This is a genomic window from Ruegeria sp. YTSA135 (genome assembly GCF_059610165.1).
Genome location: NZ_JBXWNC010000004.1, coordinates 228,504 through 283,141, shown reverse-complemented (window position 1 = coordinate 283,141; position 54,638 = coordinate 228,504). Strand labels below are relative to the sequence as shown.

The following is a 54,638-nucleotide window of genomic DNA, read 5'->3' as shown; positions in this document are numbered from 1 at the left end:
GGAAAGCGGCAACGCACTTGGACCGCTGATTTCGTGTACGTCGATCACGCGCTGGGCGTGCAGGTCATCGAAGACCGCAAGGGGCATGCCACCGACGTGTTCAATCTGAAAAAGGCAATCTTAGCCGCGCAGGGCATAGAGGTGTTGGTGACATGAAGGGGCAAAACACATCGTCAGCCGTGATGCAGCAACGGCAAGAAGCCAGGGACGCTCTGGATGATTTCGCTACGCCACCTTGGGCCACGCGCGCCCTGTGTGAGTGGTTGTCTAAGCGCTACAATCTTGCCCTGTTTACAGTTCGTGAGCCCTGCGCAAACCGAGGGTACATGGTGCAACCGTTAAAGGAATATTTTGAGTGGGTCACAGCATCAGACGTTCATGACTATGGCGAGGGCTTTTTAGTCGATGACTACCTTTTTGGCGATGATCCGGACCCTAGAAATTTCACAATAATGAACCCGCCATTTCGGCTTGCACAGCAGTTCTTGGCACGCGCGGCGGCAACTTCTTCGCATGGTGTGTGTGCCTTGGTTCGAACATCCTTTCTTGAGGGCGCTGGGCGATATGGAGCGATATTTCGATCGGACCCACCGACCCATGTGCTGCAGTTTTCTGAACGCGTTGTCATGCACAAGGGCGCTCCGCCAGACCCAAACATTCCTGTTCCCGTTTGGGACAAAAAGAAAAACAAGTGGGTCATGCGCAAACCCAGCACAGCGACCAGCTATTGTTGGTTGGTTTGGGACTTTGGCTCGCAAGCGGCCCAAGGATTTGACCGTTCAACAGCTTTCGAGTGGATAGCACCCTGCCGCAAGGATCTGGAACGACCGGGCGACTACGCCCCAAGGGGAAACGATGGCGGGCAAACCGCCAGAGGAACGGAAAAGCTCCGCAGGGGATAATGCGGGCCATTCGTTGAAGGAAATGAGCAGTGAACGCGGGGGTATGTGATGAGCGCACCTGCACAACTAAGTTTACCAATGGTTGCCAGCTTTCCGCTGGCTGATTTTGCCGAAGGCCGAGGGCGTGGTGTTCCGCTGCCTGAAACGGTGGCCGAGATTGCCGACGTGATCGGGCGCGGCAATGCGGTTCGGTTGGTAGAAGGTACGCGCGCAACGGGCAGCCGTCGGTGGCGTCGTCAGCTATATGTGCCCAGCGACATTCCAGATGATCACAGGATAGTCTCGATGATCGGTCGCGAAGCTGCTGACCTTCTGAGCCGCAGCCATGCCAACTGCATCATGGAGTTGCCAAGCTGTTTTGCGCTGCGTCGCGCCTATCACTCGGATCACGCAGCCTCGATGGCCAGCAAGGGCGCGTCCATCCCTGATATCGCGCGCGAATTGGCCGTTGATCAAAAGACCGCGAAAAGCCTTTTGACCGAGGCCGAATATTGGGCCGAACGGCTGGACGGGTAAAACCGCCAGAGGCATACGGCCCGCCTTTCGCGCAACCCTTGGGCCATGACCCAACCGGTGCGCAGGAAAGGCCTTCACCACATGACCGACGACAAGATACATGGCGTTGCCAATATCTCGACCCTGAGCGGGGCCGCTACAGCTTTGATCGGCGGGCTTACCCTGACGCAATGGCTCGCTCTGGGGGGATTTGTCCTGGCGTGTGCCGGGTTTATCGTCAACGTCTGGCACAAGGCCGCGATGGTTCGTCTAAGGCGGCGTGAAGTGGACGCGTTGGTAAACGGTCGGGCGGACCAACCCACCAGAAAAGGTGGGGTTTCATGAGCAGAAAGAACTATGACGCGTGCCTTGCGCACGTGCTGAAATGGGAAGGCGGTTACGTCGATCATCCGAAAGACCCTGGCGGTGCAACCAATCACGGGATAACACACAAGACGCTTGCAGCCTTCCGGGGCAAACCGGTCAGCAAGTCTGATGTGAAAGCCCTAACGAAGAAAGAGGCGGGCCGCATTTATCGACATCGATATTGGAACGCGGTCAAAGGGGATGAGTTGCCCCAAGGCCTCGACCTGATTGCTTTCGATCCGGCTGTGAATTCAGGTCCGACGCGCGGTGCCAAGTGGTTGCAGTCGGCTCTTGGGGTCGCAGCCGATGGGGCTGTCGGGGTAAAGACGTTGGGCGCGGCGATCGATGCGCCTGACCCGGTTGCCATCATTCAGAAGGCCAGCGCGGCGCGGATGGGTTTCCTGCGCAAGCTTCGCACATGGTCAAGTTTTGGCCGCGGTTGGGCGCGGCGTGTGGCGGACACCGAGGCTGAGGCCGTCGCCATGGCCACCCAATCGCCCAAGCGTGTGATGGAAGAGGCCAACAAAGCCCAGGTTTCGCGCGCACGGCAGGCGACAGGTGCCCGTGGCACGACGGTTGGCGGTGGCGGCTCACTGCTGGTCGATCTGCCTGAATGGGCGCTTTGGTCCGTGATCGGTGTTCTGACTGTCTGCACGCTGATCCTTGCGCTGAACGCGACCCAGCACGCGCGACGGGCCGCTGCATATCGTGAAAAGTTGAAGGAAATGACCAATGGGTAAGCCGTGGTGGCGGTCCAAAACCGTGTGGTTCAATGTCTTTATGGCCTTGGTGACAATCGCCAACGAAGTGTTGCCGTTGCTGGATCAGTTCGTCGCCGTGGGCGTGCCGGCCGAATACGCTGACGCTGTTCGTCCGTTCCTGACGCTGGTTGTCATTGTGGGCAACGCGGTTCTACGGACCATGACCAAAAAGCCCTTGGCAATGCGATGACGAAGGTGGTGGCCGTCATATTCCTTCTGCTGCTGACGGGCTGCAACAGCCCACTCAGCCTTTTGACGGGTGGTGGCCCCAACGTGGCGGCAAATGTGCAGGCCGGTCGGACAAATTTGCAGTCGGTCGGGCAGACGAACCTATCAGATCAGCGGATCGTTCGACCACAGGCGCGCACGATCGAACAGAGCGCAGGCGAGACAGGCGTAAGGGCAGAGACTGTGCAACAGGTGGTTGTTCAACAGGGCGCACCGTGGGGCGTGGTGTGGGCGCTTGCCGCTCTGTGCTTCGTGTTCTGGGAACTGCCCAGATCAAGTCACATGGTCAAAGCGTTCGCGCGGGTCCTTCCCGGAGGGGTGGGGCGTGAGGGTAGGCCGATGCGCAGAAATTTATTTGTGCGTGGGCGCGCGAATTGAGGTTTATTATTATATTGCTGTGCAGGTGTGCGGATGAGCGGTAGCAAGGGGCGCGGTCAGGTTCTGAACAGAACCGAGATGGCAGACTTTTTCGGGGTCTCGATGCCGACTTTGGACGATTGGGTTCGGCGCGGTTGTCCGGTGGTTCAGCGCGGCGGGCGTGGTCGGGCTTGGAAATTCAACAGCGCCGAAGTTCGTTCTTGGCGAGACGATGATATCCGGGCCCAGATGAGCGGCACCGAGAATGCCTCAACAGAAGAGTTGAAGAAACGGATGCTTGCTGCACAGACCGAGCAAGCCGAGCTGGATCTTGCCCGGGCGAAAGACGAGCTGGTGCCAGTCGATCAGTTCACCCGGGCCTTGGCTAAGGCGTTTGGCGAGGTACGCGCCGGGATGCGGAATGTTGTACCCGGTCGGGCTGCGCGGCGGCTCATTGGCGAGACCGACGAAACCAATTTCAAGGCCGTGCTGCTGGAAGAAATCGATCATGCACTTGAGGTTCTGGCCGATAGTGAACTTGTCCATGAAGACGATTTGGAAATGGGCGACGACGAAGAGGAAGACGGTGACCCGTGAACGCGCGCGCCGATTTTTCAAATGCCCGTGCGGTCGTTCGCGCAACCAGGTCGGCCCGATCGTTTCTAAGGCCACCGCCTGAATTAAAGCCGTCCGATTGGGCCGAGGCAAATATACAAATCCCGATCGGCAACGCTGTGCCTGGACCAATGCGGTTCGACAACGCGCCGTATCAACGCGAAGTCATCGACATGACCGCCGACCCACGGTGCAACCGCATCACTTTGATGTGGGGCGCCCAGGTCGGGAAGACGCAGACCGCGCTTTGCGCGCAGGCGTACCGGATAGGATTTAACCCAGTCAGTCAAATCATGATGCAACCGAGCCAAGGTGACCTGACCACGTGGCTTGAAACAAAGTTCAATCCCTTGGTCGATGCGAACGAAGACCTTCAGGACTTGATTGCCAAGCCGCGTGGGCGCGAGGGTGTCAACAACCAGCGCATGAAATCCTATCCCGGTGGCTTCCTGATGTTCAGCTGGTCCGGATCGCCGAAGACGATGCGTGGGCGGTCGGCCCCGTTTATCGTCTGCGATGAGACGGACGGATACGATCGGACCCACGAAGGTCACCCCGTTGGGTTGCTCTGGCAGCGGGCCGCAACGTTCGGCGATCAGCGACTATTGTTGGAAATCAGCACCCCGACGATCAAGGGCGCGAGCTGGATCGAGAGTGCATTCGATGAAGGGGATCAACGTTATTTCAACGTGGTCTGCCCGCACTGTGGTCATGTCCAGAAACTAAAATGGTCACAGGTCACTTGGAGCAAAGACGAGAACGGCATGCACCTGCCTGAGACGGCGGGCTATGTCTGCGAGGCCGACGATTGTGGGACCGTTTGGAATGACGGCGAACGGTGTGCAGCTATTCGCAATGCCGAGCGGCAGGGCGGGGGATGGATCGCCAGTAAGCCTTTCCGGGGGCATGCGTCTTATCATCTGTCCGAGCTCTATAGCTGTTTTCGTCGGCTGCAGGATATCGTTCAATCATTCCTCGACAAGAAAGCGGCCGGCGATCTGCAAACATTCGTTAACGTGTCGCTGGCTGAGACATGGGAAGAGGAAGGCGACCGACTTGAGGCGGCGACACTTATGGCCCGGGCTGAGGAATTTCCCAAAGACAAGGCCCCGATGGGTGTTGCTGTTGTCACTGCCGGTGTCGATATGCAGACTGATCGGCTTGAGGTCGAACGGGTTGGTTGGGGGCTGGGCGAGGAATCGTGGTCGCTGGGTTATCACGTCCTTTGGGGTGATCCGCTGCGGCCAGAGGTCTGGGCCGAATTAGACGAGTTGCTGGCCGAACCGATTGCGCATGAAAGTGGTGCAGAATTGCGGGTCAGTGCGGCGTGCCTCGATACCGGGGGGCAGGCGGGTTACACGCAAGCGGCCTATGACTACGCGCGAAAGCGCCTAAGCCGCAAGGTCTGGGCGATCAAGGGTGTTGGCGGCTGGGGTCGTCCGATCGTCACAGCCCCAACCAAGATCAGGCAGCGTGGCGAACGTCCTGTACAGTTGTTCCCAGTCGGAGTGGATGAGGCCAAGGTTGTCGTCGCGCAGCGGGCCCGCATTCCAGAACCCGGGCCGGGGTATTGCCATTTCCCGCTGGACCGAGACCCGAGCTGGTTTGATATGTTCACCGCAGAGGCACTGCGGACTCGCAAGGTCAAAGGTTTTGCGGTTCGAGAGTGGCACAATGTAAGGCCGCGAAACGAAGCGTTCGACTGCCGTGTCTACGCATATGCGGCCCTGCGAATTCTAAATCCCAATATCGCCCGCCTTGTGCGCGCCTATGAACCGCTTGAACAGGACGTGCCCACACCAGATGAGGAAGCCCCAGCCGACAACGCTGTCGGAAAACCGCCAGAGGAACCAAAAGCCGCACGGCCCGATGCTACAAAAAAGCGTGTCTGGAAGCCGAAGGCGAAATCAAGGCGACGGCGCGCGCACTGAATAGGGCTGCGGCGTGAGTTTTTTACCGGGTGAAATCGGGGCAGGTGTAACTTTTCGGGCGGCTATAGAGCTGCCCGTTTACCTTGCGCCGGAATGGGATTTGAAACTGATCCTGCGCGGGCCGGGTCAAATCGATCTGGACAGCGTGGATGATGGCGCGGGCCACGTCTTCGAAGTTGCCGCTGCTGATACAGCCAATTGGGCACCGGGTCGTTACCGCTATGAGTTGCGCGCGACCGACGGCACGGATGTTGTTCCGGTCGAACGGGGTGAAGTGGTCGTCGCGCCCGATCTGTCAGCTCAGTCTGCTGGGTACGATGGACGTGATCACGTGCGCCGTGTTCTGGATGCGATCGAAGCCGTGATCGAGAACCGCGCGACTATCGATCAGCAAAGCTACCAGATCAATAACCGGTCCCTGTCGCGCACGCCTTTGGGTGATCTGCTGAAACTCCGGGCAAAGTATCGCGCCGAGCTGGACGCGCAGAGACGCGCGAAACAGGGCCGTGGTTTGGGCCGAACATACAAGGTGCGCTTTCCATGAAATGGCCGTTTTTTCGTTCTGCACCGGTTGACGAGGCCCCGCGCCGGAAAACGCCTCCGGTGGTGTCCCGCCAACGCCGTTCGTTTGACGCAGGGAAAAGCGACCGGCTGACCAGCGGTTGGACAAACTCGCCATTGCCTGCCGATCAGATTGTTCGGCGCAATTGGCGGACGCTGGTTGCCCGGTCACGCGAGCAGGCGTCAAACAATCCCTATGCCAAGGCATTCAAAAACAGCGCCCGCCGCAACATCGTAGGGCAGCGGGGTTTGATGCTGCAGGCGCGCACCGTTGACGAGCGAAGTGGTCAAATGGATCAGGGCGCAAACCGGGCGCTAGAGCGGGCATGGAAAAAATGGTGCAAGGCTGAAAATTGCGACGTCGCGGGTCGGCGTTCATTTCGCCAGATACAGAAATCGCTGGTCAACGGCTGTGTCACTGACGGCGAGTTTCTGGTGCGTTTTGTCTATGGGCGCGAAGCTGGCCCGTGGGGATTCTCGTTGCAGGTGCTGGACCCGATGCGCCTGCCGGTGGATCTGGACGAAGAAAAGCGGCCAGGCGGCGGGTTCATACGAGCGGGTATTGAATACACCCGGCTTGGTCGACCGGTTGCGTACTACTTCACGACGCTGAGCCAGAACGAAGCCGACTATCATTATGGCGGTCGCGACTTTGTGCGCGTGCCTGCCGACGAAATTGTTCATTGGTTCGAAGAGGATATTATCGGGCAAAAGCGCGGGCTGCCATGGATGGCCACCGCGTTGTGGCGCATGCGCCAACTGGCAGAGTTTGAAAAGTCTGCCCAGATCAATGCCCGCGAAGGGGCCAACAAGCTTGGGTTCATCGAATGGGAAGAGGGCTATGGGCCCGAACTTGATGACGAAGAAGAATTCGAAGGGATCGAAATCGAGAGCGAACCCGGGCTTATTCAGGATCTACCGCGGGGCGCCAAATTCAAAGGGCATGATCCGCAATACCCGAACGGCGAACTGGCGGTTTTTTCCAAGCACATGCTGCGCGGTATCGCCAGCGGTCTGGGTGTGGCCTACAACGATCTGTCGAACGATCTGGAAGGCGTCAATTTTTCCAGTATCCGGCATGGGATGCTGGCCGAACGGGACCACTGGCAGGAACTGCAAGAAAGCCTGATCGAGAGTTTTGCGCTTCCCGTCTACGAACGCTGGCTTGCGCATTCTCTTTTGACTCAGCGGATCACGCTTGACAATGGATCGCCGTTACCTGCGGGCAAACGGGCGAAGTTCATGGCGGTGGAATTCCAGGCACGGCGCTGGGAATGGATTGACCCGGCAAAAGACGTGAAAGCCGACATCGAGGCTATCGACAATCTTATCAAGTCGCGTGGGCAGGTGATCCGCGAACGGGGCCGTGATCCGCGCGACGTATATGCCGAAATCAAAGCCGATATCGACGCCATGCGCGCCGAAGGTATCCCCGAAGAAATCATAGCCGCGTTGATCGTCGGCAAATCAAAAGGAGGGCAGGGCAATGGCCAGCAAGCCAAACCCGACGCCGAAGCCACCGGTGAAGGAAGCGACGAAGGAAACGGCGACGCGAGCAAGTGACCTCGTCGGTCAGTCCCTGACCCGAGCAATTACGCCGGAACAGATCAACGCGGGCGAGCAGGGCGAGAGCCGTGGCCTGTTGCGCACGGTTGAGGTGCGCGAGGTTGATGCAGAAAATCGAACCGTCGAACTAGCGTTTTCCAGCACCACGCCGGTTTCCCGTTGGTTCGGTGAAGAGGTGCTGTCGCACGCGCCAGGCGCGGTCATTCTGGACCGGCTGAACAATGGCGGGCCGGTCCTGATGGATCACAATTGGCGTGATCAGGTGGGCGTTGTCGAAAGCGCGCGCGTAGATACCGACGGGGTCGGTCGGGCCGTCGTTCGGTTCGGTAGCAGTATTCGGGCCAGCGAGATTTTTCAGGATGTGGCGGACGGCATCCGTCAGCATGTCTCAGTTGGCTACACCGTAACCAAAATCGAAGAAGAGGTGCGAAAGGGCGAGCCGAACAAAGTGACGGTGACCGAATGGGAACCGTTCGAAATCTCAATTGTCGCAGTGCCTGCTGACCAGAACGTCGGCGTGGGTCGCGAAATGGAAAAACCGCCAGAGGCCACCGGCAAACGTGTCGCCGATGATGCGGGGGATGATACGGGCACGGATGAGTTGCGGCCCGCGGATACTCAACAGAGGAACCAACCGATGAAAACTATTGTTACCCGCGACGCTGAGGGCAACTTGGTACGGGCCAAAGTAGACGAAAACGGCGCAATCGTAGAGATTATCGAGACGCTGGAACGCGCTGGTGCCGCCGAGGCGGCGATGCTCACCCGTGGCCGTGAGCAAGAACAAACCCGTGTTCGTGAGCTGACTGAACTTGGCGAAGCCTATGATGCGGGGGATTTGGCTCAGCGTATGATCAAGGAAGGCAAGGGCGTCGAGGATATGCGCGGCGATCTGGTCGATCATCTGCACAAGCGCAGCAATCAGCGCCACGTCTCCGATGACAGCAACGTCGGTATGACTGACCAAGAGGTCGGGCAGTTTTCGTTCCTGCGCGCCATTCGCGCGCTCGCAGAGCCAACGAACCGTCGCGCGCAAGAAGCCGCTGCCTTTGAATTCGAGGCCTCTGACGCTGCGGCCCAAAAAATGGGTCGCGATGCACAGGGTATCATGGTCCCAGTCGATGTTCTGACTCGTGCTTTGAACACTGACACCAGTGGTTCGGCGGCAGGTGATACCGGTGGGTTCTCCGTGGGGTCGCCGCTGTTGTCGCAGTCGTTCATTGAATTGCTGCGCAACCGTTCAGTATTGATGCGACTGGCAACTCCGTTGGGTGGTCTGACCGGTAACCCGGATATTCCGACGCAGGAATCCGGTGCATCTGGGTACTGGATTGGTGAAGACGACGATGCGCCCGAGGATATTTTGGGTCTCGGTCAGCGTCAGTTGAGCCCCAAGACTGTCGCTGCCTATTCCGAGATCACACGCCGCACGCTAAAACAGTCAAGCATTGACGTTGAAGCCTTGGTGCGTCGTGACCTGGCATTGGCTCTTGCATTGACCATCGACAAGGCCGGGTTCTATGGGTCTGGTGTCGGTAACGAGCCGCGCGGTATCAAAAACTTCAACGGCGTGAACGCGGTCGACTTCGATGGTGCTGCATCTGGTGGCGGCACGGCATTGCCGACCTGGGCCGAAGTTATCGAGATGGAAACCGAGATTTCCGCTGACAACGCGGATGTCAACTCGATGGCCTATGTGTTCAATGCCCGGATGCGCGGTCACTTTAAGTCGACTGAGAAATTTGAGGGGACCAGCGGACAGCCGATCTGGGAAAACGGAAATACCGTCAACGGGTACACCCCAGAGGTTACCAACCAGATCGCCAACGGTGACCTGTTTTTCGGCAACTTTGCTGACCTGATCATCGGCATGTGGGGCGGTCTCGACATTAACGTCGACCCTTACAGCCACAGCACCAAAGGGCGGTTGCGCATAGTCAACATGCAGGATGTTGATTTCGTCCTGCGGCACGCTGCCAGCTTCTGCTACGGCTCGGACGCTAGCTGATCGGCGCAATGAACCATGTGGCGGGCTGATGGCCCGCCAGTCACACACGGCAACACAGAGGGCCTGATATGTCGAAAACCACCGAGGCAAAAACCGCCAGCTACAAGGTCACCAGCGCTTTCGTCTGGGACGGAAAAGTACGCTTGCCGAAATCTACCGTGACACTGACAGAGCGCGAAGCTAAGTCACTGGAAGCACGCGGCAAGATCGAACCGAGCGCGGCCAAGAAGGCGACCGGCGGCGGAAGCTAATGCCCGCGCCAGGCTGGGAAGATGCTGACGCCTTTCTGCGACTAGACGATTTCGCCATCACGGTGACCGTCACGCCGCAGGGGGGCGTTTCTCGTTCCATCAGAGTAATTTTCGATGATGCTTACCTGAATGTGCAGCTTGGGGAATATGAGGCTGACACCAGCGATCCGCGATTGACGTGTAAGGAATCGGACGTTTTGGATTTGCGGGTAAAGGATCAAGTGATCATCGATGGTCGGCCCTATTATCTCGTAACCAATCCGCAACCCGACGGGACAGGCTTCGCCGTTCTGCGATTGGCGGAAGAGTAAAGCGATGCTGGCATTCGACTTTGATCAAGGCGAGTTGAAACGCATTGCCGATGAATTCGGGGCCAGCGAGAAAGAACTGGCCTTTGCGTATTCACGCGCATTGCGGCGTACCGCTCAGACGATGAAAGCACGCGCACGCAAAGGCTTGCGGACCGAACTTGAACTTCGCTCTGCCGCAGAACTGCGCCGTCGTCTACATGGGTTCCGTTTTAAGCGTGGCAATGGCCTTGGCAACGTCAGCATGTGGTTTGGATTGAATGACATTCGCGTTTCGGCGTTCAAGGGTCGCGCGAGAAAAACGGCTTCTGGGGCTTCATTCGGTGGGCGGGATTTCGAAGGCGCGTTTGTCGCTAAAAACCGAAAGGGTCGACCAACCGTGATGCGCCGCGTGTCCAAGAAACGTTGGCCTGTCAAGGAAGAGACCATTCAGATCTTGGACCAAGCGCAGACGTTCATCGAAGACCAGGTTTTTGACGAAATCGAGGATGTTTTCTTTCACAACTTTCGTGCCGAAATACGTGCCCGAACGATTTACGGGGTAGGAAAACGTGGCTGAAAATCTGGACCTTGACGAACTGCACGATGCGATCCTTTCAAAGATCGCTGCTGCGTTTCCCGCGTTTGAGACTGTGACGGATTACGACACGGGACGAAAGCAGGTCACCGCCCCAGCGATCCTTGTGGAATTGGTCGACATGGAAGGCGATCCGGATAGTGATCCGGGCACTGAGCAATTGTCTGTAGTGACAAAATGGGTCGCACGTGTGGTGATGAGTTTTCGCACTCCTAATGTACACCGTCAGGTTCGCAAACTCGCAGGTGCGCTTGGCGTGGTGGTTCATCAGAACCGCTGGGGTCAACCCGTCAACCCCGCTCAGGTAACAGTGATCGGGCCGGATGCCTTCGATCCGGACATGGACAAGCACGAGGTCTGGGCGGTCGAATGGGATCAGCAAGTCGACTTGGGCCAGAGCGTTTGGACGGGTGAGGGCGTTGTGCCAGATCAGGTGATGATCGGGTACGCGCCGGAAGTCGGCGCCGGAAATGACGGTTCGTACATCGAGATTGAAGGGAGTGGTTCGTGAGCTACGCAGCCGCGCGAAATGAACAAGCGCGCGAAGGCATCGTGCGCTTCGGCATTGTAACTGCAGTGGACGCAGGGGCGGCGCGGGCCAAAGTCAGTTTCGGCGGTGAAAGTGAAAGCGCCTGGTTGCCATGGATGGCAGAACGGGCGGCGGCAATCTCCGTTTGGGCACCTGTCTCGATCGGGGAACAGGTGGTTGTGCTTTCGGAATCGGGCGACACCGCTCAGGGTGTCATTCTGGGTTCTATATTCAGCAACGGAAACCCCGGCGCGGGATCGAGTGAGGCGGTGCACCGGGTCAAGGTGGGCGGGTCAACTATCACCATCACGGGCAGCGCAATAACGCTGGCCAGCAACGGATCTACGATAGTCATTGATGGCGCTGGTGTGGCCGTTAACGGTGCACGGATCGACCTGAACTGATGCCGGGTGTTGCGCGAAAAGGAGACATCTGCACCGGTCACGGATGCTGGCCACCGCGCCCGTCCACTGGTGGCAGCGGGGATGTGTTCGTTAACGGTATACCCGCACATCGTCTTGGCGATGCTTGGGCCCCGCATACTTGCCCGACAATACCTGAGACACATAGCGGTACGCTTGGTGGTGGGTCAGGGTCAGTTGTAGTGAACGGAAAACCACTGGGGCGGATCGGCGATCCGGTTGATTGTGGGTCATTTGTTGCCATCGGGTCTGGGACAGTTTTCGCGGGCTAGTGGAAAACCGCCAGAGGTTAGACGAAGGGTCGACCCGCCATTGTCGCAGTCATGAACGGTATCGACGCATCGACGGGCAAGCGGTTATCCGGGTTGGCGCATTTGCGACAATCCGTTCGGGATATTCTCACCACGCCCATTGGTACGCGGGTCATGCGTCGAGCCTATGGCAGTCGCCTGTATCAACTGGTCGACGCGCCAATGAACGACGCAACCCGGCTGGACATGATGACAGCAACATTTGAGGCGTTGGAAACTTGGGAACCCCGCCTGGCAATCGACAACGTGACGATTGAAATGCCGTTCCCGGGTGCCGTCACCATTTCTTTGGAAGGTCGGTATCTACCGACCGGACAGCCAATCTCGTTAGGTGGAATCGAGGTGCGCTGATGACAGGTGGTTTCTCTGCAATTGACTTGTCACAACTGTCAGCGCCCGATGTGGTGCAGACGACGGATTTCGAGGCCACGCTGGCCGACATGCTGGCCGATCTGCGCGCACGGGATATCGCTTTTGATGCGTTGGTCGAGAGTGACCCGGCGTTCAAGCTGTTGGAGCTTGCGGCGTATTTTGTCACCCTGACACAACAGCGCGTGAATGATGGCGCGCGCGCCGTTATGCCCGCCTATGCCACCGGTACAAATCTCGACCACATCGCAGCGCGGTATGGTGTCATCCGGCAGGTGATTTCACCCGGTGATCCCGAAGCTTTGCCGCCCGTGCCTGCGGAACTTGAAAGCGACGATGACTTCCGGCGCCGAATGCTGTTGGCGTTCGAGGGGTTCAGCGTTGCTGGTCCTGTTGGTGCTTATATCTTCCATGCCCTCAGTGCCGATGGTGACGTCGCCGACGCGAGCGTGCAAAGCCCGTCGCCCGGGGATGTTCTCGTTACCGTCCTGTCGAGAACCGGAGACGGTACGGCCAGCGCGGGCCTTCTTTCTGTCGTGAATACCGTTCTCAATTCGGATGATGTGCGTCCGCTTACGGATCAGGTGACCGTGCAGGGCGCATCAATCCTGAACTATGCGATTGACGCAATCCTGACAGTTTACCCCGGACCTGACAGCGCTGTTGTGCTGCAAGCGGCCGAAGACGCCGCCCAGGCATATGCGGATGCTCAACATCGGCTTGGTCGCGATGTGACTCTTTCCGGTTTGTACGCGGCCCTGCATCGCCCTGGCGTCCAGAAAGTCACGCTGAATTCCCCTGCCGCAGATATCGTGGCGGGAGATGGCGATGCAACTTTTTGCACTGGGATCACGGTTACATTTGGTGGTGTAGATGTCTAACAGTCTGCTGCCGCACAACGCCAACGATCAGGAACGCGCGATCGAGGCGGAAATTCATGCAAGGTTATTGATCGCGGTTTCGTTTCAGGACCTATGGGACCCGGCAACGTGCCCGGATGCGCTTTTGCCATGGTTGGCCAGTGCGTTTTCTGTTGATGATTGGGATCCGAATTGGTCTGACGAGGCAAAGCGAAACTCCATCGCGGCCTCGATCGACATCCATCGTCGCAAGGGCACGATAGGGGCGGTCAAACGGGCTTTGGCTTCGGCTGGATATGGCGACGCCACGGTTGTGGAACGCTTTGGCTGGGAGTTCCACAACGGCGCATATTCGTATGGCGGGGAAATTACCTATTCGGAACCGGATCACTGGGCAGAATACCGGGTTATCCTGACACGGCCGATCACGATCGAACAAGCCGCCCAGGTGCGCGCGATTCTTGCGAATGTCGCGCCCGCACGCAGTCACCTGAAGGCACTGGATTTCACAGAAGCACTCAACATCCACAACGCCCGGATCACCTGTGACGGGCAATTCACGCATGGAGTTGCATGATGGCAAATCTGCCTGAAACCCCGACATTTGAACCCGGCATTTACCAGATCGAAACAGGAGATCCGGTTGTGGGTGGCCCCCCCAATTTGGCTCAGGGACAGGGAATATCGAACGTTCCTGCGCAGCAACTGGCCAACCGTACTGTTTATCTGAAACAGGCCGTGGACGCGCTGCAGGCTGCTGGCTTTGCAACACCTTCCGATATCACAGCCGCGATCAATGCACTGCTGGATGGCGCTCCTGGCGCGCTGGATACGCTGACCGAATTGGCGGCAGCGCTGAACGATGATCCGGATTTTGCAGCGACCATTCTCGCCCGCCTTGGTGGCTTGGGTGGTGTGGCAGACACGGTGACCAATCTGGACGTGCTGGCCAAAAGCGGTTTGTTCCAGTTTGCGGACGTTGCCACCGGCAACCCAGTGGCCGGTCAGACGGGCTCTGTCTGGCACACCGAGGCATCAGGAGGACGCGCGCAGCAGCTCGTCCTGTCCGACAACGGCGATACCTATTCTCGCCAGCGCACCGATGTCACACCGACTTGGACGGCTTGGCGTCGCATCTGGGACAACAAGCATGGTGATGGTGTTCTATCAGTAGCGGGGTATGACGTATTGCCCAGCGGTCTTATACTTCAATGGGGCTTCGTCAATGCGGCGAACGGCACATATATTACATTTCCTATTGTCTTTCCCAACAACGCCTTCAGCGTCGTGCTTACTGACTTCAACGGAGACGGGGCCGGGGTTAACGCGCAGGTCATAGGCGTTCGGGAACTGACCGTTAGCAACTTCCGCCTGACCGCGCGTCATCACGATGGCACAAACGTCACCACGCCGAATGGGGCGTACTATTTCGCATTGGGGCATTGACCATGAAATACGCACATTTTGACGCCAACGGCCTAGTCACTTTCTACGCGCCTGACCTCTTGCCGGCTGGCGGAGTTCCAAAGCCATTCATTGAGGTGAGCGATGCAGATTGGCAGAGGCACATCAATGGTGATGTGTTCTGGCGGGTGGATACCAATGCCACCCCACCGAAGCTTGTTGAAAGTGCGCCTGATGCGGAACCGGCCTACGCAAGCCGCGAAGAGGCTAGACTGGCGATGGCGGCATGGATCGACGGTTTTCTTACTAAAATCACCGGGCAGGTTCCCGCTTTCGAACGTGCCAGTTGGCCGTCCAAAGCCGAAGCCGCCCGCGCTTTCATCGCCGGGACCGCGCGACCGGATCAGCATGCCCTGTTGGATGCGGAGGTGTCGACATCACATCGAACCAAGGAAGAACTTGCGGCAGTCATTGTCGAGAATGCGGATGCCTATGAGGTCGTTATCGGACAGGCCACAGGCCTGCGCGTCATGCTGACCAATCAGATCGAGACAGCGACCGATCCATTTCAGTACGAAGCCATCCTGGAAGGTGGCAAAGTACAAGCCAAGGCATTGGCTGAAGCATTGGGATTTCCGCAGGCCTGAGCCTTCAAAGCCTGCCTATCTGAACACGCAAACCAAGCTAGGAAATCCGCCAGAGGCTGCGTTGCACTAGCGCGTTCATGATCATTGCAACACGCACATAGTAGCGAGGAAAAGATGGCTGGATTTCTCCACGGCGTCGAGGTGCTGGAAATCGACACGGGCCCGCGCCCGATCCGCACCATTGCGACCGGTATCATTGGCATCGTCGGAACGGCCCCGCAGGCTGATGCCGATGCCTTCCCTTTGAATACGCCGGTTCTGATCGCCGGTAGCCGCGGTGAGGCGGCAAAGCTGGACACCACGGCGGATGGGACAGGCGGGGGTACGCTGCCGGCCGCACTCGATGGTATCTTTGATCAGATCGGTGCTGTGGTCATCGTTGTGCGCGTCGAAGAAGGTGCAGACGAAACCGAAACGCTGGCAAATGTCGTCGGCGGCGTCAATTCCGGTGACGGACAGTTTGAAGGTGTGCATGCACTTGTCGGCGCAGAAAGCGTCGTTGGTTTCGCGCCGCGTATCCTTTGCGCGCCAGGATGGACGCACCAGCGCCCAACCGATCTGGCCAACCCTGTAGTGGCGGAACTGGAAGGCATCGCCGACCGGATCGGTGCGGTGATTATCGCAGACGGTCCCAACACGACAGACAACGACGCGCAAACCTACGTGGGCGACTGGGGCACATCTGGCCGTATCTATGTTGTAGATCCGTGGGTGAAGGTACTGGCCAGCAACGGCAACATTGTCGATGAACCGGCATCCGCCCGTGTGGCAGGTGTGATCGCGCGCACAGACAACGACACCGGGTTTTGGGTGTCGCCATCCAACAAGGGAATTTTCGGCATCATCGGCACATCACGCCCGGTGGATTTCAAGCTGGGTGATCAATCCAGCCGCGCCAACCTATTGAACGCCAATGATGTGACAACGATCATCCGCCAGGACGGTTATCGGCTTTGGGGCAACCGAGTGCCAACCGCTGATCCAAAATGGCAGTTCCTAAGCGTTCGCCGCACAGCGGACGTGTTGAATGAGAGCATTCAGCGTGCGCATTTGTGGGCCGTCGACCGGGCGATCACCAAGACGTATCTGGAAGACGTGGTCGAGGGCGTGAACGGCTTTATCGCCAGTTTGTTGGCGCAGGGCGCATTGCTGGGCGGTGAATGCTGGGCCGATCCGGATTTGAACACACCGCAAAGCATCCAGAACGGTCAGGTGTGGTTCAACTTCGATTTCACCCCGCCGTATCCGGCTGAACGGATCACCTTCCGTTCTCATCTGACAAACCAGTATATCGCGGAGGCGCTGGGCTGATGGCTATTCGCAACATCCTGAAAAACTTCAACCTGTTTGTTGATGGTCGCGGCTTTGCGGGCGAGCTGGGAGACTATACCCCGCCCAGCCCGTCGATTGCGACCGAGGAATACCGCGCAGGCGGTATGGATGGCCCCATAGATATCGATATGGGGCAGGAGAAAATGACCTGCACGTTCGTTCTGCGCAACTATAGCGCAGATGTGCTGGCGCTGTGGGGCGTTGCCCCGGGCCAGTTGATCCAGGTCACCGCTCGCGGCGTTTTGGAAAGCGAAGACGGCCCAGTCACGCCAGTGGTGCATAACATGCGCGGTAAGATCATCCAGCCTGATCGGGGCACCTGGTCGCCTGGGCAGTCGGCGTCATTGACCGTGAACATGACAGTTGAGGCGTTCAAGGAAACCATCGGCGGTGTGGTCGGAACCGATATCGACATCATCAATATGAAACGCGTCGTCGGCGGTGTTGACCGACTGGCAGAACAGCGCCGCGCGCTGGGTATCTGAGGTAAGACATGAACGAATATCCTGAACATATCACCGAGGGTGAGGACGGCGCACTGACTGTCACTCTGGCGCGCGGCGTAACCGTGGATGGCGTCAGAGTGCAGTCTCTGACCCTGCGTGAACCTTCGGTGGAAGACATGATCGCGGCAGAGAAAACCGCGAAAAAAGATGCGGCCATGACTGAAATCACGTTGATCGCCAATCTGGCAGGCGTGGCACCAGAGGCAATCCGCGGGGCAAAGATGAAAGACTATGTGCGTCTGCAGGAGGCGCTGGGTTTTATGAATGGCTGACGCCAGAGGTGGCGCGCGCCGGGGTTCTGGCTCTGGCGCGCGTAACCGGGTGGTCATGTTCTGAGATCACCGCAATGAGCGGCAGCCGCTTCCGCTGGTGGCTAAGGGGGCTGGATGAAAAACCAACGTCTTAACGCCCAGATTACAATCGGCGGTGTTCTCGAAAATTCATTCAAGAAAAACATCGGCCTGATCCAGTCAGGCTTCGATAAGGTAGGTCAAAGCATCAAGGATGTTAAGGCCCGCCAAAAAGAGCTTAGCCGCAGCCGAACCGACCTGATCAAACAGGGCAGGTCCGTTACGGATCTTGATCGTGAGTATGACGCCTTAGGGCGCACACTGGATGATCTGGTCGCCAAACAGCGGCGATGGGAACGCGCCGCGCGCGACAGTCGCCGGGTCGGTGAAAGCTTCGGGCGCATGACCAGCAATATTGGGCGGCTTGGTCGGCAGGTCGGTGCCGGAATAGCTGCGGCCGGCGTCGGTGTTTTTGCGCTGGCCAGTTCAACCGCGTCTTATGGCGATCAAGTTGCGAAGACAGCGGGCAAGCTGGGTATCGGCATTGAGGCCTTGCAGGAATTCAGATATGCGGCTGAGCGGTCGGGCGTGAGCGCCGAAACGTTCGACAGCTCGCTAACCGCAATGCAGAAGCGCTTGGGTGAAGCGGTCCAAGGCACCGGAGCCGCAAAAAAGGCGCTCGACCAGATCGGTCTTTCCGCAAAGGATCTTATAAAGGCGGGTCCGGAACAGGCGCTGAAACAGATTGCGGAACGTATGCAGGGGATTGAAAACCCCGCCGAACGCGCTGCAATTGCCGCGGCGTTGTTCAGCCGTTCTGGAATCGGAATGGTGAACGTGCTGGGTGGCGGCTCGGATGCCTTGCAACAACTGCGTGAGGATGCCCGAAAGACAGGGTTTGTTCTAAGCGAGCAGGCCGCGCGGGACGCGGAAGCATTTGCAGATGCACAACTGAACGCATCCTTAGTCGTTAAAGGGTTGAAAAACACGATTGGCGGCGAGCTGATACCCGTCGTTACGCGATCGATGATGGCATTCAGTGAATGGGCCGTCACAAACCGCAAAGGCGTGGCCGATTTTGCCGAAACCGCTGCAACAAAGATCGAGGCCGCGTTGCCGGTTATCGGTCAGGTGGCCGAAGGTATGGGCAAGGTCGCAACGACTATAGGGCGTGTCACTGCAACGGTGGCCGATATGGTCGGTGGCTGGGAAAACTTTGGCATAGTCGTCGGTTCGATATTTGCTTCACGTACGATCACCAGCGTCTTGAAATTTGGTGGGTCAGTTGGTCGGCTTGGGGCATCGCTGCTGAGCGTAAGCGGCGCTGCACCTTTGGTGGTTACCGGCATCAAGGCAATCGGGCGGGCGTTGCTGTTGAATCCGATCGGGTTGGCCGTCACTGCAATCGCTGGTGGTGCTTTCCTGATCTATGAGAATTGGGACAAGATCGCGACGTGGTTCACTGCGCTTTGGCAAGACCGAATACAGCCCGTCATGGAAAAGTTCGGCTTCACTGACGGCATTGTAAGCGCATGGCAGACAGTCAAAGATGCACTGGGCGTGGTGATCGATTGGCTGGCAGAGAAATTTGATTGGCTTATGGGCAAGCTGCAACCGGTCTTGGACGGCTTGTCATGGCTGAAAGACAAGGGCACAGGTGCGATCGATGGCATTCAGGGCATCGGTTCAAGTATCGGCTCGGGCATCCGTGATTTCTTTGCCGGTGATGACGCCAATACGGCTAACCCAACACAACCCGGGCGGTCTTTCCTGGGCGGAACCATCGGTCGGGGTTTTAGGCACGTCGGAGAACAGGGACCGGAAACGATCTGGACATCCAAGGGCGGCTATGTGGCGCATGCGGCCGCGACTGAGCGTCTGGCCAAAATGTCGGCACAGGCTGAACCCTTGATCGCCGCGCTGGGCGGTGGTTTGCGTAACGCGGTGGACCGGGCGCAGTCGATTTCAATGCCCGCAATGACACCCGCGCCAGTGAGCGCACAGCCTGCGCCTGTAGTCATTCACGCCCAGATCAATGCCCAGCACATGACTGCGGCGGAAATCGCTGACGAGTTGGAACGGCGGGGCAGGGCCGCGCAAACCGGCGCGCTTTACGACCGTGCGCATGATTATGGGCAGTATGGGGGCTGACGATGGCAGGGACCATGATGCAATTGGGACCTTACCAGTTCTCGATCGACAACGCCGCGTATCAAAGCCTGACCCGATCGGTAGAATACAGATGGGCGCCGCAGGAACGCGTTGGTGCGGCTGATGCGTTACAGTTCACAGGCTTTGGTGCTGACACAATTGGACTGCAAGGCGTGATCCACCCGCATTTTCGTGGGGGGTTGGATCAGGTGAACAGGATGCGAAGGACAGCCGAACTTGGTGTTCCGATGCCGTTGGTTGCTGGCACAGGCAAGATCCTTGGTATTTGGGTTATCCAAGCTGTCAGCGAGGGTCAGCGCATATTTGCAGCCAAGGGTGCACCGCTGCGACAGGAATTCACGGTCAACATTCGGAGGTATGATGGTGGACTCCGCAGTCTCTTACCGTTCTAAAGATGGCGAAACCGTAGACGAAATCGTATGGCGCCACTACGGCAATGGTATAGCGGGCGCACTTGAGATTGTGCTTGAAGCAAATGCCGGTCTGGCCGATCACGGCGCTGTCTTACCGGTAGGTACACTGGTCGCACTACCGCAGATCGACTCGCCGAAAGAGGCGCAGGCGGTGCGTTTATGGGATTGATAGAACACCGGCCGCTTTTTCGCGTTGTGGTCGACGGAATTGATATCAGCAACGTTCTGGCACCGCGGTTGATCAGTTTGACGTTGGACGATGCAGCAGGCGTTCAGTCTGATCGTGTCGAAATTACCCTGAGTGATACCGAACTGTTTTCTCAGATTGCGGAGCCACGGGCAGGCGCTGAAATCAAGGTTTGGTTAGGGTATCCGCTACAACTGAAATACATGGGTCAGTTTGTTGCGGACGCGATCCAGGTCGAAGGCCCGCCAGATCGTGTGATCATCACCGGAATTGCCTCAATACACGGTGAAACAACGAGCGGCCAAACCGCCCTGACAGATCAGAAAAAACGCAGTTGGCCCTTGGGCACGACGATCGGCGCCATGGTCGCCAAGATCGCTGGTGAGCACGGGCTATCGCAGGTTGTTGCCGAAAGCTTGGTCGCACAAGGATTGCCACATATCGACCAAATCGACGAAAGCGATATCAACCTTCTGTCTCGCGTGGCGCGCGATTACGACGCTATTGCCAAACCGGGGAACGGGTCGATTGTAATGGTGAAGCGTGGCGAAGGCCTGACCGCGTCCGGAAACCCGATGCCGGTTTTAGCACTGACGCCAAAGCAGGTAAGCAGGTGGCGCTATCGAAACAGTACGCGCGAGAAAGTTGGGTCAGTCGTTGCGGTCTATCAGGACATAGCGCAAGGCACACCGGTCGAGTGCCGCGCGGGCGAGGGCGATCCGGTCGAACGGCTTAAACGGCGATACCCAACCAAAGACGCAGCTCAATCGGCTGCCGAATCCGAGTTGCGCAGATTGCGCCGCGCTGGGCGGTCGCTATCGATCGGTATGCCTGGCAACCCTGACGCGATGGCAGAGGCAAAATTGTTGGTGTCTGGGTTCCGCCCGTGCATTGATGGTCAATGGCTGATCACAAGGGCTAGCCATAGCCTCAATAGCGGTGGCTACAGCGTGGGTATAGAAGCTGAACCGCTTGAGAACTAGCGTGTTTTTGTTGCCCTCTTACGATCGCGAGGGTTGCGAAAGAAGGCTAAAGAGCGCAGTTTCTCGATTGAATCAGACCAATAAGAATAAACCTATGCAAGATCAGCAACCACAGTTTTCGGAAGAAGAATTCAATATCCTCAAAGAGGACGCGAAGCTAGCTCACGCGAACCACACAGACGATTTACGGGCCATCAATCAAGCAGCAATTGGAGCTTCCGCAACAGCTGCCAAGGCTCTTTTGATTACAAACGGTGGCGCTGTAATCGCAATGCTGGGATTTGTAGCTACGATATCAGGGGGGAACGGTGATCTTCGCCTTGATATCTTTGCCGCCTCAGACGCTCTGGTCTGGTTCGCATGGGGGGTTGCAGCATCCACTATTGTTTCACTCTTTGCCTATCTCGTCCTCTACTTTCAGGCGGAAGCTAAAGCGCTGACCACTTACACTTGGACGCATCCTTATGTGGAAAGAAGGACGGGTTCAGTGTTGTTTTGGGTACTTCAAGCTCTTGCGCACCTCATGGCCGTCTGTGCAGCAATAGCAGCCCTATATTTTTTTGTGGGTGGGATTTTTGCAGTCGAAGATTTAATTGATACAGCCAAGATGGTTGGCGACGCCAACTGCCAAGGCCGGTTCGGCGATTGGTGGTTTTTTTGTCAGAGCTTCTAATAGGAAGGCGACGAGATGTTGTCAGTTTTGTTCATCCTGATCTTTGGCGGTTGTCTTGTATGGGCGTATGGGCGAAATAATGGGCGGGTTGAATTTTACGTCGGGTTGTACGCAGCGCTGATCGGTTTGCCCGCATTGGGCTTCATGTTTGATCTATTTTAGGGAGCATCCGTGGCCAGAAGCTTCGAGCATACCAACCCGAGGTCTCGCAAGCCGGATGAGTTCAAAGGCACGTGGAGGGGGCGGAAGTACCGCCGTGGTGTATTCAGGGCCTTGGCTGTGAACTTGCTGATTTTCTGCGCGATCTTTGGCTGTGCAATCTATGTTGTTCACCTCAAGGAAGAGGCGAGACAAAACCCCAGAGTTTGGACTCTGGGTTCACAATAAGGAGCGGGCATGACCGAAGAACTATTGTCTGAGCGAATCGACGTTGCTAAGCGCGATGAAGCATTCCCGACCTCTTAATCGAGAACGTTGGCACGACCAGAGATACAAACCCGGTCGCTAGTGCGGGTTTTCAACTGACTGAAAGAAAAGAATAGGATAACAGATGTGTGCAGTTGGGATTTCTACGGAATCGCTCGCTTCCATCAAGCTGGAAATGAAATTCGACAATCAGGTGTTATCAAGCGGTACTGGCTTCTTCTGGAGGCACGGAAGCCAACTGTTTCTCGTTACCAACTGGCACAATGTAACCGGTCGAAATTCGTTAACAGGCGAGTGTCTGGACAAAACCCACTTGGCAGTTCCAAATCGAATTCATGCCAATGCGTTTTGCCACCAAGAGAGAGGTGGGAATAAGCTTATTGGCAAGAAGATAGAGATAAGGTGGGGAATAGGAGAAGAAAGCCCGTGGATGGAGCACCCTAAGTCACGCCAAGTCGATGTCGTTATGTATCCAATCGGAAACTCAGAGGATCTGACGTTTGTTCCTATCAATGGAGACCTCAGCCAAGACTTCACTATTGAAGTCTCTAACGAAGTTTTTCTTCTTGGCTACCCATTAGGAATTGGCGTGGAAGGCACCCCGATTTGGAAAAGGGGAACAATAGCCTCCGAACCGCAAGTGGATGTCGACGGCTTGCCAAAGCTGTTGGTGGATACGGCCAGCAATAAAGGTATGTCGGGTTCTCCAGTGATTACAAAACGAAACTCTGGTCGACTTGCTGGGGGAGGGCTAGCAATTAATACCTCCGAAGTTGTGCAATTGGTGGGGGTTTACTCTGGCAGATTATCGTCAAGTGGAGATTTAGACGCGCAACTAGGCGTTGTTTGGAAAGCATCTGTTTTGGAGGAAATTGTTGCATCCGGTCTAAGGATTACGCCGGAATAAGGAGCGACCATGACGGACGAACTGCACAAAGACAATGATGCCTTCGCATACGCGACGATCACACGACGCGATGGCTCCTACATTGCTAATTTGGAGATTTCGTTGCCCGGTACCGACCTGTCGCAACACTACGGGCCGCAGCCGACAAGGTCGGTTGAAGAGGCACGGATGTGGGTTGTCAGCGGTGCAAAAACACATGGCTTCACACGCAATACTGTGGTCTTTGAATACGAACTCTAAGGAGACGGCACTTGCTGGAAGTTTTTTTGACCTCGCTATTTTGGGTGTTCCTGTGCGGAGTTCTTATTGGGCTGACGCCGCTAATCCTGCAGCTGGTGAACAAGATTCTCAAAAGAATTACTAGATTTTTGGATAGTCTAGAGCGTGGTCCATCTGACGAGATGTAGAACTTAATGGCGATCAACAAGGAGGCCAGGCAGTGAGGGAAAACAAGAGCCGGACACCACATGCGATGACGTCCCCGACAGCGATGCTGGTCAGGGGGTTTTACCCGGTTGTTCAGATCGAGCAGTGGTGGAACTTGTCTACGGCGGATGTGCTGGAAATCGTGATGAAAGAGACTGGCGGACACGTGAACCCACAATTGGTGAAAGAGTTTTTTACCAAAATGGTCGCGGACAAAGGACTGGATCCGCTGCCCTAGCTAGTGGTCACCTTGACCAATCCTGCGGATAGTAGGGCTTGCAATCGCCCCGCATGTTGTCAGCGGTCACCCGCTGTTCAGGGCAGTCTTGCGCTATGATTGCCAGCGCCTGCGGCAACTCAGTATCTGCCCCGACAATCTCAACAAATCGCGCTTTGCTGTACCGGCCAAACCGACCGCAGAAGTCGCATTGAATTTCGACAACTGGTAACGGGAAGTCTTCGGCGCGCATTCGACCTCGTAATTATTGTTGGGGCCACGTTTGCGAACAAACAGGGGATGGCCCACGTTTCGCCCCCGTTTCCCAGATTCGAAACACAAGTCTAAGAGACTGAAACAGGAACAAAAAGAGGTTTTGACGTGAACATGACCCCTAGCGCTGCCCTCCGAAGGCAGAGGCCAGAGGTTCGAATCCTCTCAGGTGCGCCATACTCTTCACTTGGACCTGAGCTAATCATATTGCGCTGACGTTTATGCTGCGCGTCGTTTTCGTTTGAGCCACTCCGCAAAAACAAAGAGCGCCGTCGGGCGCTCATCGTTCAGAAGTATTCCCCAGGGGCGTTAACCGCCCCAGCTGCGAACTTCACCGCAATCCATATGGACAAAATTTGAGCGCGAATACTTGCCGACGCCGCCAGCGCGACACGATATGGCAGCCCGTGCCATTTGCGAAACCGAGCGTGAAGAGAGACGCAGATCCGCCGCCTGACCTTTCATGTGGAGCGAGTTTTTGGCAACTCTGCGCGAGCGGGATCGAAGCATTGCATTTGTTTTGGGCGAACGGTAGCCGGACAGCAACATATAAGGCTCGTTGACATCCAGCAGATTATGCGCGGCCGCCATGATGTCGATCGTGCGCAAATCCATGTCTTTGACCTGATCGGTCCGCCAATCGCGCATGAAGTGATTTACTTCTTTAACGGCGTCTTTGATGTATTTTCCGTCTACCCAATAAACCATGTCGATCCGCTCACCCGTGCGACCGGAATACATGCGTATGCGTCTGATATCCCCTCCACCACGAAGGAAACCCGCTGCTTTGGAATAAGTCGGTGAAGCCACAACTGCCGTGGTCGCAAATGCCCCCAATAGGGCACGTCGGGTTAACCCCGAAGTACTGCTCATCGTCATTTTAGTTTCGTCCCGTACTGTTCCTGCCTGCACACGATGTTACGCGCGCCTTCTTAATTTTTTCCCATCCCAGATGCGTAATTTATGCCACAGTCGGATTCGCCCGCCAAGAAGTCTTTCTGATTCAGCTTTTCTAGGGGGAATTTTCGGCGATTTTTTGCGCAGGTGATGAAATTATGTATAATACCGGGGCATTTGGCGGCAAGGAACCGCCGGGCGATGCAAACACGCATCACACGCTTGAAGATGCGTTTTATCAGTACATTTGTGAATAGACAAGCCATCGGGGCCGCCACCATATTTAGCGAGAGCGCACCCCAGCAGCAGAAAATAACGAATAATCAAGGCGATCTTATGATTTCAGGTTTTCGGAAGCGTACTGTTATTGTCTTCACGGCGCTTTTTGTGTCTTCGGCTTCCATGGCGAGTGCCGAGCCACGGTCTTCAACGGCGTTTCAGATGGCCGTGGCCGAGTTCGTACCTACGGGCTCGGGGGTTGCAGAGTTTTACCGTGAAAACGGGTTTGCCCCGGTTTGGGTGGGCGAAACTCCTGAGCACGTGGCACGCCGGGCGCGGTTGATTCAGGCGCTGTCCTCGACGGATATGCACGGTTTGCCGCAAGGATCGTATAGCGTTCAGACCCTTATAGATAAGATGCAAACGGCGCGTACAACGCGCGACCTTGGTGCCGTGGAAATCAAACTGAGCAAGGCGTTTGTGGAATATGCGCGCAACCTTCAATCCGGTGTGCTGCGCCCGTCTGAGATTGACGATGGCCTGGTGCGAAAAGTTGAGAGGGTTTCAGCAAAGGACCATTTGAATGGGCTAGTCGCCGCGCAAGACGATACCTATTTTGATCAGCTGGCTCCGCAGACGACCCAATATCGCGCGCTGATGAAACAAAAGCTGGTTTTGGAGACACTCGTCAGCCAGGGCGGGTGGGGGCCGACGGTTCCGGTGTCCAAACTGGAATATGGTGATACCGGTCCGAATGTAATTAAGCTGCGCAACCGTTTGGTTTCGATGGGATATCTGCGGCCAACGGCCAACCCTGAATTCAACGGCGCGTTGCTGATCGCAGTAAAGGCATTTCAGGCTGACCACGGGCTTGCAACTGACGGCGTTGCCGGGCAGGGCACGATCACTGAACTGAACCAAAGTGCGTCGGAAAGGCTCAAAGCCGTGTACGTCGCGTTGGAGCGTGAGCGTTGGTTGCCGCGTGAACGCGGAGAACGCCACATTCTGGTGAACCAAGCTGATTTTTCAGCCAAGATTGTTGATGACGGGTTAGTCACGTTTGAAACACGCACTGTCATTGGCAAAAACACTCATGATCGGCGCAGCCCTGAATTTTCAGACGAGATGGAGCATTTGGTGATCAACCCCAGTTGGTACGTTCCGCGCTCGATCATCACCAAAGAGTATCTACCTAAACTGCAGTCCAACCCAAATGCGGTTGGGCATATCCACATCACGGATCGAAGCGGCCGTCAGGTAAACCGTGCGGCGGTGGATTTCACTCAGTTCAATGCTCGGAACTTCCCGTTTGCGATGCGTCAACCGCCAAGCCAAAGCAACGCTTTGGGCTTGGTCAAGTTCATGTTCCCTAACAAGTACAACATCTATCTACATGATACCCCTCAGAAAAACCTGTTCTCGCGTGAGGTTCGGGCTTTTTCGCATGGGTGTATCCGCTTGGCAGATCCGTTTGAGTTTGCCTATGCGCTTTTGGCGAAGCAGGAAGAAGACCCAAAGGCGTTCTTCCATCGTGTTCTGGCCACAGGCAAGGAAACCACCGTACACTTGGAACAGCATGTGCCGGTACATCTGATCTATCGCACGGCCTATATCGGCCCAAAGGGCGAGGTTCAGTATCGCCGCGATGTTTATGACCGTGATCGGAAAATCTGGGAAGCTTTGCAAAAGGCGGGGGTGGCCCTGCCGGACGTTCAGGGGTAATCAGCGGGGCAGATCCTAAATCAGAGAAGCCCCATGCAGTATTCTATCCAGCAAATAGCCGAGGCCTTGGGCACCAAATATCGCGGCGATGGCAACCTTGTTGTCGAGCGTGCCGCTGAACCGGCAGATGCCGGGCCTACGGACCTAGCGATGGCGATGTCTCCGAAATATGCCGAGGCGCTGAACGGTGGTTCAGCGAAGGCGGCTGTTTTGTGGGAAGGCGCAGACTGGGAGGCAATGGGGCTGCAGGCTGCGATTTTTGTTGTCAGGCCACGCATGGCAATGGCTGGAATCACAGCGATGTTGGACCGGGGGCAGGGTGTTGAGCCGGGCATTCACCCCTCGGCTGTGATAGACCCAAGTGCCGAAATCGGCGAGAGCACCTCGGTCGGGCCACTGACAGTTATCGGAGCACGGGCTCGCATCGGTAGTGGTGCGGTGGTCGGACCTCACTGCGTTATCGGGGTTGACGCGGTTTTGGGGGAAAACGTGGTATTGCGCGAGATGGTCAGCATCGGCGCTCGTGTGCAGGTTGGCGACCGCTTTATTGCGCAACCCGGTGCGAGGATCGGGGCCGATGGGTTTAGTTTTGTCACGCCCGAGGTTTCAGATGTCGAAAACGTTCGCAAAACGATGGGTGACAAAGGCGATGCGCAGGCGCAAAGCTGGCTGCGCATTCACTCGCTGGGCGCAGTTGAGATCGGGGATGATGTCGAGGTCGGTGCCAATTGCACAGTCGATAACGGGACAATTCGAAACACCCGCATTGGCAACGGGACCAAGCTGGATAACCTTGTACATATTGGGCACAACACGCGTGTTGGTCAGGACTGTTTGATTTGCGGCCAAGCCGGAGTGTCCGGTTCGGTTGAAATTGGAAACAATGTGGTACTCGGTGGCCAGACCGGCGTGGCGGACAACATCTTTATCGGCAATGGCGTTATTGCGGGGGGCGGCACCAAAATCCTGTCGAATGTACCTGCGGGCCGGGTCATTATGGGCTACCCGGCCGTAAAAATGGAAACGCATACAGACATTTACAAAACGCAACGGCGCTTGCCCAGACTGGCACGTGACGTCGAGGCGCTGAAAAAGGCTGTTTTCAAACAGCCCCCGAGCGATTAAATCACCCCCAACGGGATAATCAGAGGACCGACATGAGCATCACCGACCGCGTCATCGCAATCATTGCTGAGCAGGCCGTGCTGGAGCCTTCGGACGTTACACCTGAAAGTACGCTTGAGGATTTGGGGATCGACAGTTTGGGATTGGTCGAGAGCATTTTTGCAATCGAGGAAGAGTTCGATATCTCGGTACCCTTCAACGCGAACGAACCGGAAGCCAGCGATTTTGACATATCAAACGTTGCCGCCATCATCACCGGTATTGAAAAACTTGTGTCTGAAAAAGTCTGACATAACAGCATGAAACGCGTTGTTATTACCGGGGCCGGTACGATCAATTCGCTGGGTCATTCCGTCCCCGACACGTTCGAAGCCATGCGCGAAGGGCGTTGCGGTATCTCAGAGCTTGAGTTCCGCGATGTTGAGCGGCTGTCTATCCAAATCGGCGGCCAGGTGCGCGGGTTCGAGGCGGAAGGGCGCTTCAATCGCCAACAAATGAGCTTGTATGATCGCTTTACGCAATTCACGCTGACAGCAGCGAAAGAAGCGATTGACCAATCCGGAATCGAATTTCATGGTGAACTCGCAGCCCGCTCCGGCGTGGTACTTGGTACTGCAGGCGGTGGTGTTTCGACTTGGGATGACAACTATCGTTCGGTTTACGAGGATGGCAAAAACCGCGTTCACCCCTTTGTTGTTCCCAAGTTGATGAATAATGCAGCCGCCAGTCATGTCTCGATGGAGCACAATCTGAAAGGGCCAAGCTTCACCGTCTCGACCGCGTGCGCCTCATCCAATCACGCAATGGCACTGGCGTTTCAGATGGTCCGAAGTGGCGCGGCACCGGCGATGATCACGGGTGGGTCGGAATCCATGCTGTGCTTTGGTGGCGTGAAGGCCTGGGAAGGGTTGCGCGTCATGTCCAAGGATGCCTGCCGACCGTTCAGTGCCAACCGCAACGGAATGGTGCAGGGTGAAGGCGCTGGTATCTTCGTCTTTGAGGAATATGATCGCGCGCGTGCGCGCGGCGCGGATATCCTGTGTGAGGTCGTTGGCTTTGCCATGTCATCTGACGCGACTGACATCGTGATGCCCAGCAAACAGGGGGCGGCGCGGGCAATGTCCGGGGCGTTGGCTGATGCGCGTTTGGATGCGGATCAGGTCGGTTACATCAACGCCCATGGCACCGGTACGGCCGCGAATGATAAAACCGAATGCGCAGCAGTGGCCGACGTGTTTGGGCCGCATGCGGATGATCTGATGATCTCGTCAACGAAATCTATGCATGGTCACCTTATCGGCGGCACGGGCGCAGTTGAGTTGCTGGCTTGTATTATGGCCTTGCGCGACGGTGTGATCGCTCCGACCATTGGCTATGAAGAGCCTGACCCGGAATGCGCGTTGGATGTGGTGCCCAACGATGCGCGTGAAGCCAAGGTCACCGTGGCGCTTAGTAACGCATTTGCCTTCGGCGGTTTGAACGCTGTTCTGGCCCTGAAAAAAGCTTGATTTGTGCACGCTGGAAGCAAAAACGCCACCGTTTCAACCCGGTGGCGTTTTTTAGTCAGTTCTGATTGATGCTCAGACCGTCGAAAGCCGCCGTAAATCCGTTCAGTGACATGTCCATCTGCAACACTTGATCGGGGAAACGCGCAGGGACCAGAGATACCACGGCCTTTGAACCGGACTTCATCGCCTCGATTTCTGGCTGGCTAAAGCCTAACTGAGCGATGCAACCAACGGGAACACAGTGATGATAGTTGTATAGTTTCCGCGGCGCGCCATTGATGGACAGGGCAAGCTGCGCCTGGAGCAGAGTTTCCAGAGGCACGATCACGTTAGCCCAGGCTACCGCCGCGCCGCCTTCGGGAAGCTTGCCAATTGTCACTTCGGCCAGCGGCTCACCCTGTTGACCGTTGAGGATTTGAACCATGGCGCAGGGATCTTCGCCGGTTTGGGCCTTGATGCACGAGATTTCCCAATCACCAGAAGTTTCCCGAACGAACTGCTCTCCGACACGAGGGCCGGTGGTACCAAGGTCCAGCCCGTTTTCCGCGGGCGCGGTTTCAGTCTCTTGCGACTGCGCCTCTTGCGCGCTGACCGCGCCAGACATCAGCACGGCGGCTGATACAGTAAGCGATAGAAGTTTCTTGATCATGAATGCCTCAGCACGTTGGTTGAGCTTTTTTGTGGGTCTTACCACCCTTGGATCAAGGTGTCAGGTGTTAAGCTGCAAAATAGGGGATATGTGATCGGATTTTTGCCATTTCACTTGTTGCGGCGGTATATTGTCCAGCAAAAAAGGGAGCCGGTGGAGCGGCCCCCTTTCGTAGATTTTTCTCCCCGTCGGACTGGCCGACTTAGTTATGCGCAAACGTTACGAAAGGCAGACGCAAGGGTCAACTGAAAACCTGAATTTTTAATGGAAAATCAAGTCCTGCATTAAAAAAAACCGCGCCCAAAGGCGCGGTCAGTCGACAGGGAGGAAGTTTGCCGTCTGTCGCCTTAGAAAACGCAGTCGGCAAATTCACTATCGCAGTCAAAGGTTAACTTTGTATGCTGTGGGCAGATCGATGGAAATTAAGGCCATATAAAAATGGATAAAAATGTATTTTTAGGCAGTGCTGGTGAAGACTACAACCAGCCTCAGTCGTTGACGTTGAAATATGCCAACCGACATGGGTTAATTGCTGGCGCAACGGGCACAGGCAAAACGGTAACTCTTCAAATTCTTGCCGAGGGGTTTTCGAAGGCTGGCGTTCCAGTGTTTTTATCCGATGTCAAAGGGGATTTGTCCGGGCTAGCCAAAGCTGGCAGTGAAGATCACAAGCTTCATCAGGCGTTTCAGGATCGGGCCGCGCGCATTGGATTTACGGACTACGCTTATGCCGCGTGTCCTGTGACATTTTGGGATCTTTTCGGTGAACAAGGTCACCCGGTTCGAACGACAGTGACCGAGATGGGCCCATTGCTTTTGTCCCGCCTCATGGACCTGAGCGAGGCGCAGGAAGGAATTCTGAATATAGCTTTCCGCGTGGCGGACGAAGAAGGAATGCCCCTGCTTGATCTTAAGGATTTACAGGCGTTGTTGGTTTGGATCGGTGAAAATCGGGCGCAATTGTCTTTGCGCTATGGCAACGTCTCGACAGCTTCGGTCGGGGCGATCCAGCGACGCTTGCTTGTTCTTGAAAATGAAGGGGGGACAAATCTGTTTGGCGAACCCGCGCTGGAATTGTCTGATCTGATGCGAACAGATGAAAACGGACAGGGGGTGGTGAATATCCTGGCTTCGGACAAGTTGATGGGGTCGCCACGCCTATATGCTACGTTTCTGTTGTGGCTGCTGAGTGAACTCTTCGAAGAACTGCCCGAAGTTGGCGACCCGGACAAGCCGAAGCTGGTGTTCTTTTTTGACGAAGCGCATCTGCTGTTTGAAGACGCGCCCAAGGTTCTTGTGGACAAGGTCGAGCAGGTCGCGCGCCTCATTAGATCCAAAGGGGTTGGAGTCTATTTCATCTCGCAGAATCCGGCGGACATTCCAGAGGACATTCTTGGCCAATTAGGGAATCGCGTTCAGCACGCCTTGCGCGCGTTCACGGCGCGTGATCGGAAGAACCTGCGTCTTGCCGCTGAAACATATCGCGAGAATCCCGCTTTTGATACGGAAACCGCCATCCGAGAGGTTGGTGTTGGTGAGGCGGTAACATCCATGTTGCAGAAGAAAGGTGTGCCCGGGATCGTGGAGCGGACCTTGATCCGCCCGCCGGCCACCCACTTGGGTCCAATTACCCCGGCCGACCGAAAAGCGGTTTTGGCCGCGTCCCCGATGCAAGCCAAATACGGTGAGTTGAAAGACCGCAAGTCAGCCTTCGAAATCTTGCAAGCACGGGCTGATCAGGCCGCACTGGCCGCTGCGAAGGCAGAAGAAAACGAAGAAAAGCAAACCATGGCTGAACGTGAATTTGCCACGGCCAGGCGCTATTCGGGCAGTCGGGTCGGTCGGTCGTCCTCGCGGGTAACGCGGCAGAAAGATACCTTCGCCTCAGCGATGAGCGAGGCCGTGATCAAAGAGCTGAAGGGAACAACCGGTCGCAAGATTGTTCGCGGCATTCTGGGCGGGCTATTCCGGGCCAAGTAGAAACAAGGCCCGGCGCGACGGTAAGATTTCGATTGCCGATCTTATTGATTCAGGCGGCGTTGGCCTTCCTGCCGGCAATAGTTGTCCGCTTCGGGCACTGACATTTTCGTGGCCGGGAAGTCGATGGCGCGGTCCCAAGTGACGCGGTTTTGACGATAAAGCTGACAGGTCACCTCACCCTTTGGGGTTTGAACCTTAACCGGTTCAGACTCCAGATCTTCGGGGGATGGAATACACGCAGCGAGGCTGGCGACAACCGGCAGCACAAGGATACAGCGGATAATCGATGTTTTCATGTGTTGTCTTCTTACTCTTGAGGGGTGGCCTGACGTCGAAGAATTAAGTGTTTGTTTGACCGTAAGGGTGATTTTGCGGAGATCGGGAGCTTGCTCGATGTTGGTTTAGTCAGCTTTGGCTTTCAAATCAATAAACTGATCCGTTATCGCCCCTTGATCTCAGGATTTACCCCTCAGCCCTGTTTATTTCTCTGGGATGAGACCTCTTGGACTGAACCTGAGGACAATCAGCAGAATCAAGCCCATGGTGAGCAAGCGCATATGCGCAGCGCTTTCGATCAAATGTGCCTTTAGCGCACTGCCGTCAGGCATCCCCACGGTAATCAAGTTCATAAGCCACAACCCGATGGGCTCCACCTGAACCCACAAGAACCAGATCAGAAACGCCCCTAGAACGGCGCCAAAATTGTTCCCCGACCCCCCTACAATCACCATTACCCAGACCAGGAAGGTAAACCGCAGCGGCTGATACGCGCTGGGGGTCAGCTGCCCGTCCAGCGTAGTCATCATCGCACCCGCGATGCCGCAGATGGCGGAACCCAGCACAAAGATTTGCAGGTGGCGACGCGTAACGTCCTTGCCCATTGCTTCGGCCGCAACCTCATTGTCGCGAATGGCGCGCATCATGCGGCCCCATGGACTACGCAGGGCCTTCTGTGCCATCCAAAGCAGTAGTAGCAGTACAACCAAAAACAGCAGTGAATAGCCGAGCTTTACCGAAAGGGTCGAGGCAGTGACCGCATCCAGACCGAACAACTCTGCCCGCGCGACGAAGCCGGGATCATTTTGCAGGTCAACCTCGTAACCGACGACAGGGGCGGGGCGCGGAATGCCGTAGACGTTCTTGACGCCTCGGGCCAGCCAATCTTCGTTTTTCAGGATTGCGATGATAATCTCGGCAATCCCCAGTGTCGCAATCGCCAGATAGTCTGAACGCAGGCCTAGCGCCGTTTTCCCGATCAGCCACGCGGCCCCCGCAGCCAAAAGCCCGCCCGCTGGCCACGCCAGCAACACAGGCAGATTGAGACCCCCAAGGTTTCCTGCGATAGCAGGGTCAATCGCTTCGACCGCTGCCGCGTTGGGGTCGAAGATCGCGCGATAAACAAAAAAACCGATGATAAGAATTGCGATAATCGAAAGGGTCTGCATCCGACCCTTTGACATCTTCTGCGCGACGAAAACAGCGACGACAACAGTCGCCGCGCCCAGCAGTAACGCCAGCACGATGCCATACCCGCCGGCCGACCATGCTCCGGGCGTCACCGGTGTAGATATCAAAACAACCGCCAGCCCGCCCAAGGCGACAAAACCCATCACGCCGACGTTGAACAGACCGGCAAAGCCCCATTGAAGGTTCACCCCAATCGCCATGATGGCCGAGATCAGACCCATGTTCAGGATCAGGATCGCGGCGTTCCAGCTTTGGGTAAACCCGGTCAGCAGGATCAAACCGCCAACAAGGACGAAAAGCAGCGTGTTTTTGACGGGCTCGCTCATACTGCTTTCCCCTTAAACAGACCTGTGGGTTTGAACAGAAGCACAATCAGCAAAATCACAAAGCTGACGGCGAATTTGTAGTCGGTGGACAGAAGCTGCACCAATCCAGATGGCTCAAGGCTTTCCGGTGCCAGATAGGTCAGTACCTTTTTCCAGGCATAGGTAATGGTTACCTCGGAAAACGCGATGATGAACCCGCCGGCGATGGCTCCGATAGGGTTGCCAAGGCCACCCACGATGGCCGAGGCGAAGATCGGCAGCAAAAGCTGGAAATAGACGAAGGGCTTGAAGCTCTTGTCCAGCCCGTAAAGCACGCCGGCAGTGGTTGCCAAAGCCGCGACAAGGATCCAGGTAATCATCACGACGCGTTCAGGGTTGATGCCTGACAGCAGCGCCAGATCCTCGTTGTCGGAATAGGCGCGCATCGACTTGCCCGTGCGTGTTTTGTTCAGAAACCAGAACAGCAGCGCCACAGCGACAACGGCGACAACCACTGTAATGGCCTGTGACGTCCGGATTGCAAGCCCTTCGTTCAGCCCCGTCATCGCCTTGAAATCCCGCGCAGATATCAGAAACCGTGCCCCGTCTGAGAAACGCTGATCATCCGGCCCGATGATGAACCGTACAAGACCGTTCATGATGAACATCACGCCCATCGACACGATCACGAGGATTACGGGCTTGGCCTTTTGTTCCCTGTAAAAACGATAGACCAGACGGTCCGTGATCAGCACCAGAACGATACAGCCCAGAATGGCAAAAGGCAGGGCGAGCAGGGCGGTCGGCAGTGGCCCGAAACTGACCCCTGCGGCTTGCAAGCCCCACGTGACCAGAACCGCGATCATCGCACCAAAGGCCATGGTGTCGCCATGGGCAAAGTTCGAGAACCGCAGGATGCCATAGATCAGAGTCACCCCCAAAGCGCCCAGCGCCAACTGGCTGCCATAGGCGATTGCGGGAACAAGGACGAAGTTGGAGAGCGCCACAAGGGCGTTGAGGAAGTCCATTAGTTGTTTTTACATCCCTGAAATTCTACGAGAAATTCGGATAGACCTGAAGTATCAAAGTTCCGCTCGATCCATTCGTATCCACGCGGAACGTAGGCTAAAAACAGCACTCCGTTTTCGAGTTCAAACTCATCACCACCTCTAAAATCAACTGCGTGGTCATCGGGCGCAGATGTTGAAAAGTTGTAGTCAGGTTTCCCGTGAAAGCCATCGTCGAGAAGTTGGATTCTCGTATAATAGCCTTTCTCGGCAGGCGAATGGCCCAAATAGGCACTTTCAAGCCCCTCATGTCTGACCAAAAGAAACTGAAGGTCGCGCGCTTTTTTCTTACATTCGCCGTTAACTTCACAAATTGAAACACTTCGGCAGTCCAGCGTGAGTGCGTAGTCAATTGCCTCTTCGAATGCGAATACAGGGCTGGCAATGGTGGTTGCGAGTGCAATTGGGAAAATTGATCGCATCTTCACCCCCCCAAGAAACTCTTACGCACTTCGGGATCAGCCAGGAGTTCTTTGCCCGTGCCGGTATAGGCGTTCCGCCCCTGAACCAGCACATATCCCTTGTCCGCGATCTCCAGCGCCTGACGGGCGTTCTGTTCGACCATCAGGATCGGCAACCCGGTGCGCGAGACCTCGATGATCCGGTCGAACAACTCATCCATCACAATGGGCGAGACGCCAGCGGTCGGTTCGTCCAGCATCAGCACCTTTGGCTGGGTCATCAGCGCGCGGCCCACGGCGACCTGTTGGCGTTGACCGCCCGACAGCTCTCCGGCCGCCTGATTGCGCTTGTCGCGGAGGATGGGGAACAGGTCATAGACCTGTTCCATCGTCTGGCTGATGTCGTCGCGGCGGATGAAGGCGCCCATTTCTAGGTTTTCCTCAACCGTCATCGACGTAAAGATATTCGAGGTTTGCGGCACAAACCCCATCCCTTTGATCACACGGTCCTGCGGCGAGAGATTGGTGATATCCTCACCATCCAGCCGCACGTTGCCCGAGCGCACGTCCAGCATGCCGAACAGTGCCTTCATCGCGGTGGATTTACCGGCTCCGTTTGGTCCGACGATAACCGCGATCTCACCTTTGTTGGCAGAAATTGTGCAATCATGCAGTATGTCCGGCCCTTTGCCATAACCGCCGGTCATGGTGTCGCCAATCAAAAAGGGGCCGCCTGCAACCTTGTATGTCTCGCCGCTCTTGCGGTGCGCCGGAGTCATGGTTCCGACGCCATGCGGGTTGGTGATCGAGGCATCCTTGTTGCCTTTGTCGTCGTGATAAGGGTTGTCGGTTTTGCCAGCGGTCATGTTTGGGCCTCCAGCTTGTCTTTGTTCTTTAGGCCAGTGCCCAGATAGGCTTCGATCACCTGCTCGTTGGCCTTGATCTCATCCAGAGTGCCTTCGGCGAGAACTTTACCCTCGGCCATGCAGATGACCGGGTCGCAAATTTTGCCGATGAAATCCATGTCATGCTCGATGACAACGAAGGTGTAGCCGCGTTCTTTGTTCAGGCGGATGATCGTGTCGGCGATAGTCATCAGCAGGGTGCGGTTCACGCCTGCGCCGACCTCGTCCAGAAACACGATTTTGGCGTCGACCATCATGGTGCGGCCCAGCTCCAACAGCTTTTTCTGTCCACCCGAGACCTGACCGGCCTTGTGATCGGCCAGGTGTTCGATGGTTAGGAATTCCAGAACTTCGTCAGCTTTGGCCTGCAGCGCGCGCTCTTCATTCGCGATGCGCTTGCGACCAAACCAAGTGTTCCAAAGCGATTCACCAGATTGCGCGCCGGGAACCATCATCAGGTTTTCGCGGCAGGTCATCGATGAAAACTCATGCGCGATCTGGAACGTGCGCAACAAACCCTTGTGAAATAACTCGTGCGGCGGCAGGCCGGTGATATCCTCACCATCCATGAATACGCGGCCGCTGGTGGGAGGAAGAACACCCGCAATCACATTGAAAAGTGTGGTTTTTCCGGCCCCGTTTGGCCCAATCAGACCGGTGATCGAACCCTTCTGGATTTCCAGCGATGCCCCGTCCACCGCATGAAATCCGCCGAAATGCTTGTGCACGTTTTCGACGACGATCATCTTTTCCCCTTGCCGCCTTTTTTGGCGCTTTGTCCCGCCCCGTTTGCCGGGGTGCGGCCTTTTTTCACTGAAACAGCCCGGACACAAGGCCCGGGCTGCTTATTTTTATGACTGTTAACGCCAGATCAACGGAAGTTTACGGTCTTGTTTTCGCCGTCGGTTACTTCGATCTCGCGATACGAACCGGCGCTTTCACCGGGGCCGATCAGTTCAACGCCTGATGCGCCGACATAGTCGATGTCCTGCCCTGCCGCCAGCAATTCCAGACCCTTGGCCAGTTCTCCGGGATAGATTTTCTCGCCCGGTTCATTGGCAACTTCCATGATCTTCGCGCCGTAATCCGCCGGGTTTACAGAACCCGCGGCCTGCATAGCCAGCATGAACAATGCAGCAGCATCATAGGACTCGGGCGAGTACGGTGACGAACCGTCAAACCCTTCGGCTTCGGCCATGGCAAAGTACTTTTCGGCACCTTCACCACCTGAACCGGCGATCTGACCGAAGGAACCGTTCAGATCAGGTCCAACATTGGCAGGCAGTGAGTCGCCAATCATGCCACCGGGCAGACCGAACGTGTCGAACGCACCGCTGTCCAGTGCTGCCTGGATAATACCCAGACCGCCCTGGTCCAGATAGCCTGCGACAACCAGAATGTCGCCACCAGCTGAGGCCAGCGCGCCGACTTCGGCCGAGTAGTCCGCTTTACCGTCTTCGTGCGCCGCGACGATCGTGACTTCACCGCCCGAAGCTTCGAAAGACGACTGGATCGCATCCGCAAGACCTTTGCCGTAGTCGTTGTTGGTGTAGGTCAGCGCAATCGAGCTGATACCGCGGTCATTCAGAATGTCTGCCATTACCTGACCTTCGCGCGCATCCGACGGAGCGGTACGGAAGAACAGACCGTTATCTTCCATTGTCGACAAACCGGGCGAGGTCGCCGAGGGCGAGATCATAACCATGCCGTTCGGAATAGCGACGTTCTGAAGGATTGCACCGGTAACACCCGAGCAATCTCCGCCAATGATACCAGCAACGCCGTCCGCGATCATGCGTTCACCGTTTGATGTGGCAAGGCCGTTGTCGATGCAGCCGGTGTCGGCGCGGGACGCAGTTACTGTTGCACCGTCCAGAAGCTTGCCGGATTCGGTGACTTCGGCCATCGCCAGTTCAGCACCCGAACCCATGGCAGGCGCCAGCGATTCAATCGGTCCGGTAAAACCGAAAAGAACGCCGAGTTTTACGTCTTCGGCCATGGCTGTGCTGGCCAATAGAGCAGTTGCTGCAGTTGCAGTAAGCAGCTTTTTCATTAGGTTACTCCCATGTTGGAACATTTTCTTCCTGCTCAAGACCCTAGGCAAGCTGTCACAAAAAGAAAAGTCCCAACGAAAAAGTGTTTTTGCGGCGTAGAACTCTATCTGCTTTCATGACGCGCGCCATTGCGAAACTGGGTCGGAAACGACGGAGGGCTTATATGATTCGGGCTTCATTAATCATGGTTCTAGCTTGGGCCGGAATCGCGAGTGCACAAAACGTGCAAACGTCGCAAGGCACGGTCGAGCTTACCGAAATGGTAAGCGGCTTGGATACACCCTGGGCCGTGGACATATTGCCCGACAACAGCTTCCTTGTGACAGAACGTGACGGAGAACTGTTATACGTCCGCGATGGGGTAACGCAGCGCGTGCGCGGTGTGCCTAAAGTTGCCGCAAATAGGCAGGGTGGATTGTTGGATGTCACCTTCGCAAGGGACTTCTCTCAAACCCGGGAAATTTTTCTGACTTTTGCCAAGCGCCAGTTCAACAACGCAGGGACTTCGTTGGCGGTTGCGCGCCTGTCGGAAGACGGCGACAGGCTTACCAAAGTACGTGTGATTTTCGAAGCCGTGCCGGGCGGCCGTACCGGCAAGCATTTCGGATCGCGCGTTGTAGAAGCCACCGATGGCACCCTGTTTGTCACGATCGGTGACCGAGGGGACCGGCCTGCCGCCCAAGATACAACAAACCACATCGGATCGGTGATCCGCGTCAATCGCAACGGGACCATCCCTGAGGACAATCCATTTGTTGATGATGACGATGTTCGGTCCGAAATCTGGTCGTTCGGCCATCGCAACCCGCAAGGGGCCGGTCTGGACGCTAATGGCCGGCTCTGGATTTCCGAGCATGGCGCACGGGGTGGGGATGAGATCAATCTGGTCAAGCCGGGCTTAAACTATGGCTGGCCAGTTATCTCCTATGGCGTTCACTATTCAGGTGAGAAAATCGGCGAGGGAACCTCGAAACCCGGAATGGAACAGCCAGAGCACTATTGGGACCCGTCCATGGCCCCATCGGGCCTGATGGTGTATTCCGGCAAACTGTGGCCGGAATGGACGGGTGATATCTTTGTCGGTTCGCTCAAGTTTGACTACATCGCGCGGCTTGCGGGATCACCGCTGCGCGAAGTTGAACAGATCAAAGGCCCAGAAACGGAACGTGTGCGCGATGTCGTTGAGGCTCCGGACGGATCAATATGGTTCATTTCGGTAGGACAAGGTGCGGTCTACAGGATGACGCCACCTGACTTGCGCCAAGGGAGGCTCGCAGAATAGATAAGCGCGCGGTTTCATCGTACCGCAAATCATCTTCAAGGCGCGCGCCCTAGAGGCTCTGTAAGTGTTTCTGAAGAACTTAAACTGACAACCTGTCGCCGTGCGCACCACGTTCCCGATACGGTGTGGTGTTGTAATGGGCCCGGTAGCACTTTGAGAAATGCGACGGGCTGGCAAAGCCGCACGCCAATGCCACGTTGATCACGCTCATATCGGTCTGCATCAGCAGATTGCGCGCTTTGTGCAGACGTAACTCCATATAATACCGCTTCGGCGAGCGGCTCAGGTAACGTCGGAAGAGGCGCTCAAGCTGACGCGTCGACATGCCGACATCTTTCGCCAGGATCGAAGGTGAAATCGGCTCCTCGATGTTCTTTTCCATCATCAGGATCACCTGGCTCAGCTTAGGGTGGCGCACGCCGATGCGGGTTGGGGTAGACAGGCGCTGCGTGTCCTGATCGGTGCGTATTGACGAATAAATCATCTGGTCGGCCACAGCGTTAGCCAGATCTTCGCCAAAATCATCAGCAATGATCTTTAACATCAGGTCGATTGAGGACGTGCCGCCTGCGGTCGTCATTCGATTGCCGTCAATCTGAAACACGGACTTGGTTAGTTGGACCTCATCAAATTCCTCGATGAAACTGTCCGAGTTCTCCCAGTGGATGGTCGCGCGCTTGCCGTCCAGCAGCCCCGCCTTGGCCAAAGAATAGGCGGCTGTGCAAAGACCGCCAATCCGCAAACCGCGCCGCGCCTCGCGGCGGACCCAGTTCAGCATTTTCTTGGTGGTTGCCGACTGAACGTCCACGCCGCCACAGATCAAAACGACATCATCTCGTTGCAGTTCAATCAGATCGGAATCCAACGCGAAGGTTGTCCCGGCCGAGCAACTGACGGACTCACCGCCTTCGCCCATAAGGCACCACGTATAAAGCGTCTTGCCGGCCATGCGGTTGGCGATCCTTAGACTGTCTAAGGCAGAAGCAAATGAAAGCAGCGAAAATTTGTCCAAAAGGACAAACACGAAGTGACGCGAGGTGGCTGCAGCGTTTTCCACCGTGACAACTTGGCGTTGCTCTTGCATGGCGAGGTGTCCTTGATTCGGCGCTCGACTGTATTGTGTCGGCGACAGATTTGGCAGCCACCATGATCAAAGCTTGTTTACGACGTCAAGGGGCGCAAATCATATATGGTCAGTCTTCAATGCTTTTTGTATAGAGGCCCCCTGAATACTTCAGCGGAGATCAAAGCTATGACTGAATGGCAAAAAACGAACTGGCGCAACAAGCCCCGGGTTCAGATGCCAGACTATACCGACGCGGCCGCACTGGCGAAGGTAGAGGCGCAGCTTTCGCAGTATCCCCCGCTGGTCTTTGCGGGCGAAGCAAGGCGTCTTAAGCAACATCTGGGTGCTGCCGGTCGCGGCGAGGCCTTCCTGTTGCAGGGCGGGGATTGTGCTGAAAGCTTTGAACAATTCAGTGCCGATGCGATTCGTGACACGTTCAAGGTGATGCTGCAAATGGCGATGGTTCTGACCTATGGTGCCAAGGTGCCTGTGGTCAAGGTGGGTCGCATGGCAGGGCAGTTCGCCAAGCCGCGCAGCGCCCCGACCGAGGTGGTGGATGGTGTCGAGCTGCCAAGCTACCGCGGTGATATCATCAACGAACTGGCGTTTACCCCCGAAGCGCGCATTCCGAACCCCGGTAAAATGTTGCAGGCCTATACGCAAGCTGCCGCAACGCTGAACCTGCTGCGGGCATTTTCGACCGGCGGTTTCGCCGATATGAGCCGGGTCCACTCCTGGACGCTTGGCTTCACCGATGAACAGGACGTACAGAAATACTCGGAAATCGCGGACCGGATTCAAGACACGATCGATTTCATGGATGCGGCAGGAATCACTGCCGAGACCACGCATGAATTCTCGACCGTGGAATTCTACACCAGCCACGAAAGTCTGCTGCTTGAATACGAAGAGGCGCTGACCCGCCTTGATTCAACCTCGGGCAACTGGCTGGCAGGTTCGGGCCACATGATCTGGATTGGCGACCGCACGCGTCAACCTGATGGCGCGCATGTCGAATTCTGTCGCGGTGTACTGAACCCCATCGGTCTGAAATGCGGCCCGACGACAACGGCCGAGGACCTAAAGGTCTTGATGTCCAAGCTGAACCCCGAAAACGAAGAGGGTCGTCTGACCCTGATCGCCCGGTTCGGTGCAGGCAAGGCGAGCGAGCATCTGCCGCGCCTGATCAAGGCCGTCAAGGAAGAGGGTGCCAAGGTTACCTGGGTATGCGACCCGATGCATGGCAACACGATCAAGTCGGCAACTGGCTACAAGACCCGCCCGTTTGAATCCGTGTTGCGTGAGGTGCGCGATTTCTTTGGTGTGCATCAGGCTGAGGGCACAGTTCCCGGCGGAGTGCATTTCGAGATGACCGGTCTGGACGTGACCGAATGCATCGGCGGCGTGCGCGCAGTCACCGAAGAAGATCTGTCCGATCGTTACCACACGGCCTGCGACCCGCGTCTGAACGCCTCGCAGTCGTTGGAACTGGCGTTCTTGGTTGCAGAAGAACTCACCAATCTGCGCCGTGATCGAAGCAAGCGCGAAGCCAGCTAAGGCACTGTGACTATTTAACGAAAGGCGGGCAGGTCTTGCCCGCCTTTTTCGTTTTAATCATCGCGGGACACAACCAGCCGAAGGTGAGAACCGGGGCGTTTGAACTCTTGGGGAGCCTCGGCAAACCCGGTCGAAAGCTGCCGCTTTGGTCTTTTGGGCGCCTGAACGTCGGATACAGCCCGCAGTTGGGTGTCTTGAATGGTGAAACGGCGGGGCGTTGCGCTGATCGCGCCATCACTCACCAATACTCCAAGAACACGGCTGACATCTCCAAGATCGCTTTTTAACGGCAAAAGAATCATTCGCGCCTGTACTCGGGCGCGACCCAGTTTACCTGCGGAGACTAGGTCAAATCCAGCGATGGCAGGCTGGGCGAAGACCTGCTCAAGAGTGTCCGAGATTTGCGAACGCGCACTGGGCTCAAAGAAGGCGGTCAGTGGCATGCCACGGACTTCCATGCCCGCCAGTTTGTTCAGATGGCTTCCTGCAACACGGAACCGCGCCAGCCGCGGGGTGATCCGCTCAAGTATAAATGTGTATTCAAGGATGTTCTCAAGCCCCCGCGGATCGACCTGTGATCGCTTGGGGATACCGTCACTGGTCAGCAACGCGGTCCAGTAGGCCTCGGCCTGTCGGATGGGCGAAAGGCTACGCCCGTTGTCAAAACGATCCATTGCAACGATCTTTCCAGAATTCGACCCGAACCCGTTACCGAAAAAGTTCCTCATTTTCATCACCCTAGCGCCAAGCGGCCACAGTTTTCGTAAAAAGCCAGACATCCGGATCGTCCAGAACTGTCTGGGGCCAAAATTGACACGGGTTGATTCAATTTTGGAGGAAATCTTTAATGAATGGTTAACTTCCGGCTGAACACTCAAATTCAGCAAAGGCTTGCCCTGCGGCCATTGTTGGCTTTAGGTGCGGCAAGCGAGCAGACAGGGGCAGCAAGTATGATCAGATCTATGACCGGTTTCGCCTCGGGCAAGGGGGCATTGGGGCCTCATAGCTGGACGTGGGAGCTGCGCAGTGTGAACGGCAAGGGGCTGGATCTGCGCCTGCGCGTGCCCGATTGGTTGACCGGGCTTGAGGTCGCCTTGCGCAGTCAGATGACAAAGGCGCTGAGCCGTGGCAATGTCACCCTGTCTCTGCGGTTGGGCCGGGATGAAACTGCCCTTGATTTGGTTTTGAACGAAGCCGCGATGGCAGCGGCGCTTGTCGCAATAGCGCGAACACAGGAAATGGCAGCGGCCAGCGGCGTAACCCTTGCGCCTTCAACCGCATCAGATCTGATTTCAATCAAAGGAATGCTAGAGGCCGGCAGCGATGTGGACGATCCAGCACCGCTGGTGGAGGCTTTGACGGTTGATTTCACAGACCTGTTGGCCGGGTTTGTCGATATGCGTCAGGCCGAAGGTAAAGCCTTGGCCGAAATTTTGGACTCACAGCTACGTCTAGTTTCGGAACTGGTGACTCAAGCAGCCGAACTTGCCGAACAGCGAAAGGACAAAATGGCAGACGCGCTGCGGGAAAACCTTGCGCGGGTGCTGGACAATGCGCAGGGAGTTGAACCCGATCGTCTGGCACAGGAACTGGCGCTGATCGCGGTCAAATCTGACATCACCGAAGAGATCGACCGGTTGAAAGCCCATGTCGACGCGGCACGCAGTCTGCTGTCGCAGGATGTGGCAGTGGGGCGCAAGTTGGACTTTCTGATGCAAGAGTTCAATCGCGAAGCGAACACGCTGTGTTCAAAGGCGCAAAGCGCTGATCTGACATCGGTGGGGCTTGAGTTGAAAGCTGTAATAGACCAGATGCGCGAGCAAGTGCAAAATGTTGAATGATTATGGGAACACCTGATATGGCAGATCGCCGCGGCCTACTTATCATCCTGTCTTCGCCGTCCGGCGCGGGCAAGTCCACGTTGGCCCGTCGATTGATGGCGTGGGACGATGATCTTGAATTCTCGATCTCGGCCACAACCCGCGCACCTCGTCCGGGTGAGGAACATGGGCGTGAGTACTATTTTCTGTCTGAGGATGAGTTCAAACAGCAAGTCGCCAAAGGGCAAATGCTGGAACACGCCCATGTGTTTGGAAATTTCTACGGCTCGCCGGCTGGACCCGTGCGGGAGTCGATCAACGCCGGACGGGACGTCTTGTTTGATGTTGACTGGCAGGGTGAGGTGCAGATTCGAAACTCGGACTTGGGAAAGCACGCTCTGTCCATCTTTATCCTGCCGCCTTCGATCCCCGAGCTGCGGCGACGTCTTGAGACGCGCGGACAGGACAGCGAGGACGTCATCGCCAAGCGGATGCTCAAAAGCTGGGATGAAATCAGCCACTGGGGGTATTACGACTATGTGTTGGTCAATGACGACTTGGACGCAACCGAGGAAAAGCTGAAAACCATCGTCAGCGCCGAAAGGATGCGGCGTATCCAGCAACCCACACTGCAAAGCCATGTCCGCACATTGCAGAACGAATTCGAGGGCCTGTCATGACTGTTTACGCCTTGGGTGAGAATACGCCGAAAATTCACGAAGACACATGGGTTGCCCCGGATGCAAATCTGATCGGTAAAGTCGTGCTGGAAAAAGGGGCCTCGGTTTGGTTCGGTTGTACCATTCGTGCTGACCACGAGGAGATTCGGGTGGGCGAAGGCAGCAATGTACAGGAAAACTGTGTCATGCATATCGACGCCGGCTACCCGCTGACCATCGGCAGTAACTGCACCATTGGGCACAAGGTGATGCTGCACGGCTGCACAATCGGTGAAAACACTCTGATCGGCATGGGAGCAATCGTTCTGAATGGTGCGAAGATCGGGAAGAATTGCCTGATAGGGGCCGGAGCGTTGATTACGGAAGGCAAGGAAATTCCTGATAACTCGCTTGTCATGGGATCGCCGGGCAAGGTCGTGCGGCAACTGGATGACACCGCGGCAAAGAAGATCACATGGAGCGCGCTTCATTATCAGGAGAACATGCGCCGGTTCCGCGATGAGTTGAAGCCCCTGTCTTAACGCTTCGGAAAAAGAGCATAGTGATGTCAGACGATCTGCTCGCCGAGTTTGTCGCGGCCATTCCGATGCCGGCTTTGATGGTCGATCAGACGGAACGGATTATCGCAGCCAATACCGATGCAAAGACGTTGTTGGCACAGAATATCGTCGGCCGCCATTTCGCAACGATCCTAAGGCAGCCGCAGGTTATCGAGGCGATAGAGCAGAGCCTCCGCTCGAAAGGGCCGACCATAACGCGACACCTTTCCAACGATGGTGCGCAGGACACGACGTTTGAGGTCAAGTGCCGCTATATGAACGGAGTTGGCGCCGTGTCAGGCGGTGCGACGTTGGCTATTTTTCAGGACGTCACGCATGTCGAGCAGGCCAGCCAGATGCGCCGGGATTTCGTGGCAAACGTAAGTCATGAATTGCGTACACCCCTGACCGCCTTGATGGGCTTTATCGAAACACTGCAAGGCCCGGCCCGTGACGATGCCGCTGCACGCGAGCGCTTTCTCAAGATCATGTCTGACGAAGCCAACCGCATGAACCGTCTGGTCGGGGATCTTCTGTCCTTGAACAGGGTTGAAAGCGAAGAGCGGGTGCGCCCGAAAGAACAGCTGGAATTGATGGGACTTTTGCAATCGACGTTGAGCTCTCTGCGCCCTCTGGCCACGGATGCCAAGGTCGATCTGAACCTGAACGCGCCCGAAGGCCCGGTAACGCTGACCGGGGATAATGATCAGTTGCGGCAGGTTTTTACCAACCTGATTGAGAACGCCATCAAATATGGTGGTAGCGGCGGCAGTGTCGAGGTGCGGGTTATACCCTCGGAACGTGACACCGCCATGCGTGGACCGGCGGTTCGGGTTCAGGTGATTGATAAGGGGCCGGGTATTGATGCGGTTCACCTGCCGCGCCTGACTGAGCGATTCTATCGGGCAGACAGTCACAGATCGCGCCAGTTGGGCGGAACTGGGCTGGGGCTTGCGATCGTGAAGCACATAATCAACCGACATCGTGGCCGGTTACGGGTGGAAAGCGATTTGGGTAAGGGCGCGACGTTTACCGTTATTTTGCCGCGTTAAGGCGGCCAGATCGTCTAGAATCAGATTAGTTTGCCAAACCTATGTGAAAATTGCATGTCAGCTTTGCGCTACGTCACCCAGGTTTCTTCCGTGCTGTCATAAAGCTGTTACAAACTTGTCACAAAAGGCTTACGCACGGCTTTTAGAGGTTCGCGCAAGATCATCATGGGGTGATCAGAACTTATCTTTTCAGGGAGACTGAAATGTCCTTTGTAAAACTGTCGGCTTCTGCTCTGGCTATCGCTGCTGTTTCGGCAACCACCGCTGCAGCCCGTGACAACGTTCAAGTCGCAGGTTCGTCGACCGTGCTGCCTTATGCTTCGATCGTGGCAGAACTGTTCGGTGAAAATACAGATTTTCCGACACCGGTTGTTGAGTCGGGTGGTTCGTCGGCTGGACTGAAGCGTTTCTGCGAAGGTGTTGGCGAAAACACCATCGACGTTGCAAACGCATCCCGCGCTATTCGCGAGAAAGAGATCAAAGCCTGTGCCGAAAACGGCGTGACCGACATCATGGAAGTTCGTATCGGTTATGACGGTATCGTTTTTGCAAGCCAGCAGTCGGGCCCGGCCTTCAACACGTTTGAGCCTGCCGATATCTTCAACGCCTTGGGCGCCAAGGTTCTGAAAGACGGGGAAATCGTCGACAATCCATACAACACGTGGGCTGAATTCAACTCTGATCTGCCAGACGTTGAAATCGCAAGCTTTATACCCGGCACCAAGCACGGCACTCGCGAAGTCTTTGAGGAAAAAGTTCTGCTGGTCGGCTGTGAAGCGACTGGCGCAATGGAAGCCATGGTTGCCGGCGGCATGAGCGAAGACGACGCTGAAGACGCGTGCCTGGACGTTCGTACAGACGGAAAGTCGGTCGACATTGACGGTGATTACACCGAAACCCTGGCCCGTATCGACACCAACCCGAACGGTATCGGCGTGTTTGGTCTGGCGTTCTATGAGAACAACACCGACAAGCTGAAAGTGGCCACCATGTCCGGTGTCGCTCCGTCGACCGAGACCATCTCGACCGGAGAATATCCGGTGTCACGTCCGCTGTTCTTCTACATTAAGAAAGCGCATATCGGCGTGATCCCCGGCCTGAAGGAATACGCTCAGTTCTTCGTTGCTGACGAAATCGCAGGTCCGTCCGGTCCGCTGGCAAACTACGGCTTGGTCGCTGACCCTGAGCTTGCAGAAACTCAGGAAGCAATTGCCAACGAAGTCACCATGGGTTCGGGTAGCTAAGCCTGACGCTGGTCTAATTTGCTGGGGGCGGTTTTCGATATCGCCCCTACGCGCCTTTAAATACCAAATGAGACCAGTGGGGGTGTCATGCCGATACTTTGGCTCTTTCTGATCGTTCTGGCGATCGCGGCGGGCGGCTATTTTGTAGGGCGGTTGCGTGCATTGCAAAGCGCCGGAGGCGATAGCCGAAGCTTGCATTCACTGCCATCCTTTTACGGGGCAAACGTTTTCCTGAAGACAATCGTGCCTGCATTTGGTCTTTTGATCCTGTGGTTGCTCGTGCAGCCGATTTACGTGAATAACCAGATATCCGGAATGATCCCGGAAACGGCGGTCAAGGAAGGCTCTTCCCGCAGCCTGGTTCTCGCAGAGATGCGCCGCACGGCGCATGGTTTGGATGCTGCGGTCGAGCTGGGTCTGCTACCCGAAGACATGGCTCAGAACGCAAGCGCTGACGCCACAGAGATAACCAAGCTTCTCATGGATGCAGGTCAGGTTGTTACCTCGAATATCACGCAACCGGTTCTGCGCGCCGCTCAAAGCTATCGCGCCCTGAATTCGACGGGCCGTTCTGCCATGGCGATTGCCGTGCTGCTTGCTGCTGTGGCTGGCGCAGCTATCAGTTTGTGGCAAACGAACAAAGCTTTCCGCGCCCGAAATGTCGTTGAGCAAGGGGTTCAGGTTCTGCTTCTTGCGGCCGCCTCCATCGCTATCCTTACCACCGTTGGGATTGTTCTTTCCCTGATTTTTAACACCTGGGAATTCTTCAAGCTTTATCCGGCGTCAGATTTCTTTTTCGGAACTACTTGGTCACCCAGCTTTTCCGGCCGTGGTGGTTCGTCTGAGCTTGGTATAATTCCATTGCTGTGGGGCACGTTCTACATATCGCTTGTTGCCTTATTGGTGGCGGTTCCGATCGGTCTTTTTGCTGCTATCTACCTGAGTGAATACGCATCCCCGCGTGTGCGGGCCTTTGCAAAGCCTCTGCTGGAAGTTCTGGCCGGTATCCCGACAATTGTTTACGGGCTATTTGCGCTGCTAACCGTTGGGCCGCTCTTGCTGGGCGTTTTCGGTGACGAGGGGCTGGGATGGATGAAAGCAGGAACCGCTGTCGTGACAGCCGGACTTGTTATGGGCATCATGCTGATCCCGTTTGTTTCATCGCTTTCAGACGACATCATCAACGCGGTACCGCAAGCCATGCGTGACGGATCATACGGGTTGGGTGCAACCCAATCCGAGACAATCCGACAGGTTGTCCTGCCTGCTGCCTTGCCGGGGATTGTCGGTGCAATCCTTCTGGCGGCGTCGCGCGCCATCGGTGAAACCATGATTGTGGTCTTAGGGGCAGGGGCTGCCGCCCGGCTCAACCTGAACCCGTTCGAGGCCATGACAACCGTAACGGCCAAAATCGTAAGCCAATTGACGGGCGACGCTGATTTTGCATCGCCCGAGGCATTGGTGGCCTTCGCGCTTGGAATGACCCTTTTCATCCTGACACTGGGGCTAAACGTCTTCGCCCTTTACATCGTGCGCAAGTACCGGGAGCAGTACGAATGACCGACGCTAGCTTGGAAAACCCCGGATCGGGTCGCCGCGCAACCTCCCTCACCGCCAGTGATGAGCGTACGTTAAAACGCGCCAAGGCTGAAAAGCGCTTTCGCCTCTACGGTATAGTTGCGATCGCAACCGGCCTGTTCTTTCTGGTGGTGCTTTTTGCGTCGATCCTGAAAGAAGGAATACCCGCATTCACGCGAGCTGTTGTGAGCGTTGAATTCACCCTGACAGAACCGCAGCGGGTCGAGGCGGAAAGCACGCTGTTCAAGACCAAAGCTTATTCCGATCTTTTCATTGCAGAGTTGAACGGTAAGCTGGCGGAAAGCGGGATCACCGTCGACTTTAACGAAGCTGCGATTGAGCGACTTTTGGGTAAAGTCGGCGGCACAATCCGAACTTTCTACAGTGAAAATCTGGACCAAGTGGGTGAGCCAATCAAATTCGAATTGGCAGCTTCCAGCCGGGTCGACGGATACTTCAAAGGCCGCGTATCCCGCGACACACTTCAGGACAGCCGTTTTCTGCAACTCAGCGATCTTGATCTTGTCGACGCGTTGACAGAGGTGGGGATCATAAAACAGGTGTTCAACTGGCCCTTCATCACCGGCGCGGACTCTGGCGTGGATAACCCCGGCGGGGCAGGAATCGGTGCCTCGGTCGTAGGTTCGTTCTTCATGATGCTGGTAGTTTTGGCGTTGTCGCTGCCGATTGGCGTGGCTGCCTCGATCTATCTTGAAGAGTTTGCGCCTCAGAACAAGTTTACGGACCTGATTGAGGTCAACATCTCTAACCTGGCGGCCGTGCCTTCAATCGTTTTTGGTATCTTAGGTCTTGCGGTGTTCATCCAGTTCATGCACCTGCCGCAGTCGGCGCCGTTGGTTGGGGGGCTTGTTCTGACATTGATGACCCTGCCAACAATCATCATCTCGACCCGTGCATCGCTGAAGGCGGTTCCGCCATCAATCCGCGATGCCGCGTTGGGGGTAGGGGCGTCAAAGATGCAGGCGGTGTTCCACCACGTGTTGCCCTTGGCCGCGCCGGGAATTCTGACGGGCACGATCATCGGACTTGCTCAGGCACTGGGCGAGACAGCGCCGCTTTTGCTGATCGGTATGGTTGGATTCGTAGCCCGCGGATACCCGGACGGTTTTCTGGCTGGTTTCACCGAACCGAACTCGGCCATGCCCGCCCAAATCTATACTTGGGCCGCGCGCGCGGATGTCGGCTTCTATGAAAAAGCGTGGGGTGGGATTATCATTCTTCTCATGTTCCTTCTCACGATGAATATTATCGCAATCATACTGCGCCGCCGGTTTGAACGCCGCTGGTAATGAAGGGCACCAAAATGAACGACATGTCGCGAGTGGAGAGACAAGTGGACGCCAATGAAATCAAGCTGGAGTGCCGTGATTGCCAAGTTTACTACGGTGACAACCATGCTATCAAAGACGTGAATGTCGATATTGAAGACAAGACCGTCACTGCCTTCATTGGTCCGTCCGGCTGCGGTAAATCGACATTCCTGCGGTGCCTGAACCGAATGAATGACACAATCGACGTCGCGCGCGTCGAGGGTTCGTTTAAACTGGACGGCGAAGACATCTATGACAAGCGTGTCGATCCCGTTCAGCTGCGCGCCAAGGTAGGAATGGTTTTCCAGAAGCCCAACCCATTCCCTAAGTCGATCTATGACAACGTAGCTTATGGTCCGCGTATTCACGGGCTTGCCAGGAGCAAGGCGGAACTGGATGAAATCGTTGAAAAATCCCTGCGTCGTGGCGCAATCTGGGATGAGGTGAAAGACCGGCTTGATGCGCCCGGCACTGGCTTATCCGGGGGTCAACAACAACGCCTGTGTATCGCCCGCGCCATCGCGACCGAGCCTGAGGTTCTGCTAATGGACGAGCCGTGCTCGGCCCTGGACCCGATCGCAACCGCGCAGGTCGAGGAATTGATTGATGAACTTCGGTCGCGATATTCCGTGGTGATCGTAACGCACTCGATGCAGCAGGCCGCGCGGGTCAGCCAGAAGACCGCGTTCTTCCACCTTGGAAACCTTGTTGAATTTGGCGAGACGGGCCAGATCTTCACCAACCCCGAAGACCCCCGCACCGAAAGTTACATCACCGGCCGGATCGGCTGAGCACAGGTATCAAAGCATGAGTGAACAACATATCGCATCCGTATTCGACCGGGATCTCGAAGCCATTCAAGCCCATATCATGAAAATGGGCGGGTTGGTCGAGGCCGCAATCATGAGCTCGGCCAGATCGCTGGAAACGCGCGATGAGGAACTGGCCCAGCAGGTTCGTCAGGGCGACAAGGCAATTGATGCGCTGGAAGACCTGATTAACGAGGAAACTGCGCGCCTTATCGCCCTTCGCGCACCTGCGGCCAGCGATTTGCGCCTGGTGCTGTCGGTGCTGAAGGTATCCGCAAACCTTGAACGTATCGGCGACTATTCCAAGAACATCGCCAAGCGCACAACGGTTCTGGTTAATGCCAGCGAGATCAATGGCAGCGCCGCCGCCCTGCGTCGGATGGCGCGCGAGGTTGAGCGAATGCTGCGCGATGCGTTGGACGCATATATTCAGCGTGATGCCGAACTGGCGACGGATGTCATTGCACGAGACGAAGAAGTGGACCAGATGTATAATGGCCTGTTCCGCGAATTCCTGACCTTCATGGCCGAGGATCCGCGCAACATATCATCCTGTATGCACCTGCATTTCATTGCCAAGAACATCGAACGCATGGGCGACCATGTCACTGCCATCGCAGAGCAGGTCGTGTATCTTGTCACCGGTGAACGCCCGACCGAGGCGCGCCCGAAGGCAGACATCACCTCTCAATCCGCCTAGGAGTTTTGACAGATGTCCGCTGATCAACCGACCGTTCTGGTTGTCGAGGATGAACCCGCGCAACGCGAAGTTCTGGCTTATAACCTTGAAGCGGAAGGGTTCCGAGTGTCCAAGGCTGGCAGCGGAGACGAAGCCATGTTGCTGGTCGATGAGGAACATCCGGACATCATTGTTTTGGATTGGATGATGCCCAACCTCAGTGGGATAGAGGTTTGCCGCCGCTTGAAATCCCGCCCTGATACGCGGTCGATCCCGATCATCATGCTTTCGGCCCGCACGGAAGAAGTCGACAAGGTGCGCGGCCTTGAGACCGGCGCGGACGACTATGTGATCAAGCCGTATTCGGTTGTTGAGCTGATGGCGCGCGTGCGCACGCAGTTGCGACGGGTAAGGCCCGCAACGGTAGGTCTTCGGTTGGAGTTTGATGACATTGTTCTGGACTCGGAAACGCACAAGGTCAGCCGCGACAGCAAACCGCTGAAACTCGGCCCGACCGAATTCCGTCTGCTCAGCACGTTTATGGAGAAACCGGGCCGTGTTTGGAGCCGTGAACAATTGCTTGATCGGGTCTGGGGTCGCGATATCTATGTCGATACGCGTACGGTTGACGTTCATATCGGACGGTTGCGCAAGGCATTGACACAACACGGTGGGCAAGACCCCGTAAGAACTGTGCGCGGAGCAGGGTACGCCTTGGGATAAATCTAGGGGGTAGGGGTATGAGTTCCGCTCATGGTTAGATGCGAAACTCTTACTGTCATTTGAGTGCGTACCGGGTTAGTTTGCCCCTAAGCCGACTATGCGGAGAAATACCATGAACGCCCCCGACACCACGCCAACCCTACGCGCGAAAGATGCGCCAGACATGGGTAAATTCGCATGGGATGACCCGTTTCGCCTGAACGATCAGCTAAACGAAGACGAGCGTTTGATCGCCGCCAGCGCGCAGGCATATGCTCAGGAAAAGCTGCAACCTCGTGTGACCGACGCGTTTCAAAACGAAGAAACGGATCCCGAAATCTTTCGCGAAATGGGTGAGATGGGCCTGTTGGGCACCACGATCCCCGAACAATACGGCGGCCTTGGGGCAGGGTATGTGTCATACGGTTTGGTCGCTCGCGAAGTTGAGCGTGTTGATTCCGGCTATCGTTCCATGATGTCCGTGCAAAGCTCTCTGGTGATGTACCCGATATATGCTTACGGCAGTGAGGAACAGCGCCGGAAGTACCTTCCGAAACTGGCCAGCGGAGAATGGATTGGCTGTTTCGGTTTGACCGAAGCGGATGCAGGGTCAGACCCGGCAGGTATGAAGACCCGTGCCGAAAAGATCGACGGTGGCTATCGCCTGACGGGCAGCAAGATGTGGATATCGAACGCTCCGATTGCGGATGTGTTCGTCATCTGGGCCAAGTCAGACGCGCATGACGGAAAGATTCGCGGGTTTGTGCTGGACAAAGGACTCAAGGGTCTGAGCGCGCCGAAAATCCAAAACAAGTTGAGCCTGCGCGCATCTATTACTGGTGAGATCGTCCTAGAGGGCGTCGAGGTCGACGAATGCGCGCTGCTGCCGCATGTCCAGGGCCTCAAGGGGCCATTTGGCTGCCTGAATCGCGCGCGTTATGGCATCAGTTGGGGCGTGATGGGCGCAGCCGAGTTTTGCTGGCACGCCGCACGCCAATACGGCTTGGATCGTAAACAATTTAACCGGCCGCTGGCGCAGACCCAGCTGTTCCAACGCAAATTGGCCGACATGCAAACAGAAATCGCTCTGGGTTTGCAGGCAAGCTTGCGCGTAGGTCGTCTGATGGATGAAGCTGAAGCTGCGCCCGAGATGATTTCGGTGATCAAGAGAAACAACTGCGGCAAGGCTTTGGATATCGCGCGCATGTCGCGGGATATGCACGGCGGGAATGGCATCTCACTTGAGTTCCAGGTCATTCGTCACATGGTTAACCTTGAGACGGTGAACACCTATGAAGGTACTCATGACGTGCATGCACTGATCCTGGGGCGGTCGCAAACGGGGCTGCAGGCCTTTTACTAATAAGTCGTGTAATTGGTATTATGTTAATTAAGTAAAAATAGCTGCGAGCCGTTTTCAGCGTAATGCCAATTACTTACGATTGCGCCCTCAATCAAAGTTTGGATGTACTGCATGGACCTGCGTGGAAAGACTGTGGTTGTCACTGGTGCCGCGCATGGGATCGGCAAAGGTCTGGCCGAACGATTTGCTCAGGACGGTGCCACGGTTGTCTGTGCTGATATCGACGAAATCGGCGCTCAGCATGTGGCGCGAGATATCGATGGGCACGCCATAACCTGCGACGTGTCGCGTGAAGACGCGATCAAGGCGCTGATTGAAACTGTTGAGGATTCAATTGGGCCTATTGATTTATTCTGCGCGAATG

At 56.2% G+C, this 54,638-nt stretch carries 65 protein-coding genes (2 of these 65 cut by a window edge); 53 read left to right on the top strand and 12 right to left on the bottom strand.

Translation table 11 applies throughout. The annotated features are described in order from the left end of the window. The 34 genes from AC2FIT_RS07930 to AC2FIT_RS07765 form a co-directional block, all read left to right on the top strand. Positions 1–156 carry the 3' portion of a DUF1064 domain-containing protein gene (locus AC2FIT_RS07930; RefSeq protein WP_496828295.1) on the top strand. Its footprint begins 243 nt before the window's first position, so the window shows 156 of its 399 coding nt (coding positions 244–399); the start codon falls outside the window, past its left edge; it ends in the stop codon at positions 154–156. Next, positions 153–902, top strand: a complete 750-nt coding sequence (locus tag AC2FIT_RS07925) for a hypothetical protein (RefSeq protein ID WP_496828293.1) — start codon at positions 153–155, stop codon at positions 900–902. Before AC2FIT_RS07930 ends, AC2FIT_RS07925 begins: the two co-directional genes overlap by 4 nt. 48 nt (positions 903–950) lie before the next feature. Continuing rightward, complete coding sequence (locus AC2FIT_RS07920) at positions 951–1,418, top strand: hypothetical protein (protein WP_496828291.1); 468 nt, start codon at positions 951–953, stop codon at positions 1,416–1,418. A 45-nt stretch (positions 1,419–1,463) separates the two neighbouring features. Beyond that, entirely contained in the window at positions 1,464–1,742 is a 279-nt protein-coding gene (locus AC2FIT_RS07915; RefSeq protein ID WP_496828289.1) for an HP1 family phage holin, read from the top strand. Beyond that, the gene (locus AC2FIT_RS07910) at positions 1,739–2,503 is read left to right on the top strand and encodes a glycoside hydrolase family 108 protein (protein WP_496828287.1); all 765 of its coding nucleotides are present in this window, start codon (positions 1,739–1,741) and stop codon (positions 2,501–2,503) included. The genes AC2FIT_RS07915 and AC2FIT_RS07910 overlap by 4 nt, the downstream gene beginning before the upstream one ends. After that, entirely contained in the window at positions 2,496–2,714 is a 219-nt protein-coding gene (locus tag AC2FIT_RS07905; protein WP_496828285.1) for a hypothetical protein, read from the top strand. Before AC2FIT_RS07910 ends, AC2FIT_RS07905 begins: the two co-directional genes overlap by 8 nt. Further along, entirely contained in the window at positions 2,711–3,130 is a 420-nt protein-coding gene (locus tag AC2FIT_RS07900) for a bacteriophage spanin2 family protein (RefSeq protein ID WP_496828283.1), read from the top strand. Before AC2FIT_RS07905 ends, AC2FIT_RS07900 begins: the two co-directional genes overlap by 4 nt. A 33-nt stretch (positions 3,131–3,163) precedes the next feature. Next, positions 3,164–3,706, top strand: coding sequence for a DUF1441 family protein (locus AC2FIT_RS07895; RefSeq protein WP_496828281.1), 543 nt, complete (start codon positions 3,164–3,166; stop codon positions 3,704–3,706). After that, a complete protein-coding gene (locus AC2FIT_RS07890) occupies positions 3,703–5,655 on the top strand; it encodes a phage terminase large subunit family protein (protein ID WP_496828279.1) in 1,953 nt (650 codons plus the stop codon). The genes AC2FIT_RS07895 and AC2FIT_RS07890 overlap by 4 nt, the downstream gene beginning before the upstream one ends. 13 nt (positions 5,656–5,668) lie before the next feature. After that, positions 5,669–6,199 carry a hypothetical protein gene (locus tag AC2FIT_RS07885; protein WP_496828277.1) on the top strand — a complete coding sequence of 177 codons (531 nt, stop codon included), beginning with the start codon at positions 5,669–5,671 and terminating at the stop codon, positions 6,197–6,199. Further along, a complete protein-coding gene (locus AC2FIT_RS07880) occupies positions 6,196–7,779 on the top strand; it encodes a phage portal protein (protein WP_496828275.1) in 1,584 nt (527 codons plus the stop codon). The genes AC2FIT_RS07885 and AC2FIT_RS07880 overlap by 4 nt, the downstream gene beginning before the upstream one ends. Then, a complete protein-coding gene (locus tag AC2FIT_RS07875) occupies positions 7,703–9,790 on the top strand; it encodes a phage major capsid protein (protein WP_496828273.1) in 2,088 nt (695 codons plus the stop codon). The genes AC2FIT_RS07880 and AC2FIT_RS07875 overlap by 77 nt, the downstream gene beginning before the upstream one ends. Positions 9,791–9,858: 68 nt before the next feature. Beyond that, positions 9,859–10,041 (top strand): hypothetical protein, encoded by a 183-nt coding sequence (locus AC2FIT_RS07870; RefSeq protein ID WP_496828271.1) that lies wholly within the window; start codon positions 9,859–9,861, stop codon positions 10,039–10,041. After that, a complete protein-coding gene (locus AC2FIT_RS07865; RefSeq protein WP_496828269.1) occupies positions 10,041–10,352 on the top strand; it encodes a head-tail joining protein in 312 nt (103 codons plus the stop codon). Before AC2FIT_RS07870 ends, AC2FIT_RS07865 begins: the two co-directional genes overlap by 1 nt. Before the next feature lie 4 nt (positions 10,353–10,356). Then, on the top strand, positions 10,357–10,908 hold the full coding sequence (locus AC2FIT_RS07860) for a phage tail protein (RefSeq protein ID WP_496828267.1): 552 nt from the start codon (positions 10,357–10,359) through the stop codon (positions 10,906–10,908). Next, positions 10,901–11,437 (top strand): hypothetical protein, encoded by a 537-nt coding sequence (locus AC2FIT_RS07855; RefSeq protein ID WP_496828265.1) that lies wholly within the window; start codon positions 10,901–10,903, stop codon positions 11,435–11,437. Before AC2FIT_RS07860 ends, AC2FIT_RS07855 begins: the two co-directional genes overlap by 8 nt. After that, a complete protein-coding gene (locus AC2FIT_RS07850; RefSeq protein ID WP_496828263.1) occupies positions 11,434–11,859 on the top strand; it encodes a phage baseplate assembly protein V in 426 nt (141 codons plus the stop codon). Before AC2FIT_RS07855 ends, AC2FIT_RS07850 begins: the two co-directional genes overlap by 4 nt. Further along, entirely contained in the window at positions 11,859–12,149 is a 291-nt protein-coding gene (locus tag AC2FIT_RS07845) for a PAAR domain-containing protein (RefSeq protein WP_496828261.1), read from the top strand. The genes AC2FIT_RS07850 and AC2FIT_RS07845 overlap by 1 nt, the downstream gene beginning before the upstream one ends. Before the next feature lie 51 nt (positions 12,150–12,200). Beyond that, on the top strand, positions 12,201–12,539 hold the full coding sequence (locus AC2FIT_RS07840) for a GPW/gp25 family protein (protein WP_496828259.1): 339 nt from the start codon (positions 12,201–12,203) through the stop codon (positions 12,537–12,539). Next, positions 12,539–13,438: a baseplate assembly protein gene (locus AC2FIT_RS07835; RefSeq protein WP_496828257.1), complete on the top strand. Its 900-nt coding sequence runs from the start codon at positions 12,539–12,541 to the stop codon at positions 13,436–13,438. The genes AC2FIT_RS07840 and AC2FIT_RS07835 overlap by 1 nt, the downstream gene beginning before the upstream one ends. Continuing rightward, positions 13,431–13,994 (top strand): phage tail protein I, encoded by a 564-nt coding sequence (locus tag AC2FIT_RS07830; RefSeq protein ID WP_496828255.1) that lies wholly within the window; start codon positions 13,431–13,433, stop codon positions 13,992–13,994. The genes AC2FIT_RS07835 and AC2FIT_RS07830 overlap by 8 nt, the downstream gene beginning before the upstream one ends. Further along, the gene (locus AC2FIT_RS07825; RefSeq protein ID WP_496828253.1) at positions 13,994–14,863 is read left to right on the top strand and encodes a gp53-like domain-containing protein; all 870 of its coding nucleotides are present in this window, start codon (positions 13,994–13,996) and stop codon (positions 14,861–14,863) included. Before AC2FIT_RS07830 ends, AC2FIT_RS07825 begins: the two co-directional genes overlap by 1 nt. Before the next feature lie 2 nt (positions 14,864–14,865). Continuing rightward, positions 14,866–15,468, top strand: coding sequence for a hypothetical protein (locus tag AC2FIT_RS07820; protein ID WP_496828251.1), 603 nt, complete (start codon positions 14,866–14,868; stop codon positions 15,466–15,468). A gap of 114 nt (positions 15,469–15,582) precedes the next feature. Next, the gene (locus tag AC2FIT_RS07815) at positions 15,583–16,779 is read left to right on the top strand and encodes a phage tail sheath C-terminal domain-containing protein (RefSeq protein WP_496828249.1); all 1,197 of its coding nucleotides are present in this window, start codon (positions 15,583–15,585) and stop codon (positions 16,777–16,779) included. Continuing rightward, positions 16,779–17,285, top strand: a complete 507-nt coding sequence (locus AC2FIT_RS07810) for a phage major tail tube protein (protein WP_496828247.1) — start codon at positions 16,779–16,781, stop codon at positions 17,283–17,285. The genes AC2FIT_RS07815 and AC2FIT_RS07810 overlap by 1 nt, the downstream gene beginning before the upstream one ends. Positions 17,286–17,293: 8 nt before the next feature. Beyond that, entirely contained in the window at positions 17,294–17,578 is a 285-nt protein-coding gene (locus AC2FIT_RS07805) for a phage tail assembly protein (protein WP_496828245.1), read from the top strand. Positions 17,579–17,692: 114 nt separating this feature from the next. After that, positions 17,693–19,747 carry a phage tail tape measure protein gene (locus tag AC2FIT_RS07800; protein WP_496828243.1) on the top strand — a complete coding sequence of 685 codons (2,055 nt, stop codon included), beginning with the start codon at positions 17,693–17,695 and terminating at the stop codon, positions 19,745–19,747. Positions 19,748–19,749: 2 nt separating this feature from the next. Continuing rightward, a complete protein-coding gene (locus AC2FIT_RS07795) occupies positions 19,750–20,160 on the top strand; it encodes a phage tail protein (RefSeq protein ID WP_496828241.1) in 411 nt (136 codons plus the stop codon). Next, on the top strand, positions 20,129–20,350 hold the full coding sequence (locus AC2FIT_RS07790) for a tail protein X (protein ID WP_496828239.1): 222 nt from the start codon (positions 20,129–20,131) through the stop codon (positions 20,348–20,350). The genes AC2FIT_RS07795 and AC2FIT_RS07790 overlap by 32 nt, the downstream gene beginning before the upstream one ends. Further along, positions 20,341–21,351: a phage late control D family protein gene (locus tag AC2FIT_RS07785; protein ID WP_496828237.1), complete on the top strand. Its 1,011-nt coding sequence runs from the start codon at positions 20,341–20,343 to the stop codon at positions 21,349–21,351. The genes AC2FIT_RS07790 and AC2FIT_RS07785 overlap by 10 nt, the downstream gene beginning before the upstream one ends. A 94-nt stretch (positions 21,352–21,445) precedes the next feature. Further along, positions 21,446–22,024 (top strand): hypothetical protein, encoded by a 579-nt coding sequence (locus AC2FIT_RS07780; RefSeq protein WP_496828235.1) that lies wholly within the window; start codon positions 21,446–21,448, stop codon positions 22,022–22,024. Positions 22,025–22,574: 550 nt separating this feature from the next. Further along, positions 22,575–23,357: a trypsin-like peptidase domain-containing protein gene (locus AC2FIT_RS07775; RefSeq protein ID WP_496828233.1), complete on the top strand. Its 783-nt coding sequence runs from the start codon at positions 22,575–22,577 to the stop codon at positions 23,355–23,357. Positions 23,358–23,366: 9 nt separating this feature from the next. Continuing rightward, a complete protein-coding gene (locus AC2FIT_RS07770) occupies positions 23,367–23,597 on the top strand; it encodes a hypothetical protein (protein ID WP_496828231.1) in 231 nt (76 codons plus the stop codon). A gap of 199 nt (positions 23,598–23,796) precedes the next feature. Continuing rightward, positions 23,797–24,021, top strand: coding sequence for a hypothetical protein (locus tag AC2FIT_RS07765; RefSeq protein WP_496828229.1), 225 nt, complete (start codon positions 23,797–23,799; stop codon positions 24,019–24,021). A 7-nt stretch (positions 24,022–24,028) separates the two neighbouring features. Here the strand turns inward: AC2FIT_RS07765 and AC2FIT_RS07760 are convergent, their stop codons facing one another. Both AC2FIT_RS07760 and mepK read right to left on the bottom strand, forming a co-directional pair. Beyond that, on the bottom strand, positions 24,029–24,253 hold the full coding sequence (locus AC2FIT_RS07760; protein ID WP_496828227.1) for a hypothetical protein: 225 nt from the start codon (positions 24,251–24,253) through the stop codon (positions 24,029–24,031). Positions 24,254–24,582: 329 nt separating this feature from the next. Then, entirely contained in the window at positions 24,583–25,152 is a 570-nt protein-coding gene (gene mepK, locus AC2FIT_RS07755; protein ID WP_496828225.1) for a peptidoglycan L,D-endopeptidase MepK, read from the bottom strand. 354 nt (positions 25,153–25,506) lie between these two features. Here mepK and AC2FIT_RS07750 point away from each other — a divergent pair, with 354 nt between their 5' ends. The 4 genes from AC2FIT_RS07750 to AC2FIT_RS07735 are packed head-to-tail and all read left to right on the top strand — an operon-like array spanning position 25,507 to position 29,744. Continuing rightward, complete coding sequence (locus AC2FIT_RS07750) at positions 25,507–27,111, top strand: L,D-transpeptidase family protein (protein WP_496828223.1); 1,605 nt, start codon at positions 25,507–25,509, stop codon at positions 27,109–27,111. 33 nt (positions 27,112–27,144) lie between these two features. Beyond that, the gene (gene lpxD / locus AC2FIT_RS07745; RefSeq protein ID WP_496828221.1) at positions 27,145–28,236 is read left to right on the top strand and encodes a UDP-3-O-(3-hydroxymyristoyl)glucosamine N-acyltransferase; all 1,092 of its coding nucleotides are present in this window, start codon (positions 27,145–27,147) and stop codon (positions 28,234–28,236) included. Between the two features lie 32 nt (positions 28,237–28,268). Further along, complete coding sequence (locus AC2FIT_RS07740) at positions 28,269–28,526, top strand: acyl carrier protein (protein ID WP_068331289.1); 258 nt, start codon at positions 28,269–28,271, stop codon at positions 28,524–28,526. A gap of 9 nt (positions 28,527–28,535) precedes the next feature. Then, positions 28,536–29,744 carry a beta-ketoacyl-[acyl-carrier-protein] synthase family protein gene (locus AC2FIT_RS07735; RefSeq protein WP_496828219.1) on the top strand — a complete coding sequence of 403 codons (1,209 nt, stop codon included), beginning with the start codon at positions 28,536–28,538 and terminating at the stop codon, positions 29,742–29,744. 55 nt (positions 29,745–29,799) lie between these two features. Here the strand turns inward: AC2FIT_RS07735 and AC2FIT_RS07730 are convergent, their stop codons facing one another. Then, a complete protein-coding gene (locus AC2FIT_RS07730; RefSeq protein ID WP_496828217.1) occupies positions 29,800–30,393 on the bottom strand; it encodes an invasion associated locus B family protein in 594 nt (197 codons plus the stop codon). A gap of 438 nt (positions 30,394–30,831) precedes the next feature. On the opposite strand from AC2FIT_RS07730, the gene AC2FIT_RS07725 reads away from it, so the two are divergent. Next, complete coding sequence (locus AC2FIT_RS07725) at positions 30,832–32,373, top strand: helicase HerA-like domain-containing protein (protein ID WP_496828215.1); 1,542 nt, start codon at positions 30,832–30,834, stop codon at positions 32,371–32,373. A gap of 41 nt (positions 32,374–32,414) precedes the next feature. Here AC2FIT_RS07725 and AC2FIT_RS07720 read toward each other — a convergent pair whose 3' ends face one another. The 7 genes from AC2FIT_RS07720 to AC2FIT_RS07690 all read right to left on the bottom strand — a co-directional run bounded on the left by AC2FIT_RS07720 (position 32,415) and on the right by AC2FIT_RS07690 (position 38,571). Beyond that, positions 32,415–32,669, bottom strand: a complete 255-nt coding sequence (locus AC2FIT_RS07720; protein WP_496828213.1) for a hypothetical protein — start codon at positions 32,667–32,669, stop codon at positions 32,415–32,417. A 183-nt stretch (positions 32,670–32,852) separates the two neighbouring features. Further along, positions 32,853–34,166: a branched-chain amino acid ABC transporter permease gene (locus tag AC2FIT_RS07715; protein WP_496828211.1), complete on the bottom strand. Its 1,314-nt coding sequence runs from the start codon at positions 34,164–34,166 to the stop codon at positions 32,853–32,855. Further along, complete coding sequence (locus tag AC2FIT_RS07710; protein ID WP_496828209.1) at positions 34,163–35,173, bottom strand: branched-chain amino acid ABC transporter permease; 1,011 nt, start codon at positions 35,171–35,173, stop codon at positions 34,163–34,165. The genes AC2FIT_RS07715 and AC2FIT_RS07710 overlap by 4 nt, the downstream gene beginning before the upstream one ends. Next, positions 35,173–35,634 carry a hypothetical protein gene (locus AC2FIT_RS07705; RefSeq protein WP_496828207.1) on the bottom strand — a complete coding sequence of 154 codons (462 nt, stop codon included), beginning with the start codon at positions 35,632–35,634 and terminating at the stop codon, positions 35,173–35,175. Before AC2FIT_RS07705 ends, AC2FIT_RS07710 begins: the two co-directional genes overlap by 1 nt. Positions 35,635–35,636: 2 nt before the next feature. Next, entirely contained in the window at positions 35,637–36,479 is an 843-nt protein-coding gene (locus AC2FIT_RS07700; RefSeq protein ID WP_496828205.1) for an ABC transporter ATP-binding protein, read from the bottom strand. After that, the gene (locus AC2FIT_RS07695; RefSeq protein ID WP_496828203.1) at positions 36,476–37,264 is read right to left on the bottom strand and encodes an ABC transporter ATP-binding protein; all 789 of its coding nucleotides are present in this window, start codon (positions 37,262–37,264) and stop codon (positions 36,476–36,478) included. The genes AC2FIT_RS07700 and AC2FIT_RS07695 overlap by 4 nt, the downstream gene beginning before the upstream one ends. Positions 37,265–37,389: 125 nt before the next feature. Continuing rightward, on the bottom strand, positions 37,390–38,571 hold the full coding sequence (locus AC2FIT_RS07690) for an ABC transporter substrate-binding protein (protein ID WP_496828201.1): 1,182 nt from the start codon (positions 38,569–38,571) through the stop codon (positions 37,390–37,392). Between the two features lie 164 nt (positions 38,572–38,735). Between AC2FIT_RS07690 and AC2FIT_RS07685 the strand changes: the two genes are divergently transcribed. Further along, positions 38,736–39,854 (top strand): PQQ-dependent sugar dehydrogenase, encoded by a 1,119-nt coding sequence (locus tag AC2FIT_RS07685; RefSeq protein ID WP_496828198.1) that lies wholly within the window; start codon positions 38,736–38,738, stop codon positions 39,852–39,854. Positions 39,855–39,933: 79 nt separating this feature from the next. Here the strand turns inward: AC2FIT_RS07685 and AC2FIT_RS07680 are convergent, their stop codons facing one another. Beyond that, positions 39,934–40,938 (bottom strand): GlxA family transcriptional regulator, encoded by a 1,005-nt coding sequence (locus AC2FIT_RS07680; protein ID WP_496828196.1) that lies wholly within the window; start codon positions 40,936–40,938, stop codon positions 39,934–39,936. A gap of 168 nt (positions 40,939–41,106) precedes the next feature. Between AC2FIT_RS07680 and AC2FIT_RS07675 the strand changes: the two genes are divergently transcribed. Beyond that, complete coding sequence (locus AC2FIT_RS07675) at positions 41,107–42,477, top strand: class II 3-deoxy-7-phosphoheptulonate synthase (RefSeq protein ID WP_068331266.1); 1,371 nt, start codon at positions 41,107–41,109, stop codon at positions 42,475–42,477. 53 nt (positions 42,478–42,530) lie between these two features. On the opposite strand, the gene AC2FIT_RS07670 is transcribed toward AC2FIT_RS07675, so the two are convergent. Then, positions 42,531–43,151 (bottom strand): PAS domain-containing protein, encoded by a 621-nt coding sequence (locus tag AC2FIT_RS07670; RefSeq protein ID WP_496828194.1) that lies wholly within the window; start codon positions 43,149–43,151, stop codon positions 42,531–42,533. Positions 43,152–43,427: 276 nt separating this feature from the next. Between AC2FIT_RS07670 and AC2FIT_RS07665 the strand changes: the two genes are divergently transcribed. The 12 genes from AC2FIT_RS07665 to AC2FIT_RS07610 form a co-directional block, all read left to right on the top strand. Then, on the top strand, positions 43,428–44,318 hold the full coding sequence (locus tag AC2FIT_RS07665; protein ID WP_496828192.1) for a YicC/YloC family endoribonuclease: 891 nt from the start codon (positions 43,428–43,430) through the stop codon (positions 44,316–44,318). 17 nt (positions 44,319–44,335) lie between these two features. Beyond that, a complete protein-coding gene (gene gmk / locus AC2FIT_RS07660; RefSeq protein ID WP_496828375.1) occupies positions 44,336–44,977 on the top strand; it encodes a guanylate kinase in 642 nt (213 codons plus the stop codon). Further along, positions 44,974–45,498 carry a gamma carbonic anhydrase family protein gene (locus AC2FIT_RS07655; RefSeq protein ID WP_496828190.1) on the top strand — a complete coding sequence of 175 codons (525 nt, stop codon included), beginning with the start codon at positions 44,974–44,976 and terminating at the stop codon, positions 45,496–45,498. The genes gmk and AC2FIT_RS07655 overlap by 4 nt, the downstream gene beginning before the upstream one ends. A gap of 23 nt (positions 45,499–45,521) precedes the next feature. Continuing rightward, a complete protein-coding gene (locus AC2FIT_RS07650) occupies positions 45,522–46,568 on the top strand; it encodes a sensor histidine kinase (RefSeq protein ID WP_496828188.1) in 1,047 nt (348 codons plus the stop codon). Between the two features lie 203 nt (positions 46,569–46,771). Continuing rightward, positions 46,772–47,812: a substrate-binding domain-containing protein gene (locus AC2FIT_RS07645; RefSeq protein ID WP_496828184.1), complete on the top strand. Its 1,041-nt coding sequence runs from the start codon at positions 46,772–46,774 to the stop codon at positions 47,810–47,812. Positions 47,813–47,899: 87 nt separating this feature from the next. Beyond that, complete coding sequence (gene pstC / locus AC2FIT_RS07640; protein WP_496828182.1) at positions 47,900–49,372, top strand: phosphate ABC transporter permease subunit PstC; 1,473 nt, start codon at positions 47,900–47,902, stop codon at positions 49,370–49,372. Continuing rightward, positions 49,369–50,700, top strand: coding sequence for a phosphate ABC transporter permease PstA (gene pstA / locus AC2FIT_RS07635; protein WP_496828180.1), 1,332 nt, complete (start codon positions 49,369–49,371; stop codon positions 50,698–50,700). The genes pstC and pstA overlap by 4 nt, the downstream gene beginning before the upstream one ends. A 14-nt stretch (positions 50,701–50,714) precedes the next feature. Further along, positions 50,715–51,512 (top strand): phosphate ABC transporter ATP-binding protein PstB, encoded by a 798-nt coding sequence (gene pstB, locus AC2FIT_RS07630; protein WP_496828373.1) that lies wholly within the window; start codon positions 50,715–50,717, stop codon positions 51,510–51,512. A 16-nt stretch (positions 51,513–51,528) separates the two neighbouring features. Further along, positions 51,529–52,230 carry a phosphate signaling complex protein PhoU gene (gene phoU, locus AC2FIT_RS07625; protein WP_068331254.1) on the top strand — a complete coding sequence of 234 codons (702 nt, stop codon included), beginning with the start codon at positions 51,529–51,531 and terminating at the stop codon, positions 52,228–52,230. A gap of 12 nt (positions 52,231–52,242) precedes the next feature. Next, on the top strand, positions 52,243–52,932 hold the full coding sequence (phoB, locus tag AC2FIT_RS07620) for a phosphate regulon transcriptional regulator PhoB (protein WP_496828178.1): 690 nt from the start codon (positions 52,243–52,245) through the stop codon (positions 52,930–52,932). Positions 52,933–53,044: 112 nt separating this feature from the next. Next, complete coding sequence (locus AC2FIT_RS07615; RefSeq protein WP_496828176.1) at positions 53,045–54,274, top strand: acyl-CoA dehydrogenase; 1,230 nt, start codon at positions 53,045–53,047, stop codon at positions 54,272–54,274. A 111-nt stretch (positions 54,275–54,385) separates the two neighbouring features. After that, a protein-coding gene (locus tag AC2FIT_RS07610; protein ID WP_496828174.1) for an SDR family oxidoreductase crosses the window boundary here: on the top strand, positions 54,386–54,638 show its beginning. It continues 515 nt past the right edge of the window; the window shows 253 of its 768 coding nt (coding positions 1–253); its start codon is at positions 54,386–54,388; the stop codon falls past the right edge of the window.

Coding starts and splice junctions, on each gene's coding strand:
- AC2FIT_RS07925 (WP_496828293.1), top strand. CDS start 153: ATGAAGGGGCAAAACACATCGTCAGCCGTGATGCAGCAACGGCAAGAA.
- AC2FIT_RS07920 (WP_496828291.1), top strand. CDS start 951: ATGAGCGCACCTGCACAACTAAGTTTACCAATGGTTGCCAGCTTTCCG.
- AC2FIT_RS07915 (WP_496828289.1), top strand. CDS start 1,464: ATGACCCAACCGGTGCGCAGGAAAGGCCTTCACCACATGACCGACGAC.
- AC2FIT_RS07910 (WP_496828287.1), top strand. CDS start 1,739: ATGAGCAGAAAGAACTATGACGCGTGCCTTGCGCACGTGCTGAAATGG.
- AC2FIT_RS07905 (WP_496828285.1), top strand. CDS start 2,496: ATGGGTAAGCCGTGGTGGCGGTCCAAAACCGTGTGGTTCAATGTCTTT.
- AC2FIT_RS07900 (WP_496828283.1), top strand. CDS start 2,711: ATGACGAAGGTGGTGGCCGTCATATTCCTTCTGCTGCTGACGGGCTGC.
- AC2FIT_RS07895 (WP_496828281.1), top strand. CDS start 3,164: ATGAGCGGTAGCAAGGGGCGCGGTCAGGTTCTGAACAGAACCGAGATG.
- AC2FIT_RS07880 (WP_496828275.1), top strand. CDS start 6,196: ATGAAATGGCCGTTTTTTCGTTCTGCACCGGTTGACGAGGCCCCGCGC.
- AC2FIT_RS07875 (WP_496828273.1), top strand. CDS start 7,703: ATGGCCAGCAAGCCAAACCCGACGCCGAAGCCACCGGTGAAGGAAGCG.
- AC2FIT_RS07870 (WP_496828271.1), top strand. CDS start 9,859: ATGTCGAAAACCACCGAGGCAAAAACCGCCAGCTACAAGGTCACCAGC.
- AC2FIT_RS07865 (WP_496828269.1), top strand. CDS start 10,041: ATGCCCGCGCCAGGCTGGGAAGATGCTGACGCCTTTCTGCGACTAGAC.
- AC2FIT_RS07860 (WP_496828267.1), top strand. CDS start 10,357: ATGCTGGCATTCGACTTTGATCAAGGCGAGTTGAAACGCATTGCCGAT.
- AC2FIT_RS07845 (WP_496828261.1), top strand. CDS start 11,859: ATGCCGGGTGTTGCGCGAAAAGGAGACATCTGCACCGGTCACGGATGC.
- AC2FIT_RS07840 (WP_496828259.1), top strand. CDS start 12,201: ATGAACGGTATCGACGCATCGACGGGCAAGCGGTTATCCGGGTTGGCG.
- AC2FIT_RS07835 (WP_496828257.1), top strand. CDS start 12,539: ATGACAGGTGGTTTCTCTGCAATTGACTTGTCACAACTGTCAGCGCCC.
- AC2FIT_RS07830 (WP_496828255.1), top strand. CDS start 13,431: ATGTCTAACAGTCTGCTGCCGCACAACGCCAACGATCAGGAACGCGCG.
- AC2FIT_RS07825 (WP_496828253.1), top strand. CDS start 13,994: ATGGCAAATCTGCCTGAAACCCCGACATTTGAACCCGGCATTTACCAG.
- AC2FIT_RS07820 (WP_496828251.1), top strand. CDS start 14,866: ATGAAATACGCACATTTTGACGCCAACGGCCTAGTCACTTTCTACGCG.
- AC2FIT_RS07815 (WP_496828249.1), top strand. CDS start 15,583: ATGGCTGGATTTCTCCACGGCGTCGAGGTGCTGGAAATCGACACGGGC.
- AC2FIT_RS07810 (WP_496828247.1), top strand. CDS start 16,779: ATGGCTATTCGCAACATCCTGAAAAACTTCAACCTGTTTGTTGATGGT.
- AC2FIT_RS07805 (WP_496828245.1), top strand. CDS start 17,294: ATGAACGAATATCCTGAACATATCACCGAGGGTGAGGACGGCGCACTG.
- AC2FIT_RS07800 (WP_496828243.1), top strand. CDS start 17,693: ATGAAAAACCAACGTCTTAACGCCCAGATTACAATCGGCGGTGTTCTC.
- AC2FIT_RS07795 (WP_496828241.1), top strand. CDS start 19,750: ATGGCAGGGACCATGATGCAATTGGGACCTTACCAGTTCTCGATCGAC.
- AC2FIT_RS07790 (WP_496828239.1), top strand. CDS start 20,129: ATGGTGGACTCCGCAGTCTCTTACCGTTCTAAAGATGGCGAAACCGTA.
- AC2FIT_RS07785 (WP_496828237.1), top strand. CDS start 20,341: ATGGGATTGATAGAACACCGGCCGCTTTTTCGCGTTGTGGTCGACGGA.
- AC2FIT_RS07780 (WP_496828235.1), top strand. CDS start 21,446: ATGCAAGATCAGCAACCACAGTTTTCGGAAGAAGAATTCAATATCCTC.
- AC2FIT_RS07775 (WP_496828233.1), top strand. CDS start 22,575: ATGTGTGCAGTTGGGATTTCTACGGAATCGCTCGCTTCCATCAAGCTG.
- AC2FIT_RS07770 (WP_496828231.1), top strand. CDS start 23,367: ATGACGGACGAACTGCACAAAGACAATGATGCCTTCGCATACGCGACG.
- AC2FIT_RS07760 (WP_496828227.1), bottom strand. CDS start 24,253: ATGCGCGCCGAAGACTTCCCGTTACCAGTTGTCGAAATTCAATGCGAC.
- mepK (WP_496828225.1), bottom strand. CDS start 25,152: ATGACGATGAGCAGTACTTCGGGGTTAACCCGACGTGCCCTATTGGGG.
- AC2FIT_RS07750 (WP_496828223.1), top strand. CDS start 25,507: ATGATTTCAGGTTTTCGGAAGCGTACTGTTATTGTCTTCACGGCGCTT.
- lpxD (WP_496828221.1), top strand. CDS start 27,145: ATGCAGTATTCTATCCAGCAAATAGCCGAGGCCTTGGGCACCAAATAT.
- AC2FIT_RS07740 (WP_068331289.1), top strand. CDS start 28,269: ATGAGCATCACCGACCGCGTCATCGCAATCATTGCTGAGCAGGCCGTG.
- AC2FIT_RS07735 (WP_496828219.1), top strand. CDS start 28,536: ATGAAACGCGTTGTTATTACCGGGGCCGGTACGATCAATTCGCTGGGT.
- AC2FIT_RS07730 (WP_496828217.1), bottom strand. CDS start 30,393: ATGATCAAGAAACTTCTATCGCTTACTGTATCAGCCGCCGTGCTGATG.
- AC2FIT_RS07725 (WP_496828215.1), top strand. CDS start 30,832: ATGGATAAAAATGTATTTTTAGGCAGTGCTGGTGAAGACTACAACCAG.
- AC2FIT_RS07720 (WP_496828213.1), bottom strand. CDS start 32,669: ATGAAAACATCGATTATCCGCTGTATCCTTGTGCTGCCGGTTGTCGCC.
- AC2FIT_RS07715 (WP_496828211.1), bottom strand. CDS start 34,166: ATGAGCGAGCCCGTCAAAAACACGCTGCTTTTCGTCCTTGTTGGCGGT.
- AC2FIT_RS07710 (WP_496828209.1), bottom strand. CDS start 35,173: ATGGACTTCCTCAACGCCCTTGTGGCGCTCTCCAACTTCGTCCTTGTT.
- AC2FIT_RS07705 (WP_496828207.1), bottom strand. CDS start 35,634: ATGCGATCAATTTTCCCAATTGCACTCGCAACCACCATTGCCAGCCCT.
- AC2FIT_RS07700 (WP_496828205.1), bottom strand. CDS start 36,479: ATGACCGCTGGCAAAACCGACAACCCTTATCACGACGACAAAGGCAAC.
- AC2FIT_RS07695 (WP_496828203.1), bottom strand. CDS start 37,264: ATGATCGTCGTCGAAAACGTGCACAAGCATTTCGGCGGATTTCATGCG.
- AC2FIT_RS07690 (WP_496828201.1), bottom strand. CDS start 38,571: ATGAAAAAGCTGCTTACTGCAACTGCAGCAACTGCTCTATTGGCCAGC.
- AC2FIT_RS07685 (WP_496828198.1), top strand. CDS start 38,736: ATGATTCGGGCTTCATTAATCATGGTTCTAGCTTGGGCCGGAATCGCG.
- AC2FIT_RS07680 (WP_496828196.1), bottom strand. CDS start 40,938: ATGCAAGAGCAACGCCAAGTTGTCACGGTGGAAAACGCTGCAGCCACC.
- AC2FIT_RS07675 (WP_068331266.1), top strand. CDS start 41,107: ATGACTGAATGGCAAAAAACGAACTGGCGCAACAAGCCCCGGGTTCAG.
- AC2FIT_RS07670 (WP_496828194.1), bottom strand. CDS start 43,151: ATGGATCGTTTTGACAACGGGCGTAGCCTTTCGCCCATCCGACAGGCC.
- AC2FIT_RS07665 (WP_496828192.1), top strand. CDS start 43,428: ATGATCAGATCTATGACCGGTTTCGCCTCGGGCAAGGGGGCATTGGGG.
- gmk (WP_496828375.1), top strand. CDS start 44,336: ATGGCAGATCGCCGCGGCCTACTTATCATCCTGTCTTCGCCGTCCGGC.
- AC2FIT_RS07655 (WP_496828190.1), top strand. CDS start 44,974: ATGACTGTTTACGCCTTGGGTGAGAATACGCCGAAAATTCACGAAGAC.
- AC2FIT_RS07650 (WP_496828188.1), top strand. CDS start 45,522: ATGTCAGACGATCTGCTCGCCGAGTTTGTCGCGGCCATTCCGATGCCG.
- AC2FIT_RS07645 (WP_496828184.1), top strand. CDS start 46,772: ATGTCCTTTGTAAAACTGTCGGCTTCTGCTCTGGCTATCGCTGCTGTT.
- pstC (WP_496828182.1), top strand. CDS start 47,900: ATGCCGATACTTTGGCTCTTTCTGATCGTTCTGGCGATCGCGGCGGGC.
- pstA (WP_496828180.1), top strand. CDS start 49,369: ATGACCGACGCTAGCTTGGAAAACCCCGGATCGGGTCGCCGCGCAACC.
- pstB (WP_496828373.1), top strand. CDS start 50,715: ATGAACGACATGTCGCGAGTGGAGAGACAAGTGGACGCCAATGAAATC.
- phoU (WP_068331254.1), top strand. CDS start 51,529: ATGAGTGAACAACATATCGCATCCGTATTCGACCGGGATCTCGAAGCC.
- phoB (WP_496828178.1), top strand. CDS start 52,243: ATGTCCGCTGATCAACCGACCGTTCTGGTTGTCGAGGATGAACCCGCG.
- AC2FIT_RS07615 (WP_496828176.1), top strand. CDS start 53,045: ATGAACGCCCCCGACACCACGCCAACCCTACGCGCGAAAGATGCGCCA.